At 50.9% G+C, this 46813-nt stretch carries 44 protein-coding genes (1 of these 44 only partly in view); 20 read left to right on the forward strand and 24 right to left on the reverse strand.

Annotated features, from left to right (window positions below; genetic code table 11):
• Together H6A12_RS04595 and malQ are read right to left on the reverse strand one after the other, a co-directional pair.
• On the reverse strand, nucleotides 1–1060 hold the beginning of the coding sequence (locus H6A12_RS04595; protein ID WP_204445273.1) for a glycogen/starch/alpha-glucan phosphorylase. The gene continues 1322 nt to the left of window position 1, outside the view; the window shows 1060 of its 2382 coding nt (coding positions 1–1060); the start codon lies at nucleotides 1058–1060; its stop codon lies off the left edge, out of view.
• Between the two features lie 6 nt (nucleotides 1061–1066).
• On the reverse strand, nucleotides 1067–2539 hold the full coding sequence (gene malQ, locus H6A12_RS04600; protein WP_204445275.1) for a 4-alpha-glucanotransferase: 1473 nt from the start codon (nucleotides 2537–2539) through the stop codon (nucleotides 1067–1069).
• Nucleotides 2540–2824: 285 nt separating this feature from the next.
• On the opposite strand from malQ, the gene H6A12_RS04605 reads away from it, so the two are divergent.
• Both H6A12_RS04605 and H6A12_RS04610 read left to right on the forward strand, forming a co-directional pair.
• Entirely contained in the window at nucleotides 2825–3628 is an 804-nt protein-coding gene (locus tag H6A12_RS04605) for an HAD hydrolase family protein (RefSeq protein WP_204445278.1), read from the forward strand.
• Between the two features lie 3 nt (nucleotides 3629–3631).
• The gene (locus H6A12_RS04610) at nucleotides 3632–5083 is read left to right on the forward strand and encodes an aminoacyl-histidine dipeptidase (RefSeq protein WP_204445280.1); all 1452 of its coding nucleotides are present in this window, start codon (nucleotides 3632–3634) and stop codon (nucleotides 5081–5083) included.
• Between the two features lie 52 nt (nucleotides 5084–5135).
• Here H6A12_RS04610 and H6A12_RS04615 read toward each other — a convergent pair whose 3' ends face one another.
• From H6A12_RS04615 to H6A12_RS04630, 4 genes are read right to left on the reverse strand one after another with little or no spacing between them, the layout of a single operon-like run.
• Nucleotides 5136–5468, reverse strand: coding sequence for a DUF3784 domain-containing protein (locus H6A12_RS04615; protein WP_204445282.1), 333 nt, complete (start codon nucleotides 5466–5468; stop codon nucleotides 5136–5138).
• Between the two features lie 16 nt (nucleotides 5469–5484).
• A complete protein-coding gene (locus tag H6A12_RS04620; RefSeq protein WP_204445285.1) occupies nucleotides 5485–6345 on the reverse strand; it encodes a metallophosphoesterase in 861 nt (286 codons plus the stop codon).
• 21 nt (nucleotides 6346–6366) lie between these two features.
• Entirely contained in the window at nucleotides 6367–7305 is a 939-nt protein-coding gene (locus H6A12_RS04625) for an alpha/beta fold hydrolase (protein ID WP_204445287.1), read from the reverse strand.
• Between the two features lie 27 nt (nucleotides 7306–7332).
• Nucleotides 7333–7746, reverse strand: coding sequence for a bis(5'-nucleosyl)-tetraphosphatase (locus H6A12_RS04630; RefSeq protein WP_204445289.1), 414 nt, complete (start codon nucleotides 7744–7746; stop codon nucleotides 7333–7335).
• A gap of 171 nt (nucleotides 7747–7917) precedes the next feature.
• Here H6A12_RS04630 and H6A12_RS04635 point away from each other — a divergent pair, with 171 nt between their 5' ends.
• The 3 genes from H6A12_RS04635 (at nucleotide 7918) to H6A12_RS04645 (ending at nucleotide 12811) form a co-directional block, all read left to right on the forward strand.
• Nucleotides 7918–9726 (forward strand): family 20 glycosylhydrolase, encoded by a 1809-nt coding sequence (locus tag H6A12_RS04635; RefSeq protein ID WP_204445291.1) that lies wholly within the window; start codon nucleotides 7918–7920, stop codon nucleotides 9724–9726.
• 80 nt (nucleotides 9727–9806) lie between these two features.
• Nucleotides 9807–11414, forward strand: coding sequence for a glycoside hydrolase family 36 protein (locus H6A12_RS04640; protein WP_204445293.1), 1608 nt, complete (start codon nucleotides 9807–9809; stop codon nucleotides 11412–11414).
• Nucleotides 11415–11440: 26 nt separating this feature from the next.
• The gene (locus tag H6A12_RS04645) at nucleotides 11441–12811 is read left to right on the forward strand and encodes an alpha-L-fucosidase (protein WP_204445295.1); all 1371 of its coding nucleotides are present in this window, start codon (nucleotides 11441–11443) and stop codon (nucleotides 12809–12811) included.
• Between the two features lie 50 nt (nucleotides 12812–12861).
• Here the strand turns inward: H6A12_RS04645 and H6A12_RS04650 are convergent, their stop codons facing one another.
• The 5 genes from H6A12_RS04650 to H6A12_RS04670 form a co-directional block, all read right to left on the reverse strand.
• Nucleotides 12862–13344, reverse strand: a complete 483-nt coding sequence (locus tag H6A12_RS04650) for a uroporphyrinogen decarboxylase family protein (RefSeq protein WP_204445297.1) — start codon at nucleotides 13342–13344, stop codon at nucleotides 12862–12864.
• Nucleotides 13345–13411: 67 nt separating this feature from the next.
• A complete protein-coding gene (locus tag H6A12_RS04655; protein ID WP_204445299.1) occupies nucleotides 13412–14500 on the reverse strand; it encodes an FkbM family methyltransferase in 1089 nt (362 codons plus the stop codon).
• Nucleotides 14497–15528 carry a M42 family metallopeptidase gene (locus tag H6A12_RS04660; RefSeq protein WP_204445301.1) on the reverse strand — a complete coding sequence of 344 codons (1032 nt, stop codon included), beginning with the start codon at nucleotides 15526–15528 and terminating at the stop codon, nucleotides 14497–14499. Before H6A12_RS04660 ends, H6A12_RS04655 begins: the two co-directional genes overlap by 4 nt.
• Nucleotides 15529–15560: 32 nt before the next feature.
• Nucleotides 15561–15872 (reverse strand): hypothetical protein, encoded by a 312-nt coding sequence (locus H6A12_RS04665; RefSeq protein WP_204445303.1) that lies wholly within the window; start codon nucleotides 15870–15872, stop codon nucleotides 15561–15563.
• Nucleotides 15873–15978: 106 nt separating this feature from the next.
• Nucleotides 15979–16698 carry a M23 family metallopeptidase gene (locus H6A12_RS04670; RefSeq protein ID WP_204445306.1) on the reverse strand — a complete coding sequence of 240 codons (720 nt, stop codon included), beginning with the start codon at nucleotides 16696–16698 and terminating at the stop codon, nucleotides 15979–15981.
• 302 nt (nucleotides 16699–17000) lie between these two features.
• Here H6A12_RS04670 and serC point away from each other — a divergent pair, with 302 nt between their 5' ends.
• Together serC and H6A12_RS04680 are read left to right on the forward strand one after the other, a co-directional pair.
• Nucleotides 17001–18092 (forward strand): 3-phosphoserine/phosphohydroxythreonine transaminase, encoded by a 1092-nt coding sequence (serC, locus tag H6A12_RS04675; RefSeq protein ID WP_204445308.1) that lies wholly within the window; start codon nucleotides 17001–17003, stop codon nucleotides 18090–18092.
• A gap of 16 nt (nucleotides 18093–18108) precedes the next feature.
• The gene (locus H6A12_RS04680) at nucleotides 18109–19269 is read left to right on the forward strand and encodes a phosphoglycerate dehydrogenase (RefSeq protein WP_204445310.1); all 1161 of its coding nucleotides are present in this window, start codon (nucleotides 18109–18111) and stop codon (nucleotides 19267–19269) included.
• 133 nt (nucleotides 19270–19402) lie between these two features.
• Here the strand turns inward: H6A12_RS04680 and purD are convergent, their stop codons facing one another.
• The 10 genes from purD to H6A12_RS04730 all read right to left on the reverse strand — a co-directional run bounded on the left by purD (nucleotide 19403) and on the right by H6A12_RS04730 (nucleotide 28951).
• A complete protein-coding gene (purD, locus tag H6A12_RS04685) occupies nucleotides 19403–20686 on the reverse strand; it encodes a phosphoribosylamine--glycine ligase (protein ID WP_204445312.1) in 1284 nt (427 codons plus the stop codon).
• A 21-nt stretch (nucleotides 20687–20707) separates the two neighbouring features.
• Nucleotides 20708–21955 (reverse strand): phosphoribosylaminoimidazolecarboxamide formyltransferase, encoded by a 1248-nt coding sequence (locus H6A12_RS04690; protein WP_345941225.1) that lies wholly within the window; start codon nucleotides 21953–21955, stop codon nucleotides 20708–20710.
• Nucleotides 21918–22631, reverse strand: coding sequence for an IMP cyclohydrolase (locus H6A12_RS04695; protein WP_204445316.1), 714 nt, complete (start codon nucleotides 22629–22631; stop codon nucleotides 21918–21920). Before H6A12_RS04695 ends, H6A12_RS04690 begins: the two co-directional genes overlap by 38 nt.
• Nucleotides 22632–22651: 20 nt before the next feature.
• Nucleotides 22652–23281, reverse strand: coding sequence for a phosphoribosylglycinamide formyltransferase (gene purN, locus H6A12_RS04700; protein ID WP_204445318.1), 630 nt, complete (start codon nucleotides 23279–23281; stop codon nucleotides 22652–22654).
• A gap of 11 nt (nucleotides 23282–23292) precedes the next feature.
• On the reverse strand, nucleotides 23293–24327 hold the full coding sequence (purM, locus tag H6A12_RS04705) for a phosphoribosylformylglycinamidine cyclo-ligase (protein WP_204445320.1): 1035 nt from the start codon (nucleotides 24325–24327) through the stop codon (nucleotides 23293–23295).
• 42 nt (nucleotides 24328–24369) lie between these two features.
• Complete coding sequence (locus H6A12_RS04710) at nucleotides 24370–25785, reverse strand: amidophosphoribosyltransferase (RefSeq protein WP_204445323.1); 1416 nt, start codon at nucleotides 25783–25785, stop codon at nucleotides 24370–24372.
• 91 nt (nucleotides 25786–25876) lie between these two features.
• Nucleotides 25877–26587, reverse strand: a complete 711-nt coding sequence (gene purC, locus H6A12_RS04715; RefSeq protein WP_204445325.1) for a phosphoribosylaminoimidazolesuccinocarboxamide synthase — start codon at nucleotides 26585–26587, stop codon at nucleotides 25877–25879.
• A gap of 65 nt (nucleotides 26588–26652) precedes the next feature.
• A complete protein-coding gene (gene purE, locus H6A12_RS04720) occupies nucleotides 26653–27153 on the reverse strand; it encodes a 5-(carboxyamino)imidazole ribonucleotide mutase (RefSeq protein WP_204445327.1) in 501 nt (166 codons plus the stop codon).
• A 374-nt stretch (nucleotides 27154–27527) separates the two neighbouring features.
• A complete protein-coding gene (locus tag H6A12_RS04725; protein WP_204445329.1) occupies nucleotides 27528–28469 on the reverse strand; it encodes an SPFH domain-containing protein in 942 nt (313 codons plus the stop codon).
• Between the two features lie 14 nt (nucleotides 28470–28483).
• Nucleotides 28484–28951: an NfeD family protein gene (locus H6A12_RS04730; protein WP_204445331.1), complete on the reverse strand. Its 468-nt coding sequence runs from the start codon at nucleotides 28949–28951 to the stop codon at nucleotides 28484–28486.
• Nucleotides 28952–29208: 257 nt separating this feature from the next.
• Here H6A12_RS04730 and H6A12_RS04735 point away from each other — a divergent pair, with 257 nt between their 5' ends.
• From H6A12_RS04735 to H6A12_RS04750, 4 genes are all read left to right on the forward strand, one after another.
• A complete protein-coding gene (locus H6A12_RS04735) occupies nucleotides 29209–30408 on the forward strand; it encodes an MFS transporter (RefSeq protein ID WP_204445334.1) in 1200 nt (399 codons plus the stop codon).
• Nucleotides 30409–30441: 33 nt separating this feature from the next.
• Nucleotides 30442–32211 (forward strand): cellulase N-terminal Ig-like domain-containing protein, encoded by a 1770-nt coding sequence (locus H6A12_RS04740; protein ID WP_204445335.1) that lies wholly within the window; start codon nucleotides 30442–30444, stop codon nucleotides 32209–32211.
• 162 nt (nucleotides 32212–32373) lie between these two features.
• A complete protein-coding gene (locus tag H6A12_RS04745; RefSeq protein ID WP_204445337.1) occupies nucleotides 32374–33606 on the forward strand; it encodes an MFS transporter in 1233 nt (410 codons plus the stop codon).
• Nucleotides 33607–33835: 229 nt separating this feature from the next.
• Nucleotides 33836–34285 carry a hypothetical protein gene (locus tag H6A12_RS04750; RefSeq protein ID WP_204445339.1) on the forward strand — a complete coding sequence of 150 codons (450 nt, stop codon included), beginning with the start codon at nucleotides 33836–33838 and terminating at the stop codon, nucleotides 34283–34285.
• Nucleotides 34286–34374: 89 nt separating this feature from the next.
• Here H6A12_RS04750 and pflB read toward each other — a convergent pair whose 3' ends face one another.
• Complete coding sequence (gene pflB / locus H6A12_RS04755) at nucleotides 34375–36591, reverse strand: formate C-acetyltransferase (RefSeq protein ID WP_204445341.1); 2217 nt, start codon at nucleotides 36589–36591, stop codon at nucleotides 34375–34377.
• Nucleotides 36592–36766: 175 nt separating this feature from the next.
• Between pflB and rsmA the strand changes: the two genes are divergently transcribed.
• Both rsmA and hemW read left to right on the forward strand, forming a co-directional pair.
• Nucleotides 36767–37630 (forward strand): 16S rRNA (adenine(1518)-N(6)/adenine(1519)-N(6))-dimethyltransferase RsmA, encoded by an 864-nt coding sequence (gene rsmA, locus H6A12_RS04760; protein WP_204445344.1) that lies wholly within the window; start codon nucleotides 36767–36769, stop codon nucleotides 37628–37630.
• Nucleotides 37627–38751 carry a radical SAM family heme chaperone HemW gene (gene hemW, locus H6A12_RS04765; protein WP_204445349.1) on the forward strand — a complete coding sequence of 375 codons (1125 nt, stop codon included), beginning with the start codon at nucleotides 37627–37629 and terminating at the stop codon, nucleotides 38749–38751. The genes rsmA and hemW overlap by 4 nt, the downstream gene beginning before the upstream one ends.
• A 22-nt stretch (nucleotides 38752–38773) precedes the next feature.
• On the opposite strand, the gene spoVG is transcribed toward hemW, so the two are convergent.
• On the reverse strand, nucleotides 38774–39037 hold the full coding sequence (gene spoVG, locus H6A12_RS04770; protein ID WP_204445359.1) for a septation regulator SpoVG: 264 nt from the start codon (nucleotides 39035–39037) through the stop codon (nucleotides 38774–38776).
• A 190-nt stretch (nucleotides 39038–39227) separates the two neighbouring features.
• On the opposite strand from spoVG, the gene murC reads away from it, so the two are divergent.
• From murC to H6A12_RS04805, 7 genes are all read left to right on the forward strand, one after another.
• Entirely contained in the window at nucleotides 39228–40622 is a 1395-nt protein-coding gene (murC, locus tag H6A12_RS04775; RefSeq protein WP_243415294.1) for a UDP-N-acetylmuramate--L-alanine ligase, read from the forward strand.
• A gap of 117 nt (nucleotides 40623–40739) precedes the next feature.
• Entirely contained in the window at nucleotides 40740–41066 is a 327-nt protein-coding gene (locus H6A12_RS04780) for a PadR family transcriptional regulator (RefSeq protein WP_204445362.1), read from the forward strand.
• On the forward strand, nucleotides 41053–41655 hold the full coding sequence (locus H6A12_RS04785) for a DUF1700 domain-containing protein (protein ID WP_204445367.1): 603 nt from the start codon (nucleotides 41053–41055) through the stop codon (nucleotides 41653–41655). Before H6A12_RS04780 ends, H6A12_RS04785 begins: the two co-directional genes overlap by 14 nt.
• Nucleotides 41652–42563 (forward strand): DUF4097 family beta strand repeat-containing protein, encoded by a 912-nt coding sequence (locus H6A12_RS04790; RefSeq protein ID WP_204445370.1) that lies wholly within the window; start codon nucleotides 41652–41654, stop codon nucleotides 42561–42563. Before H6A12_RS04785 ends, H6A12_RS04790 begins: the two co-directional genes overlap by 4 nt.
• A gap of 189 nt (nucleotides 42564–42752) precedes the next feature.
• The gene (locus tag H6A12_RS04795; protein WP_204445373.1) at nucleotides 42753–43403 is read left to right on the forward strand and encodes a YczE/YyaS/YitT family protein; all 651 of its coding nucleotides are present in this window, start codon (nucleotides 42753–42755) and stop codon (nucleotides 43401–43403) included.
• A 12-nt stretch (nucleotides 43404–43415) separates the two neighbouring features.
• Nucleotides 43416–45539, forward strand: coding sequence for a hypothetical protein (locus H6A12_RS04800; RefSeq protein ID WP_204445376.1), 2124 nt, complete (start codon nucleotides 43416–43418; stop codon nucleotides 45537–45539).
• A gap of 42 nt (nucleotides 45540–45581) precedes the next feature.
• The gene (locus H6A12_RS04805; RefSeq protein WP_204445379.1) at nucleotides 45582–46247 is read left to right on the forward strand and encodes an SGNH/GDSL hydrolase family protein; all 666 of its coding nucleotides are present in this window, start codon (nucleotides 45582–45584) and stop codon (nucleotides 46245–46247) included.
• Nucleotides 46248–46293: 46 nt separating this feature from the next.
• Here H6A12_RS04805 and H6A12_RS04810 read toward each other — a convergent pair.
• A partial coding sequence (locus tag H6A12_RS04810; RefSeq protein WP_204445380.1) for a helix-turn-helix transcriptional regulator occupies nucleotides 46294–46813 on the reverse strand: 520 nt, incomplete at its 5' end.

Below are 46813 nucleotides of genomic sequence, written 5' to 3' on the forward strand. Positions count from 1 at the left end.
GAACAACTGCGCGCATCAGATCGCACGGCCATTTTTCGAGTGCCTCTGCCATGATGGTGTGGTTTGTGTAGTTGAATACCTGATGGCAGATACCGAGTGCCTGTTCGAAGTCAAGACCATGACATCTGGTGAGCTGACGGACAAGCTCCGGAATTGCGATAACCGGATGGGTATCGTTTAACTGGATGGTGATATATTTGCCGAACTGCGAAAAATCATCACCGTGATATTTTTTGTAATCTTTTAACAGATCGGTGATCGAAGCACAGCAGAAGAAGTACTGCTGTTTTAAGCGGAGGACTTTGCCTTCCCAGGTATCATCGTTCGGATAAAGTACGCGGGAAATGTCTTCTGCGCGGTTTTTGTCGCGGACAGCATTGTCATACTGCTGCGCATTGAAGAGGTTAAAGTCAAACGGAGTCAGACTTTCTGCCTGCCAAAGACGCAGATTGCCGACGTTTTTCGTGTGATAGCCAACGATCGGCATATCATACGGGACAGCGTTGACCACCTGATCTGCAAATTCGACGCGAACGGTGTCTTTTTCGCAGCGGCGGCTCCATGCACCGCCGTGGATGTTCCAGTCGTCTGCAATTTCTGTCTGGAATCCGTTTTCGAATTTTTGTTTGAACAGACCGTATTTATAACGGATGCCGTAGCCGTCAAGCGGCAGATTCAGTGTTGCGGCACTGTCCAAAAAGCATGCTGCCAAACGGCCCAAACCACCGTTTCCGAGCGCTGCGTCTTCGATTTCTTCAAAATCGGCAATCGATCTGCCGAAGGTTTTCAACACTTCGTCCACGGTGTCGGTTAAACCTAAGCACAGCAGGTTGTTGTAAACAGCGCGTCCAACCAAAAATTCAGCCGAAAAATAGCATGCACGGCGGTTCTCGTTGTGCGCGTCGCGGCTTTTATGAATGTCATGAGAAAGTTTTCCCAAAATCAGTTTTGCAACCGCATAATGGATCTGATAAATATCCGCTTCCTCCGGTGTGACGTCATAGTCAAGGGCGAGTGTACGGGTAAGATCCGAAAGAAATTCTTCTTTTTCGTAAGTCATCGTAAATTACCTCCAGTAAAGCTTGGTGAGTGCTTTGATTTTATTTGATACTGCGGGGGTGAGCTGGTCTTTTTTCACACGCCAGCACCAGTTGCCGCTTGCGGTAGACGGGGTGTTCATGCGCGATTCAGCACCCAGTCCCAAAAAGTCCTGCATCTGTGCAATGGCAGTGTTTGCCGGACTCGCCCAAACAGCGGCGAGTACCGCATCGGCACAATCTTCGTTTTCGGTGATGCGCAGATATTTTTTCATGTAGTTAAGCTCGCTGCGGGTGCGGGATTTAAGCCATGCACAAAGCGGCTCGTTGTCGTGCGTACCCGTATAGCATACGGCGTTTTGCACGTGATTATGCGGCATATAGTCGCTTTCCACATTCGGCGTGAATGCAAATTCCATCACTTTCATGCCCGGGAAGCCCGATTCTTTTAAGAGTTCGCGGACTTCGTCGGTGATGATGCCTAAGTCTTCGGCAATGATTTTGCGTTCGCCCAATACCTCTTTGACGCGGTTAAACAGCTCCATGCCCGGACCTTTTTTCCACTCGCCGCCGGTTGCGTCTTCATCGCCTGCCGGAATTGCCCAGTAGCTTTCGAATCCGCGGAAATGGTCGATGCGCACACGGTCAAACACGCGGGTTGCGTGGTCGATGCGGCGAATCCACCAGTCAAAGCCGGTCTGACGATGTGCTTCCCAGCTGTAAACCGGGTTGCCCCAAAGCTGTCCGGTTGCAGAGAAATAGTCGGGCGGACAGCCTGCGACCTCAACCGGGGTGCGGGTTTCATCCACCATGAACAGAATCGAGTTTGCCCAGACGTCTGCGCTGTCATGTGCAACATAGATCGGCAGGTCGCCGAGGATTTCGATGCCTTTTTCGTTTACATACGTTTTGAGCGCTGTCCACTGTTTATAAAACTCGTACTGGACAAAGCGCCAGAACAAAATCTCGTCATACAGCCGTGCATACGTTGCCTGCAGGGCGTCATAGTTGCGGTAGCGCACGTCGTCCGGCCATTCATACCACGGTTTGCCGCCGTTTTCCTCTTTGAGCGCCATGAACAGGACATAGTCCTCGAGCCATTTGGTCTCCTTGCAGACGAATGCTTCGTATTCCTCGTCCGGGTTTTCGAAAAAGCGTTTTGCCGCCTTTTTCAAAAGCGGATACCGGTTTTCATACAACACAGCGTAGTCTACACGTGTTTCGTCTTCTCCCCAGGAACGTGAAGTGATCTCGCTTTTTTTGAGCAGACCCTCTTTGCAGAGTGTGTCCAGATCAATAAAATACGGGTTTCCTGCAAACGTAGAGAACGACTGATACGGCGAATCACCGTAGCTGGTCGGGGAAACAGGGAGCATTTGCCATACTTTCTGTTTTGCGCGTGCAAGAAAATCGGCGAAGCGATATGCTTCTTTGCCCATGGTGCCGATGCCATACGGGGACGGCAGGCTGGACAAGTGCATCAAAATGCCGCTTTCGCGCATAAGTAACCTCTCCTTTTATTTTATAATCATGATAAGATACAAAAAACATGCTGTGAACCATCCAATCATTGGCACACAACAAAAATATTATAACAGTTTTTATGGGTATTTACAAGGCAAAACCCTTGTAAAGTGACGTGTAAGAGCCGCTTTCATCGGAAAAAAGCAAGAATCAGAATGTTTTTTGCGTGCGTTGCAATCAAAAAACAGGTGTGCTATACTGAAAACGAACAGCATCCGCCGTTTCACACGGTGGATTGGACAGTTTGAAAGGAAGAACCACACATGAACAAAAACCGATATGAGGTGTTTTTGGATATCGACGGCACACTGCTTTGGGGAAGCAAAATTCCGGCAAAAAAAGACCGGGATGCGATCAAAGCCGCGCGTGAAAACGGACATCTCATCTTTTTGAATACGGGACGCGGACCGGGGAATATTCCAAAAGAACTGCTTTCTGCAATGCCGATTGACGGCATCATTGCCGGCGGCGGTGCATGGATTTTGATTGACGGCGCCGTGATTTATAAAAAGGAAATTCCGATTGAAGAAGCATCGAGCCTTTGCGGAATGCTGCTTTCAAAAAAGATTCCGACTGTATTTGAGGGCGAACGTCAAAACGCGGCGATTTTGCCGGATGAACGGGTCGGCGACGCGGTGTTTGACGAAATTGCCGCAGAATCGGACATTCTGCCGGTACTCAAAAAAGACAGCTGGTCAAAAATCACGTTCTTAGTGCGAAAAGACGAGCTGCCCGGCGAGATTTTGTCGAAGCTCAATGAACGGTTTGACGTGATCGCGCATCCAAATTACTGCGAAGCGATTCTGCTCGGCTGCGACAAGGCAAAAGGCATGGCGCAGGCGCTTTCTTATACGAATGTGCCGCATGAGCGGAGCATTGCAATGGGCGACAGCTTAAACGATACACAGATGCTTTCGTATGCACAGATTGCCGTGGCGATGGGCAATGCGCTCGAGCCGGTCAAGGAGATGGCGGACTATGTCACACTGCCGGTGACGGAATGCGGTGTTGCGGCGGCACTCCATCATTTCGGACTTATTTCTGAGGATCAGCTGAAAGGAGAATAAACAATGGACTATCAAATCAAAGGCTATGAACCGGTAGCGTTTTTTCACCATTTTGAAGAAATCAGCGCCATTCCGCGCGGTTCGGGAAACGAGGAGGCGATCAGTGCCTTTTTGGTCGATTTTGCAGAGAAAAACGGACTTTGTGCGTATCGTGACGCGGTGTTCAATGTTGTGATCGAGAAGCCGGCGTCTGCAGGCTATGAGAACGCACCTGCCGTCATGCTCCAGGGTCACACCGACATGGTGTGCGAGAAAAACGTGGATACCGTCCACGACTTTCTGAAAGAGGGCATCAAACTGGTGCAGGAGGGCGACATCCTGCGTGCGGACGGCACGACACTCGGCGCAGACAACGGCGTTGCGGTCGCACTCATGATGACGATTCTTGAAGATAAAACACTCTGCCATCCGAAGCTCACCTGCGTGTTCACTGTGCAGGAGGAAACGGGACTGACCGGTGCAAAAGAACTGGACGGCTCGAAAATTGACGCACGGCTGTTAATCAACCTCGATTCCGGCGGACTCGGTCATGCAACCGTCAGCTGTGCCGGCGGTATGCGTGTACGGATGCGCCGTGATGCAAACTATGTTTCTGCGAATCAGCCGGCGCTCCATATTGCAGTGCGCGGTTTGCAGGGCGGTCACTCGGGCGTGCAGATTCATCTCGGCCGCGGCAACGCCAACAAGCTGATGGGCCGGATGCTCTTCTCCTTGCGTGAAGCATTCCCGGAACTCACCGTTTCGTCGATCGCAGGCGGCAGCAAGGACAATGCAATTCCGCGTGAATGCGATGCGGTCGCTGCATTTACATCGCAGGAAGACCTTTCGCGCGCAGAGGAGATCATCCGCGCAATCGAGCAGGATATTAAGGCAGAGCTTGCCGAGAGTGATCCGGGCTTCTTTGTAAAAGTTGAGCCGTGCACCGCAGAGCGTGTCATGGAAAAGAATGCGTCCGATGCACTCGTGTCGCTTCTGTATCTGGCGCCGAACGGCGTTTGTGACCGAAACGAGCAGGCAGGCGGCTTTGTCGTTCGTTCGCTCAATCTGGGTGTGATCTATGAGGAAGACGGCAAAGTCGTGCTGGTGTTCGCACCGCGCAGCTCGGTCGCTTCTTTGCAGGAGGAAACAAGAAAAACGCTTTGTTTCCTGGCAGACACATTCGGATTTTCGACGGAAATCGGCGAGGAGTATCCGGGCTGGGCGTATAATCCGGATTCGCCGCTGCGCCGGCTGTTCTGCGAAGTATGGAAGGAGCAGACCGGTGAAGAACTCTGCTGTGAGGCAATTCACGCAGGTCTTGAATGCGGACTGTTTACCGAGAAACTGCCGGGACTTGATGCAATCGCTGTCGGCGTAGACGAAAGCGGCGCACATACCCCGCAGGAGTCGCTTGACATGACAACGGTTCGTCCGGTCTATGATCTCGTGTGCGGCGTGCTTAAAAAGATGAAATAAGAAATTGATGCAAATAAAAAGGCGTTCCGTTCGGAACGCCTTTTTTTCAGGTTTATTTTTTAATCCGCGGGTCGGTGTTTAAACGCACAAGTCCTACAATGATGACTGCGGCAAACAGCACCGCACCGCTGACGATGAGCCACACAAGGTCTATGAGAATGCCGACTGCCAGAACGCAGAATGCGGCGGTAATCTGGAGCATTAAAACACCCACCGACCGGCAAAGACGTGGCTTATCATATTTTGCCTTTTCGGTTTCGGGCAGCGTGTTATAACCGGCGATCAAATTCGCGCCTCGCCCGCTTAATAAATAAAACGACAGCACGAGCATCAGAAGAATGGCCGCGCCGAAGATGATGCCGACAAACAAATGAGTGGGTTCCATTGCAAAACAGCTCCTTTTATCTTCCGTCCGTTTTGAGTGTCACGCAGACAATCTGCGGCCGGTTAAAGACACGAAGCGGGAATCTGCTGTTGCCAAGGCCGCGGCTTATGACGACTGTCGCACTGCCCGCCGGATAGACCCCGGCAGTATAGCGCGGGAAAACGCCCTGGTCGGGCGCAAACAGCCCGCCGATGAGCGGAAGCCGTACCTGCCCGCCGTGTGCATGGCCGCAAAAGACGAGCGACGCACCCGACTGCGCATACATCTTTATAAGATGCGGGCGATGGGAGAGCAGAATGCAAAACGGCGTGTGCGCCATTTCGACAACGGACTGCATAATATGGGCGTGAATTTCCGTGCCCTGCCCGTCACCGAACCGGTCGGGCGAAACGCGTACATCCATGATGCCGCAAATCGCAATTTGTGCGCCGCCTTTTTCGATTGTCGCACTGCTGTCGTTTAAGACAGTGACGCCGCGTTTTAAAAGAAGCGGCAGAAGCGAGGGATAAAGCCCCGACTCCGCCTCGTGGTTTCCGGGGCAATAATAGACCGGTGCAATCGCACAGAGCGCTTTGATGAGGTTAAGCGCCGGCGAAAACGTCGCGGTCGTCGTGCGCCGCTTGTCAATCAGATCGCCGGTGATGACGATGCGACTGGGTTTGCACGCGGAAACCGCGTCAATCAGCCGCCACTGGTCAATGCCGAACGATTTGTTGTGCAAATCGGAGAGATGCACAATCCGTTCGCCTGAAAATGCGGCAGGCAGTGCAGAAAACGAAAGCGTTTTCCGCCAGACTGTGAGACTGTTGTCCTGCCACCACAAAAACAGAATAGCGAGCAAGAGGAAAACGGCCGCAATCAAAAAAATCCATCCCATGAGGAGCCCTCCTTGCAGGATTTAAACAGGGATATACCGTCCGATAAATGCGTAAATGTCGTTTAACACCTCGTCGCGGCAGAAATCGTTTAAAATTTCGTGGCGCGCGCCGTCATAGAGCTTATACGACACCGTCTGCAAGCCCGCTTCTTTTAGCCATTCATATACCTGGAGCACGCCTTTGCCGTACTTGCCGACCGGATCATCCGCACCGCTTACAAGCAAAACCGGCAGATTGTTCGGCACGCTTTGCGCCCATGCTTTTGTCGAACAGCTTTTAAGCAGACGGTAAAGATCGCGGTATGCCGTTACGGTGAATGTAAATGTGCAAAGCGGATCGTTGTCGTATTTTTTGGTGTGCGTGTGATCGGCGGAAATCCATGCGTTTTCCGAAGGATCATCGGGAAAACGCTTGTTAAAGCCTGAAAAACTCTGATTTTTTAAGAAATTGCTCTTGTATTTCGGCCCGTGGAATGCGCTGATCACATTTGCCGCCAGAATGCCGAACGGCACGAGCGGGTTTTTGCCGCTGGTACCCATTAAAATGGCGCCGTCATAATCATTGCCGTACCGCGCAAGCACACTGCGTGCAATAAACGAGCCCATACTGTGACCAAGCAGAAAATACGGTTTATCAGGGAACCGTTTTTTCATAATCTGGGTGAGCCGGTGCACATCCTCAGGCAGAATGCGCGCGCCGTCCGTTTCGTGGAACCAGCCGAGCGAGCCGTCTGCACGGGCACGCTTGCCGTGACCCAAATGGTCGTGGCCGCAGACCGCAACACCGTGCGCGCAGAAAAATTCGGCGAGCGGCCGGTACCGCTCAAAATATTCGCACATGCCGTGCGAAATCTGCAAAACAGCCGATACCTCGCATTCATCCGGCAGGTATAAATAGCTTGCCACGCGGGTTTTGTGGTCGGCGGATAAAAAAGAATCCGTTTCACGGATGATGTTCATAGAAAAATGCCTCCGAAGGTGTGAAAATCAATAGCTTGCTTTGATGCGGTCTTTTGCCTGCACCACAAGCTGGCGGTCGTTGTCATAGCTTAAAATGCTGGCCGCATGATTGATTTCGACCCATTTGATCTGCGCGATTTCCTCTTCCTGCGGGGTGTAGTCATAGGTGACGGCTTTTGCAAGAAAGTAAATGACGTCTTTTGTCGTTTCTTTTTTCGGCGCATACGTAATCACGCGGCGAAACGAGGTGTCGAGCATGACCTCGATGCCGGTTTCTTCCATGATTTCGCGCACAGCCGTCTGTTCTTCGGTTTCACCTTCTTCCACATGGCCTTTCGGAAACGACCAGTGGCCGCCGTTTTGATTTTTAATCAGCAGCAATTCAATGTTGCCGTGAAATTTGCGGTAAACGATTGCACCGCAGGATTTCTCGTGCTGCATGAACGAGACCCTCCTCTATCTAAAAAAGTAAATGTTATTTTTTATTATATCATATGAACGGCAAAATGTGTTGAAAATCTTTTAAAACCTGTTTTTGCTTGCATTCAAAACACAGGGTCGGTATAATGAAAGAAACAGGACAAAGAGCACAGAAAGGACGGGGTTTTTTCGATGAAAACAGCAATCATTCCCGAATTAAAGCAGATTACAACATATCCCACACCGCTTTGCCTGATCAATTATACGTTAAGCGACAGCGTTTTGGACAATTTTCCACATGCGAACGAGATCTTTGTGGAAAACGGGCGCTTAGACGGTACAAAACCAATCCGCTATGTTGTGCAGTCGATGCCGATGGAGGCATACCGCATTTGTGCAAGAAGTGACCGGATTGACATCATGGCTTCCTCGAAAAAAGGACTCATGTATGGTCTGTTTACGCTCTCGGAACTTGACTTGGCAAATGACGGCGAACTCAATGAATTTGACGTGTATGACGAGCCAACGCTCTTACTGCGTGCGCTGTCCGATGATATCTCCCGCGGACAGATTTCTTCATTTGCACACTTCTGTGCAATCATCCGCCGGCTTGCACGGTATAAATACAATACATACATGCCCTATATGGAAGATGTGTTCAAATTTGAATCCGTGAGAGCATGGGGACGTTATTCCGACCCGATGAGTGCAGACGAATGGAAGGCAATCATCGCCTATGCGCGCGAATGGATGATCGACGTGCGCCCGATTGTCAACCTGCTCGGCCATTTTGACAAGCTTGTTTATGTAAAAGAACTTCAGCCGCTTGCACTGCGCAGAAAAGACGGCATGCTTATCTCCTGTATGGACCCGACAAATCCGCAGGTGCGCGACGTGATCTGCAAAATGCTCAAAGAAATCGTCGACTGCTTCGGCGTCGGTGTGATTCACTGCGGCGGCGACGAGCCGGTCGGACTCACCGAAGTGTTCGGCGAAGAAGAGGGCGGCAGACTGTTCATTGAGCATTACCGCTTTATCCACGAGGAGCTTGCAAAGCTTGGCTGTACGATGATGATGTATGCCGATTTCTTTGCGCCGCCGTGGGGCAACTATGCCGTTCCGGTGACGCGTGCAAGAGAACTGCCGGACGACACCGAGTTTGTATTCTGGGACTATGCGGCAAGAGAAGCGTATCCGTTTGTCGATGCGCTTCACAATCAGAACATCCGCATGGTGCTTTCTCCGGGCACCTGGACATGGAAGCGGTTCTCCTGCGACATCCGCCAGTGCTTCGACAATACAAAAGGGCTGTTAAAAGCAGACGGCGGCCGCAGTGACGGCATGATTATGTCCTCGTGGGCAGACGGCGGTGACACCCTGCGGGAACTGACTGTTCCGGGTGTTTTGATCGGTGCGAACTTCTGCTGGAACCCGACGTCTAACTATGATTACGAAACAATCTACAATGTGATGCACAAGAGCCTTTATGGCTTTGACGAATTGCAGTCAGCACTGTTAGAGCCTGTGTATCATCACGACCGGATTGTGCGCCGTGCAGACGAGCATGAATTCAAGCAGGAAATCTGGCGCAGTCCGTTTGACCCGGTCGGATTCAAAGACAAAGAAAATATCGACATTCTGTGCGCGGCAATGCGCAAAGCGGAGGCGGATTTTTATTCACTCACACCTGCGCGGAACAAAGATACATTTGATGCACTGCTGTTCTCGCTCGCCGGTGCAAAATTCACCGCGGACAAAATTTCGCTTCTGCCGTGGAAGCGTCCGCAGTCGATCGAAGAGGGAAGCATCTATGCAAAACGTGCACTCCTTCTCTGCGGCGAACTGCGTGCATTAAAAGAACTGCACCGCACCCTCTGGCACAAGACAAACCGTGCGTCCGAGTGGGAACTGTGCGCGTGCCGGTATGACGATCTGTGCGATGAGCTTCAGATGTTTGCGCGCAATGTGACACTGCGCCGGTTCTATGAAAAAAATCATTGAGACGCCGCTGTTTTATGCTTGCATACCGTTATTTGTTGTGCTATACTCCGCTTGTCATTTTATTGTTTTGAGGTGGGCATATGCTTTCTGTATTAAAAAACACCCCCGATTTTGTCATGATCGAACCGGAGAGACTTGCATTTTCAAACATCAAACCGCAGGTACCGGAAAACGGCGCGGTGAAGCTCGATGATATCACCGTATCGTTTGAAAAAACAGCGCACGGCTGTGCGGTGTACTTGACTGCACAAAAAACACCGGTGTCGTTTGTGCGCCTGCGCTTCTGCGTGCCGTTTCCCACCGGAACACGCTTTTTGGGTGACGCATGGGAGAGAAGCTACGGCGATCTTTCGTGGCAGGGAATGAACGCTTCCCGCATCATGCCGTGGTATTGTCTTTCGCACCATGAGGGACAGACTGCCGGCTACGGCGTTTGCGTGCGTCCGAATGCGTTTGTGAGCGTACAGACGGACAGCTATGGTGTGACGTTCATTGCCGACGTACGAAACGGAAGCCACGGCGTACTGCTTGGCGGCAGAACGCTCAAGGTGTGCGAAATTGTGAGCGAGGTGTATGCAGACTGCTCCGCATTCGAAGCGGCAAAACAGTTCTGCCGGATCATGTGCACCGACCCGATTCTGCCGAACGAACCGATCTACGGCGGAAACAACTGGTATTACGCATACGGCATGAGTTCTCACGAGGAGATCGTAAACGATGCCGCATATATCAGCGCACTGTGTGAAAACGCAGAGGGCGTCCGCCCGTATATGGTGGTGGATGACGGATGGCAGTTTGCACACGATGTGACCACCTGCAACGGCGGTCCATGGCACAAGGGCAATGAAAAATTCCCCCATATGAAAGCGCTGGCAGACGATATCAAAGCACAGGGATGCCGTGCAGGCATCTGGCTTCGCCCGCTCAATACAACGGATGAATCACTGCCTGCACACTGGCGGCTTGCGCACCGGCATGAGGTGTTAGACCCGTCCGTACCGGAAGTGCTTGATTATATCAAAGAAACGTTTGCCCGCATTGCCGGCTGGGGATTCACCCTCATCAAACATGACTTTTCGACGTTCGATCTGTTCGGCCGCTGGGGCAAAGAGATGGACTACCGCGTGACCGAGGACGACTTTACCTTTGCAGACCGCAGCAAAACATCGGCGGAAATTGTAGTGGGATTTTATAAAGCCGTGCTCGAGGGAGCAAGCGGCGCATATATTTTAGGCTGCAACTGCATCGGCCATTTAGGTGCAGGACTCATGCACGCACAGCGTATCGGCGATGATACAAGCGGCCTTTACTGGGAGCGCACGCGCCAGATGGGTGTCAATACCCTGGCGTTCCGTCTGCCGCAGCACCGCGCGTTCTTTGATATTGACGCGGACTGTGCAGGCCTTACTGCAAAAGTTGATTTTGCGAAAAACCGTCAGTGGCTTAATCTCGTTGCAAAGAGCGGCACACCGCTGTTTGTGTCGGTGAAACCGGGAACACTCAGTGAGGAAGAATACCGTGTGACTGCTGAGGCGCTCTGTCAAAACAGTGTGCAGACAGATACCTGCGAGCCGCTTGACTGGTTTGACACGGTCACACCTGCACATTGGCGCATCAACAGAGAAGAGGTCACATTTGACTGGTACACTGATGACGGAAAAGAGAATTTCGGTTATCATGTAGAGTAAATCACCGCGCAAAGAGAGGGATTTTTGTGATTTCATTTTTAGAAGAAGCGGCGAATGTTGTGCCGTCGAAACGTCAGCTTGACTGGTTTGACATGGAGCTTTACGCGTTTATCCATTTCGGCGTGAATACGTTTACCGATCGCGAATGGGGAATGGGCGGCGAGGACGAATCGCTGTTTGACCCGCAGAAGCTTGACTGCGATCAGTGGGTGGAAGCAATCAAACGCGCCGGCTGCAAGGGCATGGTGCTCACCGCAAAGCATCACGACGGATTTTGCCTGTGGCCTTCAAAATACACAGAGCACAGCGTCAAAAACAGTCCGCATCCACGCGATGTTGTGCGCGAGGCAGCCGAGGCATGCCGAAAAGGCGGCATCAAATTCGGTTTTTATCTGTCGCCGTGGGATCGCACGGAGTCAAGCTACGGCACACCGGCATATAATGACTATTTCTGCAATCAGCTCACGGAGCTTTTAACGGAATACGGCGATATTTTCTATGTCTGGTTCGATAATGCGTGCGGCGAGGGCGAAAACGGCAAAAAGCAGGAATACGACTTTAACCGCTATTTTGCACTCATCCGCAAATACCAGCCGAACGCCGTTATTTTCAACGACTTTGGCCCCGATGTGCGCTGGTGCGGCAATGAAGCCGGCATTGCGCGGGTAAGCGAATGGGCAGTGGTACCGCATGAATTTTGCCGTTATGCCGAAGTGCAGACGGGCAAAGGCCCGCTTGCAGACGAAGCGGATCTCTCGTATTTATACAATACCACGCAGTCGCTTGGAACCATGAACAATATTCTCTATAGCAAAGGACTGTCATTCGTGCCGTCGGAAATCAATATGTCAATCCGTCCGGGATGGTTCTGGCACAAAGAGGAAGAACCACATTCGCTCGAGCGGCTGTTTCATACCTATCTGACCTCCGTCGGTGCAAACGCGTGCTTCCATTTAAACGTACCGCCGACCCGTGACGGTCTGATTGACGAGCGGGATGTTATTCGTCTGCGCGAATTCGGCGAACTGATTGCGCGGGAGTTTGGCAAGCCGATTCCATGCTCGGTCAAAAAGGCGGAAGACACGCCGCGCACCCAGCCGATTTATGAGATTACATTCGACACCCCGCAGACCGGCATTCGTTATGTCGTGATTGAAGAGGATCTGCATTTCGGTCAGCGTGTCGAGTCGTTTTTGCTCACAGCGGATTCGATTGATTCGGCATATCCGCTCTATGAAGGAACGTGCATCGGTCACAAGAAAATCTGCGTGCTTGCCGATCCGTTTTCCAAGCAAAACCCGCTCATCGGCGATGGTACAAAGCCGGTTTCATCGCTTCGTCTGCGGATCACTTCATCCCGTTCGGATGTCCATCTGCGCAGCGTGAGCGTATACTGAGAAATAAAAAGCGGAAGAGAATTTCTCTTCCGCTTTTTGCTTATTAAAGTTTAAAGTCCCATATAACGCTCCATTGCGTCCATCAGCGCTTTGACGTTCTCGATTGGCACGCCCGGATACAGTCCGTAAATCATCATGAGTCCGCCGTCCTTTGACGAAAGCGTTTCCACTTCCGTGCGGATTAAACGGTCGATGTCTTCAGGTGTGCCGTATGGTGTGACCGATTGGCGGTCGATGTCCAAATCGATGCACACGCGGCCTTTAAAGCGCTCTGCAATCCAGTCGACGCCGTTGACTAAATCCTGCAGGTTGATGATATCCACACCGCCGTCGATGAGTTCGTCAATCAGCAGGCGAATGTCGCCGTCCGAATGCATATGCACGATTTTTCCCTTGTCGCGTGCAAGCTTCATCATCCGCTGGTAGCTCGGCTTATAGTGCTCATAGCATGCAGGGTTGACTGCGAATATCATCGGGATATGATCGGGACGTTCAAACCGGATGGTGCGCAGTATATTTTCACGTTGGGTCATGAAAAGTCACTCCTTTAAAAGCAAAAAGCATGGATTTCCACTATAGGATACCATGCTTTTTTCGTTGTCAAGACATTTTCGGAACAAAGTAAAAATTTGTTTCCCATGCGGGCAGATACGGATGATGCCGCAGATAGACGTCATAGCTGTCGCAGATCGAAAGCACCGCTTCCGGGATTTCAAAGAGATCGCCGTTTTTGTGATATGCCGCCGCAATGATACGGGGACGGTGCGTGCTGATCGTGTGGGCTGCACCTTCGAGCGCGCGTGTTTCCGCACCTTCGACATCGAGCTTTAACAGCGTGACCGGCGCGCCGTTTAACACATGATCGACCGCATCGACCGACACCTGTTTTGTGCCTGTTTTTGATAGCATTGAGTTTCTGCCGCCTTTGCCGCCTTTGAAAAACAGCGTGTCCGCTTCGTTCCATGCACCGATACAGAACGGATGCACATTTTGAAATCCGTTTTGTTCCACACGCGCGCACAGCTTTTGAAAGTTTTTCTTGTCCGGCTCAAATGCATAAATCGCACGATAGTTTCCGTTTACGGTGCGGATGAACTCCTCGACCGTGTCGCCGTTGTACGCGCCCAAATCCACATACGTTTCATCGCCGTGAAGATGCAGGAGCGCGAGCGCCTCTTCGCGGCTCGATTCGCACCGGCGCATCAGGTCAATCTGTCCGGTGAGCTTTGCGGCGATGATATCACGGTAGACAGCCTTTGACTGCTCGTCCGCAAGACGGTTGTACACTGCGTCAAACTGCGCTTCGTGTTCTTCCACAAATGCAGTGTCAAACAGCGTGTCGTCTGTGCGGATGACCGGTACATCGGGTGCAAAGAGATTGTGTTCTTCGCTCATGTTCGTAAGGTAGGAGAGCATCGGTTCGTAGTCGACCGCGAAGCAAAGGAGTGCGGTAAACGACGGATACGACGCGCATACGTCGGAAAACCGGCGCACCGGATAGCCTTTGAAGCTGTGTCCGCGGACAAATTCGTCGCTTGCATAAACGCCTTCGGGTGTTTTCCCGATGCGGGCAAGCGCGTCGAGCACTTTTTCGGCGCCGTCTCCCATACCGTAAAGGAAAATCGGTTCGTCCGTTTCTTTAAGCGTTGTCCAAAGATCGGTCGGATGATTTAATAAATCGAGGATCATGCGTTCACCGGCCGTTTCGCATAGGCGCCAATGAGTGCGAGTGTGTTAACCGCGCCGTCGATGTGGCTGCGCTCATAGCCGTGGCTTGCATAGACACCCGGGCCAATCAGTGCGTGACGGATATCGTGGCCGGCAGTGAGCGCCATGTCTGCGTCGGAGCTGTAGAACGGATAGACGTCTGTTGCATAGCGAAGGTTTAATTCTTTTGCAAGCGAAACGAGCGCACGGGTCATTTCATAGTGATACGGGCCGCGTGCATCTTTGACGCAGATTGATACTTCCCGTTCGGTGCAGGAAAGTCCGTCGCCCACACATCCCATATCGATGCACAGCGTTTCGAATGTGTCCGCCGGAACCGATGCAGAGCCGCCGTGACCGACTTCTTCAAACACGCTGAAATGAAGCGTAATGCTGCGCGACGGGGTAATTTCGCCGGATGTGACCTGTTTTGCAAATGCGAGCACGATTGCAGCACTCAGTTTATCATCGAGAAAGCGCGATTTGATATAGCCGCTTTCGGTGATGGTCAAACGCGGTTCAAAGCAGACAAAACATCCGTTTTCGATGCCGAGTGCCGCCGTTTCCTCTTTGGAAGCGGTGATTTCGTCGAGTATCACTTCCATGTTGTCGTAAGTGCGTTCGGTTGTACGGTAATCGTGGTTTACATGAATCGACGGGTTTACAAACTGAAAAGTACCGGTGTAGACGTTGCCGTCATATGTATAGATGCGGCAGTTTTCTGCCTCGACGTTTGGAAGACCGAGGCCGCCGAGCGGTGCGATTTTTAAGCGGCCGTTCGATTTGATTTCCGATACAATGCCGCCCAAGGTGTCAAGGTGTGCGGAGATCAAAAGCGGCGATTCGCCGGGTGTGAGCGTGCAGAACACGCCGCCCTTGTTTGTGTAAACAGGGGAGAGCCCCATTTCTTTGAGTGCAGAAAAGACATAGTCAGCGGCAGCTTTTGTAAATCCGGTCGGGCTGTCGATGGCGATGAGTTCTTTTAATCGGGTCAAAATTTCGTCTGTCATAGTGGTCGTCCTTTCGTTTGATGTTTGGCCGTTTAACGGTGGTTATAAAATCCGGCGTCACACAGCCGGTCAAAGCATTCGTTTGCCTCGTCGTCTTCAAACAGTGCGGCGAACTGTGCATTTACCACAGCGGCTTCCGGCGAAAGATCAAGCCGGTTTTTCTGCGAAAGCGGCAAAAAGCTGTCGCTTGCAATGCCGCGGGACAGCAGGTTCTTTAAATATTTTACACCGCCGAGCTTGGTGATCTGGCCTTTCATACGGGAAAAGTCGGCCGAAAGCAGCGCTTCGGCTTCGGTTGTTTTCTGGCACAGCCAGTTTGTGAGGGATTGCTCTGCAGGATTCATACAAATACCTCTTTTCATGGATTCTGACACAAAAGGCGCAAAGCCGTCTGGCTCTGCGCCCTCTTATCTTTCATTATATCGGTTTTTTACAAAAAGTCAACGATGCTTATTTTTCGGCAGACTGCTGCTCAATAAAGCTGACCGGATCGACCCATTCGCCGTCTTGTTTGATGCCGAAATGGAGATGGGTTTCCTCTGCGCTCTCAATTTCTGCGCTTTCGCCGACAGTGCCGATTACATCACCGAGTTTGACGGTCTGGCCGACTGTGACGCGCACGGCATCGTTTAAGTTCGCATAGTAGCTTTCGACACCGTTTTCATGTGTGATCGTGACGGTGTTGCCCCACATATCGTCGGTTTTTACTTCGGTGACTTTTCCGCTTGCAACGGCTTTGACCGGTGTGTCGAGCGGTGCTGCCAGATCGGTGCCCGTATGCATCATCCAGTCGCCGAGTGTTTTCGATTTGATGACCTCATCGCCGCTGAATGCGGTGAGCACGGTACCCGAAAGCGGCATCGCATATCCTTTTAACAGCGTCGGTTCTTCCGGCGCTGTGTTGGTCGGCTCGTTTTCTTCCGGTGCCTCGGTTTCGACATCAGACGGTTCGGTATTTACATCGGTTTCGGGCGGAAAGGTGATTTCCTCTTCCTGTTCCACCTGCAAAGGCGATGAGATTTCCGGTTCTTTGACCTCTAACTTCTGCATCGCGGCAGTGATGCCGAGCCAAGCGGCACCGCCGATTGCCAAAAGACTGACTGCAAGCGCGATATAAAATCCTTTTGAGCCGATTCGGCGGCTTTTCTGACTAAACTGCAATTTTTTCATGAGAAACTTCCTCCTGCTTTTTTATCAAAAAGAAACGGCAGACAGCCGTCATCGTTCTTCACGGTTAGTGTTGCCGCAATTTCTTCTCTTTATGCCGTCTTTCTTTTGGAAGAATCAATCATTTTATCCATGCATCTGTTTGCAAGGAATATTGCCAACGAAAATTTATAATTTATTTATAAATTATCAGAAAAACTATTGACCTTTTCGTCATAAAATCCTATAATATAAAGTACACATAATTTAAAGCAGTGCAGTATAAAAGCGAATGCACTGTGATGCAGAAAAGGGGTTACTATCACATGAGCAGAGTGTTTAACTTCAGCGCAGGCCCGTCGGTTCTGCCTGAATCGGTCTTGAAAAAAGCAGCAGCTGAGATGCTTGATTATAACGGCAGCGGCCAGTCCGTTATGGAAATGTCGCACCGCTCAAAAGTATATGATGAAATCATCAAGTCATGTGAAGCCTCTTTGCGCCGCGTGATGAATATTCCGGATAACTATAAAGTGCTCTTTTTGCAGGGCGGTGCATCGTCTCAGTTTGCGATGATTCCGTTAAATCTCATGAACAAAAACAACAAAGCGGATTTTGTCATCACCGGTCAGTGGGCAAAAAAAGCATATGCGGAAGCCGCTCGTTATGGTACGGCAAATGTGGTTGCATCTTCGGCAGACCGCACGTTTTCGTATATTCCGAAACTTGACCCGTCGACGTTTGACAAAGACGCGGACTATTTCCATATCTGCATGAACAACACGATCTACGGCACAACCTTCAAAGAACTGCCGGATACCGGCGATGTGCCGCTGATTGCGGATATCAGTTCCTGCATTCTGTCCGAATCGATTGACGTTAAAAAATTCGGCATGCTGTATGCCGGCGCACAGAAAAACATGGGTCCGGCAGGTCTGACCGTTGTGATCATCCGCGAGGATCTGATTGGCAATGCAATGGAAAAAACGCCGACTATGTTTAACTACAAAACCCATGCAGACAACGATTCGATGTTCAATACACCGCCGACGTATGCAATCTATATTGCAAAACTCGTGCTCGACTGGATCGAAAACGAGGTTGGCGGACTCGAAAAAATGAAAGAATTAAACGAGAAAAAAGCGGCAATTCTCTATGATTTCCTCGATGAATCCGCGTTGTTTAAAGGAACGGTCGAAAAGGATTCCCGTTCGATGATGAACGTGCCGTTTGTGACCGGCGACGAAGCACTCGACAAAGAGTTTATCGCTGAGGCAACGAAACGCGGCTTTGTAAACCTGAAAGGTCACCGCAGTGTCGGCGGTATGCGTGCATCCATCTATAACGCAATGCCGATCGAGGGCGTCGAGAAATTGGTGGCATTTATGCGCGAATTTGAAGAAGCGCACAAAAATGCATGAAAAGGAGTGTTCACTGATGTTTCAGATTCAGACAATGAATAAAATCTCGCCTGCGGGTCTTGATAATTTTGACCGCACCAAGTATACATGGGGCGACGAAATGAACGAGCCGGATGCCATTATGGTACGTTCGGCAGCACTGCACGAGATGGAATTTCCGGCTTCGCTCAAAGCGATTGCACGTGCAGGCGCAGGCGTCAACAACATTCCGGTTGATAAATGCAGCGAGCAGGGCATCGTCGTGTTCAACACGCCGGGTGCGAATGCAAATGCCGTCAAAGAGATGGTGATTATGGCGCTTTTGATGGCATCGCGGAAAGTTGCGGCTTCCATGGACTGGGTCAAAACGTTAAAAGGAAACGGCGCCGAGGTCACAAAGCTCGTGGAAAAAGGCAAATCCCAGTTTGCAGGTCCTGAAATCATGGGCAAGAAACTCGGTGTCATCGGCTTGGGTGCCATCGGTATTCTCGTTGCAAATGCAGCGCAGGCGCTCGGTATGACCGTATACGGCTATGACCCGTATATCAGCGTTGACGGCGCATGGGGACTTTCGCAGAGCGTTATTCATGCGAATTCTTTAAAAGAAATTTATGAAAACTGCGATTACATCACACTGCATGTCCCGGCAACAAAAGAAACAAAGGGATGCATCAATGCATCGTCCATTAAAATGATGAAACCGGGTGTGCGGATTTTGAACTTTGCACGCGGCGAGCTGGTTGAAACAGCCGATCTGCTCGAAGCGCTCGACGAGCGTCAGGTGAAGGTGTACTTAACCGACTTCCCGACAGACGAAATGCTCGATCATCCGGGCGTTGTCGCATTCCCGCATTTGGGTGCATCGACACCGGAATCCGAAGATAACTGTGCACGTATGGCGGCACTTGAGCTGATTGATTTCTTGGAAAACGGCAACATCAAAAACAGCGTGAACCTGCCGAATGCGTCGATGCCGAAAACGAATCTCGACCGTGTCTGCATCATCCACAAAAACGTGAAAACGATCATTTCGCAGATTTCGACCGCACTGAGTGCATTAAACATCGAGAATATGTTGAACAAATCAAAAGGCGATTATGCATACACAATGCTCGATGTGGACGGTGCTGTTTCGAATGACATTGTGGAAGCAATCCAGGCAATCGACGGCGTCATCCGCGTGCTTGTGATTCAGTAATTTTAAAAAATTCACTCCGATCAAAAAAATCCTCCCTCCGCTGCAAGGAGATTGCAGACGAAGGGAGGATTTCGTTTATTCTATTGTATGTTCGTTTGACGAAAATGATGCAAATAAAATTTGCATAATAGAATCAGTGCTTGTCTGCTGCAAGTGCTGCTGCGCCGATATCGGTGCGATAGTGCATTTTTTCAAACGAAATGCGGGAAACGGCATCGTAGGACGTGTTCAGTGCCTCTTTGAGCGTATCGCCGCAGGCAGAAATGCCGAGTACACGGCCGCCTGCGGTGTAAAATGTACCGTTTTCAAGCTTTGTGCCCGAATGGTATACGACGGCACCAGCCATCTGGCCGTTTTCATCAAGACCGGAGATTGCTTTGCCCGATTCATATTTGACCGGATAGCCGCCCGATGCAATCATGACACATGCTGCCGCACCGTCTTTGAATTTCACGTCGACGTCAGCTAAACGCTCGTCTGCGCATGCTTCAAAGATTTCGAGCAGATCGCTCTCTAACAGCGGGAGCACGACCTGGGTTTCCGGATCGCCGAACCGGCAGTTATACTCGATCACTTTCGGGCCTTTCGGTGTGAGCATCAAACCGAAGTAGATGACACCTTTGAACGGACGGCCCTCTGCGTTCATTGCGTTCATGGTCGGCAGGAAGATTGTGTTCATGCACTCTTCTGCGACTTCTTTGGTGTAATACGGGTTCGGTGCAATCGTACCCATGCCGCCGGTGTTTAATCCCTTGTTGTTGTCGAGTGCACGCTTGTGATCCATCGACGAAACCATCGGCACAAGGGTGTGCGAATCGGTGAACGACAGCACGGACACCTCCGGACCGGTCAGGAATTCTTCAATGACGATCTGGTTGCCGCTTTTGCCGAAGATTTTGTCTTCCATGATGGAGCGGATGCCGTCGATTGCCTGTTCCTTTGTTTCCGCGATGATAACGCCTTTGCCGAGCGCCAAGCCGTCCGCTTTGATGACAGCCGGGAACGTGTTCGATTCCTCAATATAGCGGATTGCTTCATTCGGGTCGGTAAATACTTCGTATTCTGCGGTCGGGATCTTGTATTTTTTCATCAGATCTTTCGAAAAGACCTTGCTGCCTTCCAAAATTGCTGCGTTTTTGTTCGGACCGAAGCAGCGGATGCCTGCCGCTTCCATGGCGTCTACCATGCCGAGTACCAGCGGATCATCCGGTGCAACCACGCAGAAATCGATGGCATTTTCCTTTGCATAAGCGACCATGCCGTCGATGTCGGTTGCTTTGACCGGCACGCATACTGCGTCAGCAGCAATGCCGCCGTTGCCCGGTGCCGCAAAGATGGTCGGCTGTTTTTTGCTCTCTTTGAGTTTTTTAATGATGGCGTGTTCGCGTCCGCCGCCGCCTACCACTAATACGTTCATGGAGAAGTTCCTCCTTTTCGATCAATGATGGAACAGACGAATGCCTGTGAATGCCATCGCGATGTTGTATTTATTGCAGGTGTCGATGACATGGTCGTCACGGATGGAGCCGCCCGGCTGTGCGATGTAGGAAACACCGCTTCTGTGTGCGCGCTCGATGTTGTCGCCGAACGGGAAGAATGCGTCCGAACCGAGTGCAACACCGGTGAGTTTATCGAGCCATGCACGTTTTTCCTCGCGGGTGAGTGGTGCCGGCTGCTCAGTGAAGGTTTCTGCCCAGACGTCGTCGCCGATGACATCCTCGTAATCGTCGCTGATGTACACGTCGATTGCGTTGTCGCGGTCAGCGCGGCGGATGCCCTCTTTAAACGGCAGATTCAGCACTTTTTCGTGCTGACGCAGCCACCAGATGTCCGCTTTGTTTCCTGCCAAACGGGTGCAGTGAATTCTCGACTGCTGGCCGGCACCGATGCCGATTGCCTGACCGTCTTTGACATAGCAGACAGAGTTCGACTGGGTGTATTTTAACGCGATGAGCGAGATGATGAGGTCGCGTTTTGCGTCTGCCGGAATTTCTTTGTTCTCGGTGATGACATTTGCGAGCAGTTCCTCGTTGACCAAGAGCTCGTTTCTGCCCTGCTCAAATGTGATGCCGAACACGTCTTTGTGCTCGATCGGCGCCGGTTTGTAATTCGGGTCGATTTTGATGACGTTATAATTGCCTTTGCGTTTCGATTTTAAGATCTCGAGTGCTTCGTCGGAGTAATCCGGAGCAATGACACCGTCGGACACTTCGCGTGCAATCAGTTTTGCGGTCGCTGCGTCGCAGCAGTCGGACAGCGCGATGAAATCGCCGTAGGACGACATACGGTCAGCGCCGCGTGCTCTTGCATATGCGCAAGCGAGCGGGGAGAGCTCTGCATCGTCGACAAAATAGATTTTGCGCAGAACGTCGGACAGCGGCAGACCGACTGCGGCACCTGCCGGGCTTACGTGTTTAAACGAAGCGGCAGCCGGCAGACCGGTTGCTTCTTTTAATTCTTTGACAAGCTGCCAGCTGTTGAATGCATCGAGGAAGTTGATGTATCCCGGGCGGCCGGACAGAACGGTGATCGGCAGTTCCGCGCCGTCTTTCATGAAAATACGGGATGGTTTCTGATTCGGGTTACAGCCGTATTTGAGTGCGAGTTCGTTTGCCATATTAAAAAACGCCTCCTTGCAGAAATTGCAATTATTCGTGTTTGTTGATGATGCGGGTCTCGTATTCACCGGTGGTGAGATCGATAAACCGGGTGAACAGGCTCACTTTGTTCTGCTCATTGAGTGATTTCCAGATCATTGCGGTAAATACGCCAAGATCATTCGGAATCTCGACCGGCTCCGGATCGCCCGAAAAGCTCGGAATCGGGTTGCCGTCGCAGCGGTAGGTGTGGATGAAGTGACCTTTGCCTGCGACCGGCTGAGCGTATTCATAGAAGAAACGCTGTACCGATGCATCGTTTCCGTCATCGCTCTTCAAGATCGAGAGCTTGTACGAAAAATCGCCGTCTTTAACGGTCGCAATACCGGAAATACGCGGGGTGAAGTTCGGAGCGTCCGGCTCAAAGGTGCGGGTGCGCAGTGCATCTTCAAATGTTTTGCCTTCTTTGATGAAATCGTAAACGGTGTCGGTCTGGTCGCCGTTTGTGACGATCAAATCGTCGCCCAGTTTGCGGACCGGGGAGTAGATAATCAGCGACGGGTCGACGAGTTTCGACTCATCATATGCACGGGTGCGGATGCCGCAGTCCTCGTTTTCTTCAAAAATACGGTTTCTCGAGTTTTCGCTTCTGCCCATGATGAAGTAAGCGATGGCAGCGTGTTTGCCGTCGGCTGTTTTGCCGATGACGATGCCGCGGCCCGGGTAGGTGTTTTCGGAAAGCAGAGCAGTCAAATCATAGCACATGGGAAACATCCTCCTTCGGTTTATTGGTGAATGACGGCGATGCCGTCGTCGGTTACGGTGATTTTGTCTTCGCAGAACAGCGAAACGGCTTTCGGGAGGATCTTCCATTCGGCTTCCTCCATGACACGGCGCTGGAGTGTTTCCGGCGTGTCGTTTGAACAGACCTCGACCGCTTTTTGCAGGATGATCGGGCCGCCGTCGCAGACTTCGTTGACAAAATGGGCGGTCGCACCGGTGAGTTTCACGCCTTTTTTGAGTGCGGCTTCATGCACGTGCAGGCCGTAAAAGCCTTTGCCGCAGAAGCTCGGAATGAGCGCCGGATGGACGTTGATCATCCGGTTTTTGTATACATCGGATACCAATCGGTCAACGATTGTCATAAATCCTGCATAGACCACGAGATCCGCCTGTTCTTCGTTTAATGCCGCAAGCAGTGCTTCGCTGAACGTTTTTGCGTTTTCAAACTGTTTTCTCTCGATTACGCGTGTGTGAATGCCTGCGTTCTGTGCACGGGTCAGCGCGTAAGCGTCGGGACGGGACGCAATGACACAGGTGATTTTGCCGTTTTTGATCTCGCCTGCGCGTTCTGCGTCAATGAGCGCCTGTAAGTTGGTGCCGCCGCCTGAAACAAGTACCACAATCTTTTTCATAGGATGCCCTCTTATTCGATGATGACGCCTTCGTCGCCTTCGATGACTTCGCCTAAAACGAATGCGGTTTCGCCCGACTCGGTCAGTGCGCGGATCGCGTCGTCTGCGGTTTCTTTGGAAACAGCCATAATCATGCCGACACCCATGTTGAAGGTGTTGAACATATCGCGCTGTGGAATATTTCCTGTTTTTGCGATGAGTTCAAAGATCGGCAGAACCGGAACAGCTGCACGGTTCACTTTTGCAGTGCAGCCCTCTTTCATCATACGCGGAATGTTCTCATAAAAACCGCCGCCGGTGATGTGGGAGATGGCTTTGACGTCTGCTTTTTCGATGGCGTTGAGCACCGGTTTTACATACAGTCTGGTCGGTGCGAGCAGTGCTTCGCCCAGTGTGGTGCCGAGCTCTTCATAGTAGGTTTCGAGTTTTTCTTTCGTCAGACCGAACACCTTGCGAACGAGCGAGAAACCGTTCGAGTGCACACCCGAAGAAGCGATGCCAATGAGCACATCGCCCGGCTCCATACGGGAACCGTCGATGATTTTGTCACGGTCGACGATGCCGACGGTGAAGCCGGCGAGGTCATATTCCTCGTCCGGCATGACGCCCGGATGCTCTGCGGTTTCGCCGCCGATCAGTGCACAGCCGGATTCTACACAGCCGTCTGCAACGCCTTTGACGATCGAAGCGATTTTCTCCGGAATATTTTTGCCGCATGCAATATAGTCCAAGAAGAACAGCGGTTTTGCGCCGCAGCAGACGACATCGTTTACACACATTGCAACGCAGTCGATGCCGATGGTGTCGTGCTTGTCAAGAAGCATTGCCGCCACGAGTTTGGTGCCGACGCCGTCCGTGCCCGAAACGAGCACCGGGTTTTTGATTCCCGAAAGATCGGGCGCGAACAGTCCGCCGAATCCGCCGATGCCGGATACAACACCCGGAATCGTTGTTTTTTTGACGTGTTCTTTCATCAGTTCCACTGCTTTGTAACCGGCGGTTACGTCAACGCCGGCTTCTTTATAGCTTTCGCTGAAGCTTTTCATAAGGAAACGTCCTTTCTGCGGGAAATTCCCGTCTTTTTTTGTTTATTCTTCGCCTGTCCAGCAATAGGTGCAGATGCAGTCTTTGTCAAGACCCAAAGACTCGAGCATATCGTCGAGTGTCTGGAAATGAAGCGAGGTGAAGTTCAATTTTTTCGCGATCCAGTCGACCATCTGCGAATATTTGTCGGTTGTATAGTCGGTGTACGGTGCGATGACCGAGTTGTCGGCAGTGCCTTCAAGTTCTTTGATTGCACGGCGCGCAATCAGATCCATCTCGCTTGTCGAACGCGAGAAGTTTAAATATTTGCAGCCGTACAGAATCGGCGGACATGCCGGACGGATGTGCACCTCTTTCGCGCCGCTTTCATATAAGAACGAAACGGTTTCACCCATCTGCGTACCGCGCACGATGGAGTCATCGATGAACAAGAGACGTTTGCCGCGGATTAAAGAGTCGACCGGAATCAGTTTCATGTGTGCGACAAGGTTGCGCATCGATTGATTCTGCGGCATAAAGCTTCTGGGCCATGTTGGGGTGTATTTGATGAACGGACGGGCAAACGGAATACCCGATTCGTTCGCATAGCCGATGGCGTGTGCTGTACCCGAGTCCGGAACACCTGCCACATAGTCAAGATCGCCCGGTTTCATACCGTCGTGCTTTGCCAGAATCCGGCCGCAGTCATAGCGCATGCGCTCGACGTTTACGCCCTCATAGCACGAAGTCGGGTAGCCGTAGTACGTCCATAAAAACGCACAGATTTTCATTTTTTTGTCCGGCGCACGCAGCTGCTCGACACCGTTTGGCGTTACGTGCACAATCTCGCCCGGGCCAAGCTCACGCAGTGTGTGATAGCCGAGGTTTAAATATGCAAACGACTCAAACGACAGGCAGTAACCGTCTTCTTTTTGACCGAGAACCAGCGGGGTGCGGCCCATGCGGTCGCGTGCCGCATAGATGCCGGTTTTCGTCAAAAGCATCAGCGTCATCGAGCCGTCAATCATCTCCTGCGCATAACGGATGCCTTCTTCAATCGTGTTTTTCTGGTTGATGAGCGCCGCAGTGAGCTCGGTGGAGTTGATGTGTCCGCCGCTCATCTCAAGAAAATGCGATTTTCCGCGTTCAAAACAAAGCGTTGTAAGGGTCTGTTCGTTGTTGATGCGTCCAACGGTTGTGATCGCATAGGTGCCCAGGTGCGAGCGGACAATCAGCGGCTGCGGGTCCATGTCGCTGATGCAGCCAATGCCCATGTTGCCGCTCATTTCGTTGACGTCACGCTCAAACTTTGTGCGAAACGGGGAATTTTCGATGTTATGGATGGCACGGGAAATGCCGGTTTCCTCCGAATAGACCGCCATACCGCCGCGTCTTGTGCCCAAATGTGAATGATAGTCTGTGCCGAAGAATAAGTCCATCACACAGTCTTTTTTTGATACCGCGCCAAAAATACCGCCCATAGTACACTCCTTCAAATAAAAATCACGATAGAATCAACCTGTCCCGCACGAAAGGTACGGGACAGCAAAAAGGTTGCGGGAAAAAGAGAGATTATTCGCCGAGCAGACGTGCGAGGATTTCTTTGTATGCGTCCTCTTCGCCGCCCATATCTCTGCGGAAGCGGTCTTTGTCGAGTTTTTCGTGAGTGACAGTATCCCAGAAACGGCAGGTATCCGGCGAGATCTCGTCAGCCAAAACGATGGTGCCGTCTGCTGTTTTGCCGAATTCGAGTTTGAAGTCGATGAGGGAGATGTTGACGTCTTTTAAATAGTCCGTCAGGATCTCGTTGATTTTTAAAGCATAGGAAGCGATCAGGTCGAGTTCTTCTTTTGTGCAGAAGTTCATTGCCATGATGTGGTATTCGTTGACCATCGGATCGCCCAGAGCGTCGTCTTTATAGCAGTATTCGAGCACGGTTTTCGACAGCACAGTGCCCTCCGGCAGACCAAGGCGTTTTGCGAGGGAGCCTGCTGCAACGTTTCTGACAATGACTTCGAGCGGAACGATAGTTACTTTTTTTACGAGTGTTTCACGGTCGGAAAGTTCTTTGATCAGGTGGGTCGGCACGCCGTTTTTCTCGAGCAGTTTCATCAGATGGTTGGTAACACGGTTGTTGATGATGCCTTTGTCATGGATGGTACCTTTTTTGAGGCCGTTTAAAGCGGTTGCATCGTCTTTGTAATCGACGATATATGCGTTCTCGTCATCGGTTTTGAATACTTTTTTTGCTTTTCCTTCGTAGAGCAGTTCACGTTTTTCCATTGGATGGTTCCTCCTTTAAAATCACAAAACGGGACAAATCCCAGTTTAAAAAATGAGCGGAATGATTAAATCTCGCTTACATCGAGTGCGCTGTCTTTTTTGCGGACTTCGTCTGCCATCTGCTGTTTCATTTCGGCAAGTGCGTCGGCAAGATGGTCGTCCGACAATGCGAGCATCTGTACAGCCAAAAGCGCTGCGTTTTTCGCACCGTCGATTGCGACAGTTGCAACCGGAATACCGGCAGGCATCTGTACGGTCGAAAGCAGAGCATCCAAGCCGTCAAGTGTGGACGATTTGACCGGAATGCCGATGACCGGCAGGGTGGTGTGTGCAGCTAAAACGCCGGCTAAGTGTGCAGCTTTTCCGGCAGCGGCGATGATCACACCAAAGCCGTTTTCTTTTGCATTGTGCGAAAAAGCAGCGGCTTCTTCAGGTGTGCGGTGCGCAGACATGACGTGCGCCTCCACCTCGATGCCAAAGCGTTTGAGTTCGCGGATTGCAGGCGAAACAACAGGCAGATCGCTGTCGCTTCCCATGATGACAGCTACTTTTTTTGCAGCGGACATAGAAAAAACACTCCTTTAAAAAAGTGGGTATGCATAGAAAAAACAAAAAAGGCCGCGGAAAGTCCGCAGCCTTTTTTCGTTAACCGAATGCACGAATCCCATCAAAATGGTTGCAGGAATCCGCTGTGCATGTACACAGGTACACCATACCCAAAGAATAACCATGCGGCAAACCGCCCGGGTTTCGCTTCTTTTGCATCAGGCAGACTCCTTTCATTCGAAATCATATGCTACTATCTTATTTTATCGAAAAAGCGCGTCGAAAACAAGAGGGCAAACATAAAATTTGCACCTTTTAAATGCGCGGATAACTGTTCATTTTGCCAAAAAACAAAAGACACCGCACAGGGTGTTTTCCTGTGCGGTGCAGTGATTTATTCGTTTGGTGCTGCGTCTGTAAACAGCTCTTTTACGCTTGCAGTCAGCCCTGCGAGGCTTTGAATTTCCGAGGGAATGATGATCTTTGTCGCTTTTCCGTCGGCTGCTTTTGCAAATGCGTCGAGGCTCTTGAGTGCCAAAACTTTCTGGCTCGGGTCTGCCTGGGTCAACAGCTTTAAGCTGTCTGCATATGCTTCCTGCACGGCACGGATTGCCTGTGCTTCACCTTCTGCTTCGCGGATTTTCTTTTCACGAACAGCGTCTGCCTGCAAAATGGTTGCTTCCTTGACAGCCTCTGCACGCAGAATCTGCGACGCTTTTTCGCCCTCTGCCACAAGAATCTGCGAGCGTTTTTCGCCCTCTGCACGCAGAATGCTTTCGCGGCGTTCGCGCTCTGCTTTCATCTGGCGCTCCATTGCGTCCTGAATCTCACGCGGCGGCAGAATGTTCTTAAGCTCCACGCGGTTTACTTTGATGCCCCATTTGTCGGATGCAAGGTCGAGAATCGAGGTGATTTTGGTGTTTACTGTGTCGCGCGAGGTGAGTGTTGCGTCAAGCTCCAGTTCGCCGACGATGTTACGAAGCGTGGTTGCTGTCAGGTTCTCGATAGCCATCAATGGGTTATTGACACCGTATGTAAACAGCTTTGCGTCCGTGATCTGATAGAACACGACGGTGTCAATCTGCATGGTGACGTTATCCTTTGTAATCACCGGCTGCGGTTTAAAGTCGACAACGTGCTCTTTTAAGGAAACGCGTTTTGCAATCCGGTCAATAAACGGCACAAGGAAGTGAAGACCGGTGTTCCAGGTCTGATGATAACTGCCGATGCGCTCGATGACATACACCTGCGACTGCGGAACGACTTTGATGCGGGAAACAAGGATGATGAGCAAAAGAATGATAAGACCTAAGAAAATGTACAGTCCGATTGGCATAAAAAACACTCCTTTCAAGCTTGCTCTGACGGTTCAGAGGAATGGGCGGCGGGGCGCACAATCAGTTTCACCCCGGCGATTGATTCTACGATACAGTGCGTTTCGGCAGGGATCACCGTGCCGTCAGCGCTTCTGGCTGTCCACATCAGCCCGTCTGCAAACACGCGTCCGGTGTCCTCGACGTTGTTGATCGTTTCTTTGACCACGCAAACCGTACCGATCAAGCTGTCCGCATTCGTTGCAACCGGGGTACGGTTTTTGAGAATCGAACGCACGATCGGACGTGTGGCAATCAGCAGAAGAACGGATACTGCTAAGAATACGATCAGCTGTACCCACAAAGAACCGCCTGCCAGCGTGGTGATGCATGCGGCCAGTGAGCCGGCGGCAAACCACACAGCGACCAGTTCAACGGTGACCAGCTCCACGACGATGAGCACCACGGTCAACACTGCCCAGAGAATCAGATGCCAAATTTCCATTCAAAACGCCTCCTTGCCTTTGTTCTTACTCGTATCATAGCACATCTGTTTTTTGGTGGCAATCGTTTTTTGAATTGATTTTTCATTTCTTTTGACAGATTGGCAAAAAAGCGTCAAACAAGACGTTTGTTTATAAAAAATTCACACGAAAATAAATTAAGTTAAGTTTCCTAACAAAAAATCATTGACAAATAAACGGAATCGTGATACGCTGTTTTTGTCAGAAAAAACAATACGTGATGGAAGGAGAGAGATGCGTGTCAGAGTCAGAACAGAGCTGGGAGATGTTTCCCGTTCGTATGTTTATGATCTATGTGCTGTTTTATGCCGGGCAGGCGATGTACAACACGTTTTTGAACCTGTTTTTGTACAATCACGGTATGCAGATGGACCAGATCGGCTTTTTGAGTTCGTTTTCGACACTCGTGCTGGTGCTGATTCAGCCGCTCTGGGGCGTTTTAAGTGACAAGTCCAAGAGCAAAAACCGGATCATTGCGATGCTTTTAATTGTCAGTGCGATTGCGCTTCTCTCGTTTTATGCAATGCAGGCGGCGCTGTGGCTTTCGTTCTGTGTCGTGTTCTTTAACGTGTTTTTCAATCCAGCAGTCACCTTGCAGGACAACTACACGCTTGAACTTTTGGAACACAGCCGCTGGGACTTCGGACAGCTTCGGTTAGGTGGGACCGTCGGCTATGCGGTGTGCTCGCTGCTCGTCGGATTCATCATCGGCACAAACTACGGCCAGATTTTCTGGATGATGGCGCTTTTGTTTTTGTCCACTGCGGTGCTTTATTTCACGTCGCCGAATATTGCCGGTCACCGCCAAAAACACCAGAAAGTCAAATATTCTGTGATCTTAAAAAACAAAATGCTTGTGAGCATGTTTTTGTTTAATATCGTCTATTATATCGGCACAGCATTTTATTATCAGTTTTATTCGATTTATTTTCAGGAAGAGCTCGGTGCATCCTCGGGAATGGTCGGCATGCTGTCGATGTTCAGCGCATTGGCAGAGATTCCGTTTTTCTGGTTTGCCGCAAAGCTTCAAAAGCGGTTCGGTACGCGCAATCTGTTGCTGTTTGCAGGCATTGCAACGGCGTTTCGTTGGTTTACGCTGGCATTCGCCACAGCGCACTGGATGGTGCTTGCCATCAATATGTTAAACGGCTGCGGTTTTGTCGGCTTCAGCTATAGCTTAATCAAGTTTATCAATGACAATGTCCCCAAGGAAATGCGCGCGACGACACAGTCGTTAAACGGCATTTTGGGCATACTGTTTTCACGTATTATTTTCACACCGATCGGCGGTGTGCTGGCGGATCGGTTCGGTGTACAGCCGGTGCTGATTGCAAACGGCGTGTTGATTACACTGGGTGTTGTTCTGTTTGCCGTTTCGTATGCGCGGCTGCAAAAACAGCATGAATCCGCAGAGCAGAAGAGCATGATTTCCGCATGATGCGGTTGAGAATTTTTTCAGGGAGGAAGCAGCATGACACAGATTTTTACAAACCATATCGGCTATGACAGCGGTGATACCAAACAGGCCGTTTACCGCCGCAAAGACAAGGAAACACCCGTTTCGTTCTCCGTTGTCTGCGACAAAACAGATACCCCGGTGTTTACCGGAACGCTTGCGGAATGCGGCGAAGTCGATCGCTGGGAAACAGGCTATTATTATACGATGCGGTTTGATGACGTGCAGGAAGAGGGCACCTATTATCTCACTGTGACGGACGATGCAGGCAAAACCGCTCGTTCCTATCCGTTTCAGATTGCCAAAAATCTGCTCGAGGTGAGCACTCTTTCGGCAGTGGGCTATTATTTTAAAGCACAGCGCTCGACCGGCGAATATGAAGCGATCGACAAGCGTCTTCGCTTTGTCGGAAACCGTACAGGTACACATGATGTGCACGGCGGCTGGTATGATGCAACGGGTGACTATGGCGTACATCTGTCCCACCTTTGCCACACGAACTACTTTAACCCGCAGCAGGCAGCGTTTTCCGCATATGCGTTCTTTAAAATGAACGATCTGCTCGAAAAGGCAGAGTATCCGTACTACACCATGCTCAAACGCCGCATTTTGGAAGAGGGCATGTACGGTGCTGACTTTATGATGCGGATGCGCGCACCGTCTAAGAGCTTTTTCCGTTCCAAAAGCCGCACCATGGACGCATACGGCCCGGTTTCGAAAATGCGTGTGATCTCCTGCTCGTTCAGAAACCCGACCAAACGCAAAGGCGGCGGTGCATGGGGTGATTATAACGAAGTCACCGATTATGACTATGAAACCTCGTTCCGTTCGGGCGGCGGCTATGCGATTGCAGCACTTGCATATGCGGCACGCACCGCATTCCCGAGCGATTATACAAAAGAGGAATATTTAAACGCCGCAATCGAGTCGTATGAATACTTGGAAGCAAACAACGAGAAATACGCAAACGACGGCAAATGGAACCTGCTCGACGAATACTGCGCACTCGAAGCACTCATTGAAATTTACAAGACAACCCGCGAGTTTGATTATCTGCGCCGTGCCGGTCAGATGGCGGACCGCATCATGGATCGTTATGTTGCGATTGACGACACAATGGGTTATCTGCGTGTCAATGATACGGACCGTCCGTTCTTCCATGCGGCAGATGCCGGTATGCCGGTGGTGAACCTGCTTGATTATTATCGTATTTGCAGAGATTCGGAGAAGAAGGCGAAAGTATTAGACATCTGCGAGCGGCTGATGCGTCATGAAGTAGCTGTTACAAACGAGGTGGCAAACCCGTTCGGCTATGCAAGACAGCTTGTTATCGGCGGCGACGGTGTGAAAAAGACACAGTTCTTCTATCCGCATGATGTCGAAACTGCACCGTGGTGGCAGGGCGAGAATGCGCGCATTGCATCGCTTGCATCGGCAGCACGTTCGCTTGCTCAGGAAACAGCAGACGAAGCACTCGCCGCAGCGCTTAAAAAATATGCGGATGACCAGATAAACTGGGTGCTGGGCTTAAATCCGTTTGACAGCTGTATGCTTGAAGGTGAAGGAAGAAACAACATCGACTATTTCTTTGAATATGACCGCCGCGACTTTATCCAGTGTCCGGGCGGCATCGTCAACGGCATCACCGGCGGCCTGCATGATGAACACGGCATTGAATTTGTTTTCAAACCGACCGACGAAGTCATCGATAACTGGCGCTGGGCAGAGCAGTGGATTCCGCACGCAACATGGTATATGTATGCGCTGTGTTTAAAAAAAATCTGAGAATATTCCTTGCATTACGTATAGAAAAAGAGAAGAAGAGGGGATACGGGCGGCTTTTTTGAAAAGCCGCCCGTATTCTTTGAAAATGAGAAAATTCGATTGACAAACCGTATTTTGTGTGGTATCTATTCATTGAAGAAAAGAGAAGGGGAGAACGAAATCATGAATCTTCGGCGTGCTGCCGCAGCGGATACGGGACAATTTCCGTTTTATATGTTTTTAATTTATGTGATCTTTTATTCCGGTCATGCGTTTTACAATACATATACAACGCTGTTTTTGTATGAAAACGGACTGACACAGGCGCAGATTGGTATGGTCAATGCAGTGTTTACGACCATTTTGGTGTTTTTAAAACCGCTTTCTGGCGTGCTCAGTGACAAATCGAAAAACAAGGCGCAGATGATCGGTCTTTTGCTGATTGCAAACGCGGCGGTCTGTCTGGCGTTTTATATTTCGGCAACGGCGCTGTGGCTTGCGCTGTGCGTCGTGTTATATCAGCTTGTGTTCCAGCCGGTCTATACGATGCAGGAGAGCTACACGATTGAACTGATGGAAAAAAGCCGCTGGGATTACGGCAATATCCGGTTAGGCGGCACGCTCGGCTATGTGGCGGGCGCATTCATTGCCGGTATTGTGATCGGCGACGACTACGGCAGAATCTTCTGGATCATGGCGATTGTGTACGGCGTATCGGGTGTGCTCCAGCTGTTTGCAAGACCGATTGCCGGTCAGCGCAAGCAGAAAGAAAAGGTTAAGTACTCGGTTGTATTCCATCATGCACCGCTCATGTGCTTGATTGGATTTCAGCTGCTTTCTTCGCTCGGTTCGTCGTTCGGTATGTATTATTCGATCTATTTCCGCCATACACTCGGTGCACCGAGTGAGCTTTTATCGTGGATGACGGTGGTGGCAGCGCTTTCGGAACTGCCGTTTTTCTGGTATGCGAACCGGATTGAACGCAGCATCGGCACGCAGAACTTCATGACGATCGCCGTTTCGGCAACAGTGCTTAAAATGATGCTTCTGTCGTTTGTGACAAATCCGTATGTGGTACTCGGTTTGCAGGTGCTCGGCGGCATGGCGGTTGTCGGCAATGGATACAGTATTTTAAAATACATCAACGACGTTGTGCCGAAACAGATGCGCACCACCGCGATGATGGTGAATGCGATTGTCGTTACGATTTTTTCGAGCGTTGTATGTGCGCCGCTTGTCGGTGTGCTGGATGCACAGCTCGGCACACAGACAGTGCTGATTGTCGGCTCGGCGATTTCGATCGGCGCGGTGATTTTGTTCTCGGCGATTTTCCCGGTTGCAGTTACGCACCAGCAGAAAAAAGAAGCAATGCTCAAAGCGGCAATGGGCGAGAATGTTCTGCCGGCCGAGGAATGAGGATAAAAAAGAAGGATTCCGATTTGGAATCCTTCTTTTTGTTTATACGGAATGTATTAAAAGAGTATCTGCGTTTTTGGCTTCCACCATCTATGAATGATGGGAAATACTTTTATTCTGTAGACGATTTTGTTTGGCTGTGTTATGATGTAATTATAGAATTTCATGCGCTTCTGCTTACCTGTAAAAACGGCTTTTACACACAAACTGTTCGAAAGGAGATGAGAGGATGCATACCAGAAAGCGGATGATATTGGCATCAGTGCTTGCATGCCTGTTGGTTGTTTTTGGCGTTGCTTGGTATTATACGGCAGCGAATGTCACGGAGGAAAGCTTCACATTTGAGGTCGTCGATCCGGAAACCACGATGAAAGCAGGAGAACCCGCTTTGTTTACCGTGCGGCTGAATAATTTGACAAATTGGGATCTTGTGCTTGAGCATGGCGCGCCGCTGATTTCGCTGTTTCTTGTTCCGGAGGGCGAGGCGGCTCAGACAGGAATCGTGGGTGCAAGTTTGATGCAAACAACACTAAAAGCACATCAGTATGCGGAAGAAGAATTTCAAATTGATGCGTCAGAAGCGGGAAATTATGTACTGGTGGCGTTTTGCGCTTTTGAAACAAACGGCAAACAATATCGTTACGAATGCGACGATATTCTCATAAGCGTTACGGAGTAAATGTTCTCTCCGGTTTTGTGCGGCAAAGCGTATCTGTTCCGGCAAAAAAAGAGCTGATCTGCAAACGCAGATCAGCTCTTTTTGAATGATTAGAATCTTGTGTGGAAGGTGCGGTGAATGACATCGAGCTGCTGTTCGCGGGTCAGCTTGATGAAGTTTACTGCATAGCCCGAAACACGGATTGTCAGCTGCGGGTAAAGCTCCGGATGATCCATTGCATCAAGCAGGACCTCACGGTTTAAGACGTTGACGTTGATGTGGTGGCCTTCCTCCAAGAAGTAGCCGTCCATCAGGGTCACAAGGTTTTGTACCTGCTCGTCTGTTTCTTTGCCCAAAGCGCCCGGCACGATCGAGAAGGTGTAGGAAATGCCGTCCTCGGAGAGCTCATACGGCAGTTTTGCCACCGATTTCATCGAAGCGACACAGCCGTTTGCATCGCGGCCGTGCATCGGGTTTGCACCCGGTGCGAACGGTTCGCCGGCTTTGCGGCCGTCCGGTGTCGAACCGGTCTTTTTGCCGTATACGACGTTTGAAGTGATTGTGAGAATCGACATGGTCGGAATGCTCTCACGATAGGTGCGGTTTTTGCGCAGTTTTTTCATGAACATCTCGACCACAAAGGTTGCCAGGTCGTCAACACGCGGATCGTTGTTGCCGAATTTCGGGAAATCGCCTTCGATGGAGAAGTCGGTGATCAGTCCCTCTTCGTTGCGGATCGGCGTGACACGCGCATATTTGATTGCGGAAAGGCTGTCCGCCACAACGGAAAGACCTGCAAGGCCGCATGCAGAGGTGCGGATGATGTCCTCGTCATGGAGTGCCATCTGCAGTTTTTCGTAGCAGTATTTGTCGTGCATGTAGTGGATGATGTTGAGTGTGTTGATATAAAGTCTCGAGAGCCAGTCGCACACAAAGTCGAACCGTTTCATGACCTCGTCAAAATCGAGCGGACCGTCGCCGATCGGTGCAACGAGCGGACCGACCTGATCGCCGTGGACTTCGTCCTTGCCGCCGTTTAACGAATAGAGCAGTGCTTTTGCAAGGTTTGCACGTGCGCCGAAGAACTGCATCTGTTTGCCGATGCGCATTGCCGAAACACAGCATGCAATGCCATAGTCATCGCCGAATTTTGCGCGCATCAATTCGTCGTTTTCATACTGAATCGAGGAGGTTTCGATTGACAGTTTTGCGACGAATTTTTTGAAGTTTTCCGGCAGGCGGTCGCTCCACAGAACGGTCATGTTCGGCTCCGGTGCAGGGCCTAAGTTTGTGAGCGTGTGCAGGAAGCGGAATGTCATCTTGGTGACCAAAGTGCGGCCGTCGCCTGCCATGCCGCCGAGTGATTCGGTGATCCAGGTCGGGTCGCCGGAGAACAGCTCGTCATACGACGGTGTGCGCAGGAAGCGAACCATACGCAGTTTCATGACAAAGTGATCGACAAATTCCTGAATTTCGGACTCTGTGAACACGCCGTCCATCAAGTCGCGCTGTGCGTAGCAATCAAGGAAGGTGGACACACGGCCAAGCGACATTGCCGCGCCGTTTTGCTCTTTGACAGCGCCTAAATATGCAAAATAGAGCCACTGGATTGCCTCTTTTGTGTTGGTAGCCGGGCGGGAGATGTCAAAGCCATAGCTTGCCGCCATTGTTTTGAGTGCTTCGAGTGCACGGATCTGCTCGGACACTTCTTCGCGCAGACGAATGGTCGGGGAGTCCATGATGTCGAACACGAGCTCTGCCTGAAGCGCTTTTTTCTTTGCTTCGATCAGGCGGTCAACACCGTACAGCGGAACGCGGCGGTAGTCGCCGATGATGCGGCCGCGGCCGTATGCATCCGGCAGACCGGTGATGATGCCGGCGTGGCGTGCTTTTTTCATCTCGTCGGTGTATGCGTCGAACACACCGTCGTTGTGTGTTTTGCGGTGTTTGAATACACGGTCCATCTCCGGTGTGGTCTGACGGCCGTATGCTTTGAGCGAGTTTTTCACCATGCGGTATCCGCCGAACGGCATGACAGCGCGTTTGAGCGGTGCATCTGTCTGCAAACCGACGATTGTTTCGAGCTCTTTGTCGATATAGCCCGGTGCATGGGACGAAACGGTCGAGATTGTTTTCTCGTCGATGTCATAGACACCGCCGCGGCGGCGCTCCTCTGCCATCAGTTCGCTCACCTTGTTCCAAAGCGCAAGCGTGCGCTCGGTCGGCGGTGCCAGGAACGAACCGTCACCGGTGTACGGCGAATAGTTTTTCATAATAAAATCGCGGACATTGATGTCATCGCACCATTTGGAAGCAACAAAAACCATGAAAATCCTCCTGTGATTCAAGTATATTGCTTTGGTATAGTTGTGATATTTTTATCATACAATGCCCGGCGAAAAAAGTCAAATTTTAAGACCCCAAAATAAAAGCGGTTCTTTGCTTCTTTTCTGTGCGTGTGGTACAATAAATAGAGAATCAAACGGAATGAGGATCATTGCTATGGAAAACCTTTCAAATATCGGTGTCATTAAATCGCTCTGCGAACGGCACGGCTTTTCATTTTCAAAATCGCTCGGGCAGAATTTTCTCATTAACCCGAGCGTGTGTCCGCGTATGGCAGAACTGGGCGGTGCAAAACCGGGTGTCGGCGTCATTGAAATCGGCGCAGGCTTCGGCGTGCTCACCGTCGAGCTTGCCAAACGGGCAGACAAGGTCGTTGTGATCGAAATCGACGACAGCCTGTTTCCTGTTTTGAATGAAACACTTGCGGGCTATGACAATATCAAGCTTGTGCATTCCGATGTCATGGACGTCGACCTGCACGCGCTCATCCGCGAGGAGTTTGCAGGCATGGAGGTGTGCGTCTGCGCAAACCTGCCTTATTATGTCACTTCGCCGATTGTGATGCGCCTGCTCGAGGAGCGTCTGCCGGTGGAATCGGTGACTGTCATGGTACAGAAGGAAGCGGCACAGCGCCTGTGTGCGCCGATGGGATCAAGACAGTGCGGCGCGGTCACGGCGGCGGTGCAGTACTATAGCGAACCGGAAGTGCTGTTTCAGGTGTCCCGCGGGAGCTTTTTCCCGGCACCGAACGTCGATTCGGCGGTCATCCGGCTCTCCATCCGGAAAACACCGCCGGTCGAAACAGCGGACGAAGCATGGTTTTTCAAAGTGGTGCACGCGGCGTTTTCTCAGCGGCGGAAAACACTGCCGAATCCGCTGTCCGCGTCGCTCGGTATCAAAAAACAGTTGGTGATTGACGCGCTTTTATCCTGCGGCTTAACCGCAACCGCCCGCGCGGAGGAGTTAAGTCTTCATGAGTTTGCATCTCTTGCGGACAAACTGCTGGAGGCAAGGGGATGAGCCTCGGGGTCTATATCCATGTGCCGTTTTGTGCGAAAAAGTGTCCGTACTGCGATTTTTATTCGGGCGCGTATTCGTCGCAGACGGCAGAGGAATATATCGAAGCGGTTTGCGCACGGATTCGGGACTGGATGGTTCCGGGCGAGCAGGTGGACAGCGTCTATTTCGGCGGCGGCACGCCGGGACTGCTCTCGCCCGCACAGATCAGAAGAATGCTCGACGCGCTTTCCTCCCGGGCAGAGGTGCGCGGTGAAATTACGATGGAAACAAACCCGAATGTCGTGCGAAAAGAGCGGGTGCAGGAATACCGTGCGGCAGGGATAAACCGCTTGTCGATCGGCGTGCAGTCGTTTGACGATGGGGAGCTTTTGTCACTCGGGCGGGCGCATACATCCGCGCGCGCAGTCCGGGCAGTGAACGATGCGTATGACGCGGGAATCGCGAATCTCTCGATTGATCTGATGCTCGGCACACCCGGGCAGACGATCGATTCACTTTCTGCGTCACTGCAAACGGCCGTGTCGCTTCCGATTTCGCATTTGTCATCGTATCTGTTAAAAATCGAACCGGGTACGCCATATGCGGCAGATGAAACGCTTTGCGCGCGCTGTCCCGATGAGGATACGGCGGCGCAGATGTACTTAAAAACGGTCGAAACGCTCGAATCACACGGCTTTTCTCAGTATGAAATCTCGAATTTTGCACGTCCGGGATTTTTAAGCGTGCACAATTTAAAATACTGGCGGTGTGAGCCGTATATCGGCATCGGACCGGCGGCGCATTCGTGCGTAAACGGGCGGCGGTTTGCGTCAAAGCCCGATCGCGCGCTGTTTTGTGCGCACGCACTTGCCGGAACAAACGGCGACGTCGTCATGGAAGAAGGAACCGCCTGCGACGCCGAGGAAGTGCTGATGCTTGCCATGCGTTTGACAGAAGGCGTCGATGTTTCTGATTATTGCAAACGCTTTTCGATGCCGGAAACATCGTTTCTGCGCGCGTTTAGTCCGTATGAGCAGGCGGGTTATGTGGTGCGAAACGGAAGCAGGCTTCGCTTTACACCGGAAGGTTTTCTTGTGTCGAATGCGATTCTTTCGTCGGTGTTTGCAAAGCTTTCGATGTAATGCCGGAAGCTCCGGCAGTTGTTCAGCACGAAACGGCGGTTTCGTACTGCGCTAAAACGGCGTGCTCGATCTGGGCACGGTTTTCCTTGGAAATCGGGTGCACGATATCGCGGTAGGTGCCGGATTCGTCCTTTCGGCTCGGCATGGCGACAAACAGCCGGTTCGGCCCTTCGATGACTTTCAAATCATGGAGTGCGATCGCGTTGTCAAATGTGACGGAAACGATGGCGCGCAGCCGTCCGTCGTGCAGTAACTTGCGGATTCTCACGTCTGTGATGTTTAACATGGTTGTTGCTCCGTTTCTCCGACAAAAGATGTTGTTCCGGATGGATGTCGGCAGCCGCCCGGTGATAACCACAGTGTTGGACAATTTGAAAACTTTTATACGAGCATCCATTCGAATGACAAAAAACGGTTTCTTTTTTTCAAAAGATGCACTATAATAAAAGAAAAACGGCAGAAAGAAGAATGAAATCATGAATGAGCCTGTCATGAGCCCAGCGCTCTTAAACGATAAAAAACACATCCACTTTATCGGTATCGGCGGATCGGGGATGTTCCCGATTGCGCAGATTCTGCACGACAAAGGCTATTACCTGACCGGATCGGACAACAACGAAACCGATACGCTGGCGCTTGTGCGTGCGCTTGGCATTCCGGTGATGATGGGACAGCGCGCCGAAAATATCGAGGGCGCGGATCTGATCGTATACACCGCAGCAATCATGAGCGACAACGAAGAGCTGATTGCCGCAAAGGCAAGCGGTGTGCCGTGCATTGAACGAAGCGTCATGCTCGGCATTCTCACCCAGTGCTATGACAACGCACTGTGCGTCTGCGGTACGCACGGCAAAACGACGACATCCGCAATGCTCACCGAAATTCTCATTGACGCGGGACTTGACCCGACGGCAGTCATCGGCGGAAAGCTCCCGAGCATCGGCGGCAACGGCCGTGTGGGAAAAAGCGAGCGCATGGTGTGCGAGTCGTGCGAATTTGTCGATACGTTTTTAAAGCTTTCGCCGGATACGACGATCCTTTTGAACATCGACAACGACCACTTGGACTATTTTAAAACGATCGACAATCTGATTCACTCGTTCCACACGTTCTGTGCCATGACGAGCAAAGAGATCATCGCGTTCGGCGACGACGAAAAAGTCCGCCGTGCGTTAGAAGGGATCGAAAAGCCGATTACGTTCTACGGTTATTCGGAAGAAAACGAGTATTACCCGCAAAATATCGAACTGCATGAGGGCATTCATACGACCTTTACGCTCATGCACAAAGGCGAAGCACTCGGCGTGCTTGACTTGCATGTACCGGGCAAGCATAACGTGCTGAATGCAACCGCGGCAGTCATTGCGGCAATGAAAGCCGGTGCAACCTTTGAACAGGCAAAACAGGGACTCGCTGTGTTCCGCGGTGCAGGCCGCCGGTTTGAGGTGCTCGGTCATGTTGGCGGCGTGACGGTGGCAGACGACTATGCCCATCATCCGACCGAGGTGCGTGCAACGCTCGAAGCGGCAAAATCGATGCATTTTTCGCGTGTAATTGCCGTGCATCAGCCGTTTACGTATTCGCGTACCAAAGCGCTTCTCAATGAGTTTGCAGAAGTGCTGTCGATTGCCGATCATGTCGTGCTGTCGGAGATCATGGGCAGCCGCGAGAAAAATACGATCGGTATCTACAGCCGCGATCTCGGCGAGAAAATCCCGGGATGCGTCTGGTTTGACACATTCGATGAAATTGCCGATTACGTCGTAAAAGAAGCAAAGCCAGGAGATTTAATCATTACACTCGGCTGCGGCGATATCTATAAAGCCGCGAAAAAGATCGTCAAAGGACTGCACGAAAAGTTCGGCGAATAAATAAATCGAGTGAAAACAGCAGGGAAGTTCCCTGCTGTTTTTTTATGCGTTTTTTTAATAAAATGCTTGACAAACAATACTATGCGGTATATAGTATAACGCAAAGGGAGGTATAGGATGGATATTCAATTAAAACGCGGTCTGTTGGATGTTTGCGTCCTTGCCGCAATCAAAAATGAGGATTCCTACGGATATCAGATCATCAAGGATATGAAGCCGTATGTGCAGATTTCGGAATCAACACTCTATCCGATTCTGCGCCGGCTCGAAGCGGCATCTTATTTGACAGTTTGGACGGCAGAACACGGCGGACGGCTTCGGAAATACTATCATATTACACCGCTTGGGTTAAAACGCATCGATGATTTTAAACAGGAATGGAAAGAGATTGTTTCCATCTATCAATTTGTTGTCAGGGAGGAACAGAGAAATGACGAAGAATGAATTTCTGTCATCACTTTCTCAAACGCTTGCCGAACTGCCGGAGCAGGATGTTGCGCAGTCGCTTGCATATTACAGTGAGATGATCGACGATTATATGGAAAACGGCATGACGGAAGAGGAAGCGGTGGAAACACTTGGCTCGGTGGAAGAGGTGAGTGCACAGATTCTTGCGGATGTGCCGGTACAAGACCGGACCGAAGACGAACCTGCGCCGAGAAAATCGATGGAAGTATGGAAAATTGTCCTGCTGATTTTGGGTTCGCCGCTTTGGTTTCCGCTGCTGATCACTGCGGCATCTGTTTTGGTGTCTGTTTATGTTACAATTTGGGCAGTGGTGATATCGCTTTATACTGTGGTTGCTTCATTTGCAGCCGGTGCATTGGGCGGAATTCTCGGATGTGTTGCATTTGGTTTTCGTGCGGATGCCATTCAGGCGGTGCTCTTTCTGGGCGGCGGACTTGTGTGCGCCGGACTTGCAATTTTCTCGTTTTTTGGCTGTAACCAGGTTGCAAAAGGTGTTGTTTGGCTGAGCAGAACCATGTGGCTGTGGCTTGGACGTTGTTTTTGGCGGAGGGGAGATGCAGAATGAAAACAGCAAAAAAAGTATGGTTGATTGTGGCAGGCGGTCTGGTGCTCCTTGGGCTCATCCTTTTTGTTTGTGCACTTGCGTATACGGGCTTTGATGTACAAAATCTTTCGACCGTTTTGCTTCAGGAGAAGATCACCGTGATCGATGAACCGTTTCAGAATATCCGCATTGAAGAAACGGAAAGCGATGTAGAATTTGTATTATCGAACGACAATACCTGCAAGGTTTCTTATATGGAAGGTGAAGGCGTTTCTCGTACGGTTTATGTGCAGGACGGCACCCTGATTGTCAGACGCGAAGACGATCAAAAGTGGTTTATGCGCATTGGGATCTATACACAGAAGATGAAAACGACCGTTTATCTTCCGAAAAACGCGTATGAATCGCTTTATGTACGCTCGGTAAGCGGTAATATTTTCATTCCCTCATCGTTTTCATTTACACTGGCAACGATCGAAAATACAAGCGGAAACATTCAGTCAGCGGCGTCGATGGAAACAGAGCTGTTTGCGCGTACAGTGAGCGGCAATATCTCGATTGAGCAGGCATCACCGCAGACACTTACAGCGATCACGACCAGCGGCAATCTGTCCCTTTCGTCAATGACAGTTCGTGGCGAGGCGACAATGAAAACTGTAAGCGGTGATGTAAATCTCAAGCAGACCCGTGTGGAAAACGAGCTGTCCTGTTCGTCTACGAGCGGCAATGTGACGTTTGAACAGAGCGATGCCGGTTCTTTGCGTGTGGAAACCGTGAGCGGTGATGTATCCGGTACACTCCTTTCGCAAAAGATGTTTCAGGTGCAGACTACCAGCGGAGATACGAATGTGCCGCTGTCGCAATCGGGCGGTATTTGTACAGTGACGACAATGAGCGGTAATGTGCATCTTTCCGTGATGCCGGAATAAATGGTACCGGACGAAAAGTAAGCAGTTTTTCCTTCCCATATGTTGCATCATGAAAACAGCCTTGGATTATGCCAAGACTGTTTTCTGCGTTTTGTATCCATTTTTGTTTTTCCCCTTGCGTTTTTATCTTTTGACTCGTATAATAAACGGCGAATAACAAAGCTTTTTCAATATCAGAGGGGAAAAGAGATGAAATTAACTTGTTTTGCACGTCCGCCATTCTTTTTAAGACGGCTTGTCATGATGCTTTTGGGTGTCTTTGTGCAGGGGTTCGGACTTTCGTTTTTGATTATGATCGACTGGGGCACCGACCCGTGGACAGGATTTGTCATCGGACTGACAAAGCATTTTCCGATTTCCTACGGAAACTGCCAGCTTATTTGTGCGGCGGTGTTGTTTTTGGTGATTATCGCGTTTGATATGAGCAAAATCGGATTCGGTACAATCGGCAACATGGTGATCGTCGGTTATGTGGCGGACTTTTTCAGCGGACTTTGGACGCGTGTAATCGGTGAAGCGTTTTTTGACCAGATTCTTTGGAGCGGGCTTTTGCTCCTTCCGGCACTCGCTGTCTTTTTGGCAGGTGCATCGGCGTATCTGAGTGCGGATTTGGGCGGCTCTCCCTATGACGCGGTACCGTTTATTCTGTCTGCACATCTAAAGCGCATCCCGTTTAAATTTGTGCGCATGGGATGGGACGTAAGCTTTTTGGTACTCGGCTTTTTACTCGGCGGTCCGATCGGTGTCATTACGATCCTGATTGCATTTTTCTTAGGGCCGGCAATCGCGTGGTTCCAAAAGAAACTCTCCGTGTTTTTTAAAGAAAAAGAGCCGGCTTAGGAGGAGAGTGTCATGAACGAACAGCTGCAATCGTGGATCTGGGTGGATGATGCAGTCTATCCGAACGAACAGACAACGTTTCTTTGTCATGCGTCTGACCGGACGAACCACAACTATGCGGTCGCCGAATTTACGCACACATTTGCGTACGACAAACCGGTCGACTCGGTGCGGCTTACCGTGTGTGGCGATACGTCATTCCGGCTGTGGCTCAATGAGCAGTTTGTCGGAGCGGGTCCTGTCTGCGGCGGCGGTGATTTTTTGGAGGACCGTCCGCTGCCGAAGGTGTATCATAACACCTATGACGTTTCGGTTTGCGGGAACGCACTTCGCTTTTTTGCGCAAGTACAGCTTTCGCCGGTCGTGCTTTCTGATTATTCGCGCGGACACGGCGGATTTTGCCTTGCGGGTGTGGTCTGTTTTGCGGACGGAAGTACAGAAAGAATTTGTACAGATAATAATTGGAGCAGCAGAATCAACAGAAAGTATAAACAGCCGTACACGTTTGACAATACGATCAGCGAAACAGACTGGACGCCGGCAAAGCGGGTGGATGATATTTGGCATGCAGTCAAACCGCCGATTCCAATGATGTGTGAGGAGAAGATTTTGCCGCAGAATCATGGAGCAATCCGTGTGCCCGCGCATGAAACGTGTGCGGCAGAGGTGCTGTTTGACAAGATCTATGCAGGCTATGTAAGTTTCACTGTCACCTGTCAGGGAACCTGTAAGATTATCGTGAAGTGCCGCGAGATCAAAGACGGCGCTTATACGACAGAAACGATTACGACGGCAAGTGATCTTTCTTATCGGAGTTTTCAGTTCCACAGCATCGGGCAGTATACGATTGAAGTCACAAATGAGAGTGACGATGTGTGCATCATAGAGCCGTCGCTGATTTTTACGCACTATCCGGTGACGATGGAAGGTGCGTTTGACTGCAATGATGCAGAACTTAAAAAAGTGTACGACGTATGCAAGTGGACGCTTAAAAACTGCCGTCAGACGATTCACTTGGACAGCCCGCGGCATCAGGAACCGCTCGCATGTACGGGAGATTATTATATTGAAACGCTGATGACGGCGTTTTGCTTTGGAGATCTGCGGCTGTCTGCGTTTGATGTGATGCGTACAGCCGATCTGCTCGTTCAGCAGAAGGGACGCATGTTCCACACGACATACAGCTTGCTGTGGGTGCAGATGCTCAAAGAGGTCTATCAGTTTACCGGTGATGCTGGGCTCGTTTTTTATTGCAAAGACGCCTTGTGCCGTTTGCTTGCACGGTTTGACGGGTATCTTGGCGACACCGGTGTGCTGGAACATGCGTCCGATTATATGTTCGTTGACTGGATGGTGGTGGACGGATTTTCCTTGCATCATCCGCCGAAAGCGCTGGGACAGACGTGCTTGAATGCGTTTTATTATGGCGCGCTGCAAACGGCTGCCGAGCTGTTTGCGGTGATTGACGACACAGAATGGGCGAATACCTGTATTTCGCGGGCACAGCAGTTAAAGCAGGCGCACAACCGCTGCTTTTATGATACACAGCGGCAGCTGTATTTTGATGGGCTCAATACACCGACGCATACGAGTGAGTGGCTGCCCGAAAACCCGGATAAGCGGTATTATTCCAAGCACAGCAATACGCTGTCGGTGCTGTATGGATTGTGCGACCGCGAAACGGGCGTTTCGATTATGGAGCAGGTGATAAACGACGACAGCCTGACCGGCGTGCAGCCGTATTTCATGCATTTTGTATTGGAAGCGCTCAAAACAGTCGGACTCTTTGAGAAATACGGTTTTTCTCTGCTTGATAAGTGGAAAGACGTGGTGCGCACCTGTGATAAAGGACTTCAGGAGGGGTGGTATCGTTCGGAAGAGGGATATGCGTTTGACTACAGCCATGCGTGGGGCGGCACACCGGCGTATCAGATTCCTTCGATGATCTTAGGGTTTGAGATGGTCGAGCCGGGATTTAAAACAATCCGCCTGCATCCGCAGCTGTTTGGCCTTGAATGGGCGCATGTTTTAATGCCGACGCCGTATGGAATGATTACCTGTACATTAAAACAGGGTGAACCCGCAAAGCTTTCTGTACCTGAGGGAATGAGCGTTTTGTTCGAAGAAGAATGTTGAAAATCGGCGGGAATGCCGTTTTACAATAAAGGAGGAAGCACAATGATTTTTAATGATTATGACCGGATCGTATTTGCGGGAGATTCTGTAACCGATATGGAAAGCGCACAGCCGGTCGGTGAAGGACTCTTTGACAATGTCGGCAGAAGCTATGTCCGTATCATCGAGAACATGCTGTCGGCGGTCTATCCGGAGGTGCACGTCCGTGTGACAAACGCAGGCATCGGCGGCAATACAAGCCGTGATTTGCTGGCACGTTTTGACCGTGACGTCGTGCAATTAAATCCTGATTGGGTGTCGATCTGCATCGGCATCAACGATGTATGGCGCCAGTTCGACACACCTGCGATGCCGGATTATGCCGTATTTCCCGAGGAATACGAGCAGAATCTTGAAAAGATGATCGCGATGATTCCTCAGTCGGTGAAAGGTGTGTTTATCCTGTCACCGTATTATATGGAGCCGAACCGCGAGGATGTCATGCGTGCACGGATGGACGAGTATGTGGCAATCTGCAAAAAGCTCGCCGACAAATACGGCTTCCGGTTTGTCGATTTCCAGGCACTCTATGAGGATTACTGCAAAATCCGTCATTCCTCGTATATTGCGTGGGACCGCGTTCACCCGAATCAGGTGGGTGCAACCTTGATGGCGCGTGCCTTTTTGGCGCAGTGCGACTTTGACTACGCACACGAAGTACAGAAATAAGAAAAAATAAAAACACCCGTCTGTTCGTTTGAGCAGACGGGTATTTTTATGGATGGTGGTGCATTTTTTGATAAGCACCGGGCGAACAGCCGAAACGGCGCTTGAACAGACGGGTGAAGTGACAGAGATTCATAAAACCGCACTGCGCGGCAGCTTCGCTCACGGATAAAAGCTGGTTAGTGAGCAGGTTGCACGCACGGTTTAAGCGTGCCGAAATCAAATCCTCCTTGGGCGATACGCCGAAGAAGGCACGGTAGTACGCGTAAAACTGGCTTTTTGAAAGATTGACAAGCGCGCACATCTGCTCTGCGTCCCACGGTTCCTCGCAGCGGGAGAGAATGGAAAGACGCACCTGCCGAAACGGCTCAAACAGCGGGGGGACAGGCGCTTTGGCGGTTGTTTGCTCGCGAGAGAGCGAGAGGAATAGGCCGCGCAGCAGTGTGTCGGACATTTCGTCAAACCACATGTCTTTCGTCAAACATTCCGCCTGAATCTGAGCGAGCACATGATCAATGTGCTGCGGGTCGGACGGGTAAAACAGCGTGCAGGTGGGCAGTGTGTAGATC

The organism is Merdimmobilis hominis, assembly GCF_016901855.1.
Taxonomy (GTDB): domain Bacteria; phylum Bacillota; class Clostridia; order Oscillospirales; family Ruminococcaceae; genus Paludihabitans.

Excerpts from the sequence above, each read along its gene's own strand:
- malQ (WP_204445275.1), bottom strand. The coding sequence starts at position 2,539 with ATGCGCGAAAGCGGCATTTTGATGCACTTGTCCAGCCTGCCGTCCCCG.
- H6A12_RS04605 (WP_204445278.1), top strand. The coding sequence starts at position 2,825 with ATGAACAAAAACCGATATGAGGTGTTTTTGGATATCGACGGCACACTG.
- H6A12_RS04610 (WP_204445280.1), top strand. The coding sequence starts at position 3,632 with ATGGACTATCAAATCAAAGGCTATGAACCGGTAGCGTTTTTTCACCAT.
- H6A12_RS04615 (WP_204445282.1), bottom strand. The coding sequence starts at position 5,468 with ATGGAACCCACTCATTTGTTTGTCGGCATCATCTTCGGCGCGGCCATT.
- H6A12_RS04620 (WP_204445285.1), bottom strand. The coding sequence starts at position 6,345 with ATGGGATGGATTTTTTTGATTGCGGCCGTTTTCCTCTTGCTCGCTATT.
- H6A12_RS04625 (WP_204445287.1), bottom strand. The coding sequence starts at position 7,305 with ATGAACATCATCCGTGAAACGGATTCTTTTTTATCCGCCGACCACAAA.
- H6A12_RS04630 (WP_204445289.1), bottom strand. The coding sequence starts at position 7,746 with ATGCAGCACGAGAAATCCTGCGGTGCAATCGTTTACCGCAAATTTCAC.
- H6A12_RS04635 (WP_204445291.1), top strand. The coding sequence starts at position 7,918 with ATGAAAACAGCAATCATTCCCGAATTAAAGCAGATTACAACATATCCC.
- H6A12_RS04640 (WP_204445293.1), top strand. The coding sequence starts at position 9,807 with ATGCTTTCTGTATTAAAAAACACCCCCGATTTTGTCATGATCGAACCG.
- H6A12_RS04650 (WP_204445297.1), bottom strand. The coding sequence starts at position 13,344 with ATGACCCAACGTGAAAATATACTGCGCACCATCCGGTTTGAACGTCCC.
- H6A12_RS04655 (WP_204445299.1), bottom strand. The coding sequence starts at position 14,500 with ATGATCCTCGATTTATTAAATCATCCGACCGATCTTTGGACAACGCTT.
- H6A12_RS04660 (WP_204445301.1), bottom strand. The coding sequence starts at position 15,528 with ATGACAGACGAAATTTTGACCCGATTAAAAGAACTCATCGCCATCGAC.
- H6A12_RS04665 (WP_204445303.1), bottom strand. The coding sequence starts at position 15,872 with ATGAATCCTGCAGAGCAATCCCTCACAAACTGGCTGTGCCAGAAAACA.
- H6A12_RS04670 (WP_204445306.1), bottom strand. The coding sequence starts at position 16,698 with ATGAAAAAATTGCAGTTTAGTCAGAAAAGCCGCCGAATCGGCTCAAAA.
- serC (WP_204445308.1), top strand. The coding sequence starts at position 17,001 with ATGAGCAGAGTGTTTAACTTCAGCGCAGGCCCGTCGGTTCTGCCTGAA.
- H6A12_RS04680 (WP_204445310.1), top strand. The coding sequence starts at position 18,109 with ATGTTTCAGATTCAGACAATGAATAAAATCTCGCCTGCGGGTCTTGAT.
- purD (WP_204445312.1), bottom strand. The coding sequence starts at position 20,686 with ATGAACGTATTAGTGGTAGGCGGCGGCGGACGCGAACACGCCATCATT.
- H6A12_RS04695 (WP_204445316.1), bottom strand. The coding sequence starts at position 22,631 with ATGTGCTATGATTTGACTGCTCTGCTTTCCGAAAACACCTACCCGGGC.
- purN (WP_204445318.1), bottom strand. The coding sequence starts at position 23,281 with ATGAAAAAGATTGTGGTACTTGTTTCAGGCGGCGGCACCAACTTACAG.
- purM (WP_204445320.1), bottom strand. The coding sequence starts at position 24,327 with ATGAAAAGCTTCAGCGAAAGCTATAAAGAAGCCGGCGTTGACGTAACC.
- H6A12_RS04710 (WP_204445323.1), bottom strand. The coding sequence starts at position 25,785 with ATGGGCGGTATTTTTGGCGCGGTATCAAAAAAAGACTGTGTGATGGAC.
- purC (WP_204445325.1), bottom strand. The coding sequence starts at position 26,587 with ATGGAAAAACGTGAACTGCTCTACGAAGGAAAAGCAAAAAAAGTATTC.
- purE (WP_204445327.1), bottom strand. The coding sequence starts at position 27,153 with ATGTCCGCTGCAAAAAAAGTAGCTGTCATCATGGGAAGCGACAGCGAT.
- H6A12_RS04725 (WP_204445329.1), bottom strand. The coding sequence starts at position 28,469 with ATGCCAATCGGACTGTACATTTTCTTAGGTCTTATCATTCTTTTGCTC.
- H6A12_RS04730 (WP_204445331.1), bottom strand. The coding sequence starts at position 28,951 with ATGGAAATTTGGCATCTGATTCTCTGGGCAGTGTTGACCGTGGTGCTC.
- H6A12_RS04740 (WP_204445335.1), top strand. The coding sequence starts at position 30,442 with ATGACACAGATTTTTACAAACCATATCGGCTATGACAGCGGTGATACC.
- H6A12_RS04745 (WP_204445337.1), top strand. The coding sequence starts at position 32,374 with ATGAATCTTCGGCGTGCTGCCGCAGCGGATACGGGACAATTTCCGTTT.
- H6A12_RS04750 (WP_204445339.1), top strand. The coding sequence starts at position 33,836 with ATGCATACCAGAAAGCGGATGATATTGGCATCAGTGCTTGCATGCCTG.
- pflB (WP_204445341.1), bottom strand. The coding sequence starts at position 36,591 with ATGGTTTTTGTTGCTTCCAAATGGTGCGATGACATCAATGTCCGCGAT.
- rsmA (WP_204445344.1), top strand. The coding sequence starts at position 36,767 with ATGGAAAACCTTTCAAATATCGGTGTCATTAAATCGCTCTGCGAACGG.
- hemW (WP_204445349.1), top strand. The coding sequence starts at position 37,627 with ATGAGCCTCGGGGTCTATATCCATGTGCCGTTTTGTGCGAAAAAGTGT.
- spoVG (WP_204445359.1), bottom strand. The coding sequence starts at position 39,037 with ATGTTAAACATCACAGACGTGAGAATCCGCAAGTTACTGCACGACGGA.
- murC (WP_243415294.1), top strand. The coding sequence starts at position 39,228 with ATGAATGAGCCTGTCATGAGCCCAGCGCTCTTAAACGATAAAAAACAC.
- H6A12_RS04780 (WP_204445362.1), top strand. The coding sequence starts at position 40,740 with ATGGATATTCAATTAAAACGCGGTCTGTTGGATGTTTGCGTCCTTGCC.
- H6A12_RS04785 (WP_204445367.1), top strand. The coding sequence starts at position 41,053 with ATGACGAAGAATGAATTTCTGTCATCACTTTCTCAAACGCTTGCCGAA.
- H6A12_RS04790 (WP_204445370.1), top strand. The coding sequence starts at position 41,652 with ATGAAAACAGCAAAAAAAGTATGGTTGATTGTGGCAGGCGGTCTGGTG.
- H6A12_RS04795 (WP_204445373.1), top strand. The coding sequence starts at position 42,753 with ATGAAATTAACTTGTTTTGCACGTCCGCCATTCTTTTTAAGACGGCTT.
- H6A12_RS04800 (WP_204445376.1), top strand. The coding sequence starts at position 43,416 with ATGAACGAACAGCTGCAATCGTGGATCTGGGTGGATGATGCAGTCTAT.
- H6A12_RS04805 (WP_204445379.1), top strand. The coding sequence starts at position 45,582 with ATGATTTTTAATGATTATGACCGGATCGTATTTGCGGGAGATTCTGTA.